Below are 53738 nucleotides of genomic sequence, written 5' to 3' on the forward strand. Positions count from 1 at the left end.
TCTGCGACGAGCCGGTCTCTGCGCTCGATGTCTCGGTGCAAAGCCAGGTGCTCAATCTGCTGCTCGAACTGCAGCGTGACATGGGGCTGAGCTACTTGTTCATCGCTCACGGGCTTAATGTGGTGAAGCACATGAGCGACCGCGTGGCGGTGATGTATCTCGGCAAGATCGTCGAGCTTGCGCCAGCCAGCGAACTCTATCAAAACCCGCGCCATGCCTATACCAAGGCATTGCTCGACGCGATCCCCATCGCTGATCCGACGCAGCGCCGTGCACGCCAGCTCCTGCGCGGTGATGTGCCTTCGCCGATCAATCCGCCCGCCGGCTGCGCCTTTGGCCACCGCATGAAGCATCCCAAGTGGGAGCAGAGTGTGGGCATGGATCTCACGCTCAAGGAAATCTCACCGGGGCACTTCGTGCAGCCTTGTCCGTGCTGCACGTGATGAAATGATGCAGGCATCGCTGCCTGCATGGCGAGATGACTGCGGGCAGGAGGTGCCCGCATCACTTTTCCATCAATGCGAGGTCGCCTTCTCCGAGCCAAGGCCGGTGTGGGCGCGGACTTTGAGCTCGGCGAATTTGACCTCCGCTTCGGGATCGCGTGCGCTCAAAAGAGTGCCCAGCCAGGCGGCGAGGAAACCGATGGGAATGCTGACGATGCCGGGATTGCTGAGCGGGAAGGGGGCGGCCTTGCCGTAAATGCCACTGGGGCTGAGCAGGATGAGAACGATGGAAACCACCAGACCGGTCGCCAGACCAGCGACGGCGCCGGTGGTGTTGAAGCGTTTCCAAAACACACTGAGCACGATGACAGGCAGATTCGCCGAAGCGGCGACCGAGAACGCAAGACCCACCAGGAAGGCGGCATTCACGGTTGGCCCCAGATAGATGGCGAACCCGATGCTGGCGGCTCCCACACAGAAAGCCGTGATGCGGGCGACGCGGATTTCCTGGCCCGGGCGGTTCTCTTTGCCGTGATGAATGACGTTGGAATAGAAGTCATGTGCAAAGGAGGCGCTGGCGCTCATGGTCAGACCGGCGACGACTGCGAGGATGGTGGCGAAGGCGACGGCGCTGATGAAGGCGAAGAAGAACTCGCCGCCCAGCACCTTGGCGAGGATCGGTGCGACCATGTTGACATCCAGCTTCCCATCGGTGGTGAGCTTGGCCTTTTCGATAATGGTCGCGGCGCCGAACCCAAAGAGGGTGGTCATGATGTAGAACAGACCGATGATGGCCATGGCCCACACCACGCTGGAGCGCGCCGTCTTGGCATCTGGCACGGTGTAAAAACGCACCAGGATGTGCGGCAGACCTGCGGTGCCGAGCACGAGGCCGAGGCAGAGCGAAATGAGGTCGATCGGTCCCCAGGGTCCGGCAACGGCGACACCAAATTTGAGGCCTGGTTCCATGAGGTTTTTCGGCGCGGCGCTGCCGCCGTAGTCGGCGTGAGCGACGGCGTTGAAGAATTCGGTGAAGCTGAAGTGATGGAACTTAAGCACGAGGTAGCTGAGCATGATCGCACCGACCATGAGCAGGAGCGCCTTGATGATTTGCACCCAGGTGGTGGCCAGCATGCCGCCGAAGACGACATAGACGAGCATCAGCAGGCCCACGCCGATCACAGCCGGCTCGAAGGGGATGCCGATCAACTGCTTGATGATGGCACCTGCGCCGACCATCTGAGCGATCATGTAAAAGGTGGAGACCACCAGCGTGCTGAGGGATGCGAGCGCACGCACCGGGCGCGGCTTGAGCCGGTAGGCCAGCAGGTCGGCCATGGTGTATTTGCCGGCGTTGCGCAGCGGTTCGGCGACGATGAGCAGGACCGTGATGTAGGCGACCAAGAAGCCCACGGAATACATGAACCCGTCATAACCAGCGACGTAGATCATGCCAGAAATGCCCAGGAAACTCGCGGCGCTCATGTAGTCACCGGCAACGGCCAGGCCGTTCTGCCAGCCGGTGATGCTGCGGCCGGCGGCGAAATAGGCGCTGGCTCCGGTGTTTTTCTTGGCCGCCCAGAAGGTGATGAGAAGCGTGAGGCCGACGAAGGCCAGGAACATGATCAGGGGAGTGTTCATCGAGAGGGAAAGAAGCAAAGAGGGAAGGAAGATGCAGCAGGAGAGCAGAGATCAATCGTGACCGTGGATCACAGCAGCAGCCGATTTGTCCCACTTGGCGGCGACGCGCACATAGAGAAAGGCCAGGACCCAGGCCATGATGAACTGCGACAGGGCGAACACGTAGGCCACATTCACTTCACCCCAGACCTTCTGTTTCATCATCTCGGGGAAATAACCCACCAGCACCGGCAGCGCGATGTAATAGAGCATGCAGAAAATAAAAGCCGGAAGGATGAAGGCTTTCTTTTGCGCCAGCAGTGCACGGAATTCGGGTTTCGCCTCGAGGGCTTCCCAGTTCACAGGTGATTTTTCGCTCATAGTGGGGCGGAGAGTATGGAGACAGACGCTGGATGGCAAGAGTGGAAAGCAGCGGAGATGAAAATGCCCCGGGTTTTCGGTTTCTGCCGACAGACCGTTGCTTGACTCTTTATCAAGCATCTTGAAATGGGCTGATGATTCCTCGGCAAAAATGCGCGCATTGCGGGAAACTCGCGGATTTTAAAGACGAGTTCTGCACCTCCTGCTGGAGTCATCGTACCAAGGGGAAGGTGCTGACCCCGGAGCAGATTACCACGTGCGAGGCGCAGTATGCCGCATTGAGTGACAATAAACGCTGGCAGGCTGAACTGGGGACATGGCAGAACCGGCTGCTGCTTCCGGCCATCCTGATGGTCCTCTGGAGCCTTTACGGGGTTTTTAGCCTGCTGCCCTTCTATTTAAAATTCGGTGTGGGCCAGCTTGAGCTCGCCATCAACGTGTTTTGCTCGGCGAGTTTTGCCATTGGCGGTTATTTAGTTGGCGGAGCCAGGGCGCTCAGGACCGCCTGCTGGTTGCTGATTGTCGCCAGCCTCGCCGCCACTTATCACAGTGGAGACTATTTGCTGGATGTGCTGCACGATGAGGCAGAAATCGACAAGGGGTTTCTTTACAGCTGCATTCGTCTGCTGTTCTGCGGTGCGATTCAGATCTCGTCCATCCAGATTCTGCGCCTCAAACGCCCTGCTGACTAATCTTTGCACGGTAAAGGTCAGTGCGGATTGCCACCACAAAAACGGCTTCCAGCCATGGTTTGCGCGGCTTGTTCCTTGAGTGGTGAATGTCCCTGCGCCACTGGTGCGTCCTAATGGAAGCATGGATCGTCATCGGACTGCTCGTCGGAGCCGTCATCGCCTTTGCCACGGAAAAAATCTCCGTGGATCTCGTCACTTTGTCGATGCTGTGCGTGCTGGTTATGTGCGGCATTTTGAAGGCTGACCGCGCCTTTGCCGGATTTGGAGATCGGGTGATCATCCTGCTGGCGGCGATTTTTGTGATCGGTGCCGCGCTGCGTGAGACCGGCGTGCTGGACATGATGGGCGGTGTGCTGGCGCAGACTTTTGGCACCCAGCCGAAGCGGCTCATGGGTTTCATGATGGCCGTGGTGGGCGGTGTGTCCGCCTTCATGAACAACACCACCGTCACCGCCGTGTTTGTGGGTCCGGTGATGGGCCTCTCGCGCAAGCTGCGCATCCCGCCCTCACGCCTCCTGATGCCACTGGCTTTTGCCTCGCTGATGGGTGGTACGTGCACACTGATCGGCACCTCCACGAACGTCGCCGTGAGCGGCGCGATCACCAAGCTGGGTTTGGAGCCGTTGCGCATGTTTGAATTCACTGGCATCGGCCTCGTGCTGATGCTGACCGGCATCGTCTACATGGTCTTCATTGGCACCCGCCTGGTGCCTGAACGCGACAAGGCTGCGGCTGCTTCCGGTGATGCCATGCGTGACTACCTAGCCGAGGTCATGGTGCTGCCCGGATCTCCTCTCATCGGTCAGGCCGCCTTTGATTCGGATTTCTCCGCGTTGGACTTTCAGGTCATGAAGATCCGCCGGGCTGACCAGCCTCTGGATGCCGGACCCAATCTCCGCTTTGAAGAAGGCGATGTCGTTCTCGTGGCCGGCAAGGTGGAAAATCTGATCCGGGTAAAGAAGATCGAAGGACTCGACATTCTCGAAGACGTCACGCTGCGAAGCTCAGGTGTGGACATGCGCGATGCGCAGATCGCGGAAGTCGTTCTCACTCCGCGCTCCGGCTTTGTCGGCCGGTCCTTGCGCGACAACAACTTCCGCCAGCGCACCGGCCTTTCGGTGCTGGCCTTGATGCGTGGAGATCGCACGTTGATGCATCACATGGCGGATGAGAAACTGCGGGCTGGCGATGTGCTGCTGCTGCAGGGGCCGAGCGATCGCTTCCGTGCCTTCGAAGAAGGCAATGACATGATCGTCATCACACAGCACCAGTTCAGTGCAGAGGCGCGCCGGAGAGGCGTCATGCTGCTGGCTGCTTTTGTTCTCGCCGTGATCGTGAGCAGCATCGGCTGGGTGCCTGACACCATCGCTTTCGTCATCGTCGCCATCATGGCCGTCCTTTCCCGCTGCATCAAACTGGAGAACGCCTATGCCAACATCGACTGGCGTCTGCTCATCCTGATCGGCGGCATGATGGCTTTTGGCGAGGCGATGCAGGTCTCGGGCGCCTCCAGCATGATCGCCAATTTCATCACCGGCTGGCTGCAGCCCTGGGGAGTCTTTGCGGTTTTCGCCGGATTCTGCCTGCTGACGATCCTGCTCACCCAGCCGATGTCCAACGCCGCTGCGGCACTCGTCGTGCTGCCGGTGGCATTGCAGGCCGCTGCCAGCATGGGTGCCAGTCAGCGCGCCTTCGCCATCGGTGTCATGCTCAGCGCTTCAGCGTCCATGCTTACGCCGTTTGAGCCCAGTTGCATTCTCGTCTATGGCCCCGGGAAATATCGCTTCGCTGACTTCATCAAAGTGGGCGGTGGTCTGACCTTTGTGATGCTGATCGTCATCCTGGCCATGGTGCCGGTGTTCTGGCCGCTGAAGTAGGGGGCCGTCATCCTCAAGCTCTCAATGCGGCAAACGAATCCTGGCATGATCGATTCCTGTGCCTGTGAGATCGTGGTCGATATAATCAAGATATATGACGAATGGCTGAGCTGAATCCATATCTGCCTGCTCAGGACAGAATGGCTTTGTTGTGTTAACAAGCACACCTTCAAATTCCAGATAATCTGCTCTGCCTATTTCGATGTAGGGAGGTTTGTCGCGGGGGACAAAGTGCAGAGGCAGATAATTCGAATCCTCATTGCGCCAGGGGATGCGAGACACAAAAACATCGTAATGCCTGATCCAGTGATTCGCTGGAATATGCGAATCCAGAGGCACCGGAACAAGAACGACGTCCAGATCCCTTGTGGGCCGTTTCGCAAGCAGAGCTCGGTTCAAATAACCTGCCCAGTACGAAACGGCGAGGAGCGCTGCCAATGCTCCGACAAAAAGGAATGACTTTAGGGTGATTCGCATGGGAGCTCTGAATCGCTCAAACTTTCTGGCTGCGAGAGGAGTCCATAAGGGCTGGAGAAGCCTCAAAAGCTGAGTTGTTCCCAGCTCTTATGATTGGGGTTAGCTAGTTTGTTAAATTACTCATATCCGTAAGTACTGCGAACAAGCCCAACAAGTGGGTTCCCCTTTGGAAACACAAGGGTTCCACGGGCAGACGGGCTGTGAACGGATCCGGCAGGAATTGTGAGCGAACTCCAACAACCCAGACTGTTCACCTTTACTCTCATGACCTGCGGTTTTGTTGGTCCAGTTGTACACGAGTTGTTCGCAGCAATTCTTGGAGCGCTGGATTGTCGAGTGCGGCCTGGGCTGCCACCACTTCGGCGTCTTTTTTGCTGCGACCGGTGCCCCGCCCGAGCTGGGTGCCCCGCCAGGAGACGGTGGCGATGAAGTTTTTCGCGTGATCCGGCCCCTCAGAACCGACGATCTCATAGACAGGCGGCTCCACGCCCACTGCTTGAATGAGTTCCTGAAGCTGTCCCTTGGGATTGGCATCCAGCTGGCCGCGATTCAGTGCTTCGAGATCTTCGGCAAAGAGCCGCGCGGCAAATTGATGAGCCGCGTCGGTTCCAGAATCGAGGTGGATGGCCCCTGCGACGGCTTCGAGGGCATCGGCGAGGGTGGATTCGCGGTCGCGGCCGCCGTTGGCCTCTTCACCACGCCCCAGGTGCAGGTAGGAACCGAGTCCGATGCGGCGGGAGATGCGCGCCAGCGCCTTGGTGGAGACAAGCTGGGCGCGTGCCTGGGTAAGTACGCCCTCGTCGGCCTGGGGAAGGCGCTGATAGAGCAGATGGGACAGGGCGAGCTGGAGCACGGCATCGCCGAGAAATTCGAGGCGCTGGTTGTCTGAGTGAACGCGCTGGTTTTCATAACCGACGCTTCCGTGCGTGAGCGCGAGCTGGAGCAGCGCGGGATCGCGAAAGGTGTGGCCTATGACTTGTTCCAGCGGTTGCATGTGTGCTCTTTTGTAGCCGGAAGTCCGGCAGCACTCCATGAAAAAAGTGGGGTGACCGACGGGACTCGAACCCGCAACAACCAGAATCACAATCTGGGGCTCTACCGTTGAACTACGGCCACCATCTCTACCGAGAGTCGAGCATAGTACTCGGGAAGAGCGTTTGCGCCAGTGAAAAATCAGGGGTGGGGAAAGTCAGGGTGGAAAGCGCGCCCATGGGGTCATTCTTTCCGCCGGAACCAGACCCATGGCAGGGCGAAAGCGGCGGTGATCAGCACGGTGAGCACGCCGATCATGGCGGTCATGCCCAGGGTGATGAGTCCGCGATTGCTGCCTACTGCCAAGGCACCGAAGCCCAGACCGGTGCTGAGACCGCAGTAGGCGAGCGAACGGCCCAGGGAGGCCACGCGTTCACGAGTGATGCCGGGTTCGCGCAGGGAATGCATGACATGGATCGTGAAATCGAGACCCAGACCCAGGCAGAGGGGGATGGCTCCGACGCTCATCAAGTTCCACGTCAGCCCCCAGGCTGACATGCCACCGAGGAGAATCCAGCCGCTGGCTGCGAGGGTGATGAAGGCGAAAGCCCGCTCACGCCAGCCATGAAACACCAGCAGAAACAGGAGGCAGGCGATGACAACGGTGGGCACGCAGACGTATAGGATTTCACGCTTCAGCAAGGGTTCCAAGGATGTGCGGAGGAAGGCCCAGCCGGCGGGATGAGCACCCGGGATTTTTTCCAGTTCATGCAAGACGGGGGCGTTCTCCAAGGATCTCCCCGGGGCGAGGCGTATGGAACCCATCGCCATCAAACCGTGTTTGTCGTGCTGGGAGACAATGCCACCGAGATTTTCGAGCACGATGGGCTTGGGCCAGAGCGGCAGCGCTGTTTTGGTTGCGTCCCATTCACGCAACTGCTTGAAAACATTCTGCGTCAGGGCATAGGCGACGTCGGTGAATCCAGCGGCATCGATGGCTTGTTTGAATGCGTCTTCGCGTGCGGCGAGGGATTGCAGCGTGGCAAGATTCGTCTTCTGCGCGTCCCCATCGGGAACCAATGCCAGCGGCAGCAGCTGGGCTTCGACTTCGTCGCTTTTCAGCGTTTTCTGGGAGGCGAGGATGCTCTGGCGCAGGGAGGTGGCATCGGCGGCCGCGAAGACCACTGGCACGTTGCGCCCCGGCTCGTTGCTGGTGTTCAGCATGCGCTGCTCGATGTCTTCCAGAACATCGAAGGCCTCGCTCTTGTCAGGACGCAGCACGGCAGAGCCGAAATCCATCCTCGGCAGACCCTTCCATCCCACCACCGCCGTGGCGGCGACGAGAGCGATCAAGACGAGCCACACCATGATGCCCTGCATTCTCATGGCCAGACGAATGCTGCCGTGATGCTCTTCCAGTTTGCCGGTGGTCATGCCCAAGGGCAGAAAGCCAAAGATCATGACCGCTGCGCCGATTATTACTCCGAGCGCCGACAACACACCGAGCTGCGCCACGCCGGGAAGCTGGCTGAGGCCCAGCATGGCAAAGATGCCGGCGATGCTGACGGCCGACCACGTGACACTGGGCAGCGCACGCCGGCAAATGCTGCCAAATCGTTCGCCCGGGTGCTCGCGTGACACATGGAGGCCGTAGACGCCAAAGTCCTCAATCAATCCCGTGAGGATGGCCGCGAAGCCCATCGACATCACATTGAGAGAGCCGTAGATCACGCCCGCTGTGCCGAGCGTGAGCAGGTTGGCGCAGAGAATGGCGAGCAGCAGCCAGAGCAGCGGCTTCACACTGCGGTGCAGCAGCCAGAAAAGGAAGCCGACGATGAAGGTCACGGCACCGATGGACTGCCGCATGTCCCCTTCCATGCCGGTGGCGATTTCCGCCTGAAACGCCGGGTCGCCGGTGAAGCCGATCTTCACGCCGGCGAGTTCCTTTTGCTGGGGCAGCCATTCCTCACGCACGGCCTTCTTGATCTGCGTGAGCCAAGCATTGGCCGCACGATAGTCAGCGAGCGCCTGCCCCGGTGGAGTGACAAACAGCAGGCGCAGCGTGCCATCGGCGCTGCTGAATTCATCGCTCATCAGGCTGCTCATGTCCCCTCCCCCGCTCATGAGCGCCAGCGCACCGCGCGCGAGGCCGAGCGGATCGTAGCCGCTGAGCGTGGCGTTTTGCAGATCCAGAGAAGAAGCTGCCGCCTCCTTGGATTTGGCGAGCAGGGCCGTGATCGAAGCGGGATCGAGCGAAGAGATGAGCTTCGTCACCTCTAGCGGCGGTGCATTGAGCCAGAGATAGGCGACGACTTCGGCGATGATCGCGGGATCGGATTGCAGCAGGGATTTGCTGCGCACGCTGGCACAGAGCTCCGGCTTGGCGGCCAGGTGTTCGGCCAGGGCATCGGCAGTGACCTCGACGAGTGCCGGATCTTCGGCCTGCACCGCGATGAGGAGCAGATTGCGCTTCTGCTCGCGCAGCAGGCGTGTGCCCTGCAGTCCTGGCAGCTCCTGCGGCAGCAGGCTGAGGGGATCCACATCGAAATCCAGCCGCGAAACGCCGAACGCTCCCGCCACGATGACGAGCAGGACAAAGAGCAGGCGGAGATAGGCTGGTTTCATGCGCGGCTGAAAGAAGCGGAGTCAGGCGGGAAGTCCACTGTCGAATGTCTTGACGTGTCCGCTGCCTCCCTCCAGCATCGCGGCCATGTTTCTCCTTGCCGCAACCTCGGCCAGCTACTGGCCCTTCTTCGTTCTCGCTGTCAGCGTCGTTTTCATCATCATTGCGATCAGCAAGCTGCGCATGCACGCCTTCGTGGCGCTGATCCTGGCGGCGATGCTGGCGGGGCTGCTCGCCAACAAGGACGCGTGGGACATTGTGCAGAAGGACGGCAAGGTGAAGGCGATGTCCTCCATGGTCGGCGTGGTGGAGATGGTGTCCAAAGGTCTGGGCGACACGGCGCGTGACATTGCGATCTCGATTGCGCTGGCGGCGATCATTGGCATGTGCCTGATGGAAAGCGGCGGTGCTGACAAGGTGGTGCGTCGCTTCCTGGCCTTCTTTGGTGAGAAGCATGCAGGCTGGGCGCTGCTGTGGAGCACCTTCATCCTGAGTGCGCCGATCTTTTTCGACACGATGTTCATGCTGATGGTACCGCTGGCGATGGCGCTGCGCATGCGCACAGGCAAGGACTACACGCTCTACCTGATGGCGATCTGCTGCGGCGGCACCGTGACGCACTCCATGACGGTGCCGCATCCGGGCCCGGTGGCCGTGGTGGATGATCTGCATCTGAACGTGGGTGAATCCATCATCGGCGGCATGATGATCGGTGCCATCACCTGCGTGTTTGGTTTCATGTTCAGCAAGTGGCTGAACCGTCGTACCGATGTGCCGCTTCGTGCCATCGGCGGTGTTTCCCTGGATGATCTGAAGGGCGTGAGCGCGAAGTCTGAAAGCGAGCTGCCGAGCTTCTTCTGGAGCATGACGCCGGTGCTGCTGCCGATCATTCTGATCAGTCTGACGACGGTGTTTGAACTTGCGCACAAAGGCGCGGCCACCGGCGCAGGCTGGGGTGTGGCGCTGGTGAATCTCTTCGGTGGAGATCAGGGATTCACCGCCGTGCGTGCCTGGGTGGATTTCATCGGTCACAAGAACATCGCGTTGTTCATCGGCGCGGCGATCTCACTCGCCGTGCTGGCAAAGCAGCGCGGCCTGGGTCTGAAAAAGATCGAAGATCTTGTCGGCCCGCCGCTGGAAACCGCAGGGATGATCATTCTCATCACCAGCGCCGGCGGTGCCTTCGGTCTGGCTCTGCGCAGCGCGGGTGTGGGTGATGCGGTGCAGGCGCTTGCCCAAGGCTACAGCCTCAATCTCGTGCTGCTGGGCTGGCTCGTGGCCGCCGTCGTTCGTGTGGCCCAAGGCTCCGCAACGGTGGCGATGCTCACCACTTCTTCGATCATGGCTCCTATGCTCGTCGGCACGCAGCTCGGCTGCCATCCCGTCTATCTCTTCACCGCCATCGGCTTCGGCGCGATGTTCTGCTCCTGGATGAACGACAGCGGCTTCTGGGTGGTGAACCGCCTGAGCGGCATGACCGAGAAGGAAACCCTGCGCACCTGGTCGCTGCAGCTCACGGCGGATTCGATCATCGGACTCTTGGTGACACTGAGCTTGAGCAAACTGCTGCCGATGGTGTAAGGGTGGCGTGGCAGAGGCACCTGCTCCGCCCTATTTTGGCAGGGCGGACCGGAGGTCATCAAACATCTTCCCGGTCTTCTGCTGCCCTCGTTGTTTGATTTCATTCTGATGTGCCACGGCCACGTTGATTTTGTCCAGCGTTGCGTTGAAGGCCGCCCGATCGCTCTCGTCGGAGAAGAGGAATTGATTGTTGCTCACCTGCCAGTGGCCGCGCCGTTTGCTCAGCAGGTTGATGATGGTCTCCATTTCGTTGATGATGCTCTCCTCAAGGCCCCATGTTTCATCAAAGGTGCTCAGGGCCTTCGGTGTGCCTTTCTCGGCGCTCAGGGCTTGGTCCTCCCTGGCGGCGGGGCTGATGTTGCTGGCGCGAATTTTGGCGGGAAGACTCGCCAAGGACTCTCGCATTTTGATGCCTTGTTTGCTCACCAGCACCCGCGCGCGTGCCAGCATGTCGTAGGACTCGCTGAAGTCTGTGTCTGCCAGTACTCGTTTGCAGTCCAGCAAACGCACAAAGCCGATCCTGCCGAGTTCATCCGAATAGCCTTTTTGTAGAGCGACGAGCTCCTCAAAATACTGCCGCGTGATGAGCACCAGTTTTCCCACATCGTCAGTGGCTTCCGCCGGTGGTGTCTTCGGTTTTGCTGGCGAAGTCTCGTTCGCAGGCACCACGCCTTCCTGCATTCTTTCAAAGTCTGCCTGCAGTTTGTTCAGTTCCTCCCGTGTGTTTTCGCTAGTCCGAGATGACGGGGGCGGCGACGCCGAATGGACGTTGCGCGGTTGCAGCATGGGCCCCGCAATCAGCAGCAGCGAGGCAAGCACCGCCCCGATGCCGTAGCTGCGCGTCAGCATGGTGAGAAACGGCTTTTGGCACGCAGCGGCGATGCCTGCGATCACGAGGGCGGCCACCAGCGCAACGATGCCTGCGGCCACTGCATAACCGATGGCTCCGGCAATAGTGCTCGCATAGCCTGCGTTCCCCAGTGCGACGTCCAAACTCGTGGGGGGCTCACTGATCTTCTTCAACAGGCACAGGACAAAGGCTGCCGCCGTGCCGAGAACAGGCGCCCGGATGCGCCACTTGTCGGGATCCGATGAATGCTCGAAGTGAGAAGAGGATCTCTCAGGTGGCTGCGCAAACACCGGCGGTTGGTAAGGCTGGTAGTTCTGGCTGGACGCAGGGGCTGGGACCTGGATCACGGTGAGGCAGGCCGGACAACCTACCTCGACTCCAGCCAGCGTTTCGTCAGCATCAATGGGCTGCCCGCAATGAGCACAGTGGAAGATAGGCATGATGAAAGAATGTGTAGGGTGCAGTCAGACGACAAACTGCCGTGATAAACGAGATTCTTAAAGATTCGTCAATCCCATTCATCGGTCTGTCATTAGAGAGAGCCGTTTTGAATTCGATGATGGAGACATGGCGGCGCGAGCCGCAGTTCATTGCCTGGCACGAGATCTCAAAGCTTAGGAAAGCTGCTGCCGGTGGCGAAGGAAAGATGGTTCAAAATTTCCCGACAGTGAGGAACAGCAGCGAAACCATCACTGCCGAACTCAACACCAGATAGGCGGGCAGACCGAGCCCTTGGGCGCGGTACAAGCGACGCTGGACAAGATGTCCCATGACCAAGGCCAGCGTACCCAGCAGGACAATGAGCACCCAAGCCAACAATGAAGCAGGGCCGAAGGCTTGCATGAAATCGTTATGCTTGCCAGCCAGATAGGGAAAGGCGGTGTTAGCGACATCGGCCAGCGGCACGACAAATATCCAGAAGTACAACGAAGACGCAGCCGGGAAGGCGAACGGCCGCCACCGCTGCTAGAGACAGCCACAGAAGATAGGGCGCGATGGAGACAAAGAAATCAGAGAAGGCACCCATGGCTGGAGGGTCAAAGCTAACATAACCCCATTTGTCAGCCACGGGCAGCCATGCAAACTGAAGGACGGTTCCGCCCTGAAGCAGAACTGCCGCAGCATGGGCGCCCTCATGAACGATGGTAACGAGCAGAACGCCGGGTACCACCAGCAGCAAGTGCGGCCAGTGGCGTCTGATGAATGTCCAGATCTCCTGCAACATGGGTGTTTGCCTCAATGATGAATGGGTTCGTCGGCCAGATGCTGACGATGAAGCATTTCTACCTGCGGCGCATGGATCCGCACAATCAAATTTCAGCCCCTGCCCTTTCACTCAGCATGTCTTGACAGCGGCAGAGTCAGCCAGCATGACTCGCCCGTGGACCTTCCCTCCCATTCCCAGCTCAGCGCGCTCATCCGCCACCGTCGTTCCATCAAGCCGGTGGACATGGATGCGTCACGCGGTGTGGAGCGGGCGTTGCTCACGCAGGTGCTGGAAGATGCGACGTGGGCGCCGACGCATGGCTTGACGGAGCCGTGGAAATTCATCGTGCATCAAGGCGCGGGTCGCGCGCTACTGGCGGAGACGATGCAGCGGGTTTATCGCAAGACGACACCCGCTAATGAGTTCCGCGAGGACAAGATGAAGAAGATGAGCGAGAACCCGTTGCTCGCATCCGTGGTGATCGCCTGTGTGATGGAGCGGCGCGGTGGAGCCAAGATTCCCGAAGTGGAAGAAATCGAGGCAGTGGCCTGTGCGCTGCAAAATCTGCAGCTCTCTGCCACAGCGGCTGGCCTGGGATGCTACTGGTCATCCCCTCCCCTGCTGGGCACGCGTGAGTTTTCAGAGTATTTGCAGATCGGCGCGGAAGATCGCTGCGTGGGTCTCATTTATCTGAGCTGGCCGCGTGCCGGACTGAACTGGCCGAAGAGCGTACGGCAGCCTGTTGAATCCAAAACCCAATGGCGCGATGACTGAGTGGTTCACCAGCGCCTGGCATTCCATGGTCCACTTTTTTACCACCATGCCGTGGCAGATGTGGGGCGTGTGGTCGCTGACGATCTGCCTGCTTCTCGTGGGCATCATCGGTTCGGTGGTGCCGTTTCTGCCGGGACCGTTGTTGATTTTTGCGGCAGGCATTTTGCACACCGTGCTGCGTCCTGAATCCGGCATGAGCACCTGGGGCTTCGTGATTTTATCACTCGGACTGGTGCTGTCTTATGTCGTTGATTTCGTCAGCGGTGCGATGGGTGCCCGCTGGTTTGGCGCGAGCCGCTGGGGCATCGCCGGTGTGTTCATCGGCGGCATTGTGGGCATGTTCTTCATCCCCTTTGGCCTGGTGCTGGGTCCGCTGATCGGCGGCGTTTCCTTTGAGCTGATCTTTGCCAAGAAGAGACTGCAGCCTGCGGCGAAATCGGCCTGGGGATCGCTGCTGGGTACGGGCGTAGGACTGGTGCTGCGCCTGATCGTGGCGCTGGCCATGGTGGCTACGTTTTTTCTCGACGCGCTGGTTTGGTGAACCAGAGCCGGCTAAAGCCGGGACTACAATACACGGAGCTCAAGCCTTGCCCTGCAGCAGCATGCGCGTGCCAAAGACGACGAGGATGATGCCGAAGATGCGCGTGAGTGTTTCGTTGCTCATCGACTTCAACCAGCCTGCGCCAAAGTAGGCGAAGATGGACGCGGAGACCGCGGTGATGGCGGCGACTTTCCATTCCACATAGCCATGCCTGGCATTCTGCGTGGTGGCCATCAGCGCGGTGGGAATGATGATGGCGAGCGAAGTCGCGACGGCCGTTTTATGCGGCAGCTTGAGGAAGAACACAAACGCCGGAACCATCACGACACCACCGCCGACGCCACACAAGGCAGCGACTGCGCCGCTGACGACACCAATGGCAAGACAGGCGAGAATCGTGGACGTGGGCATGATGAATCAGCGGGATTGTCTGGCGAGCAGGCCGACGAGGAGACGCTCAAGCACGAGCTTGGGATCGAGCGATGAAGTGACGAGCTTGGAGTTGGCAGCGAGGCAGGCTTTGAATCCGGCGTGGAGTTCTTCGAGCGAGAAGTTGCCGGTCTCGGGGATGGCGAGAAACATCGGATAGGCGTTGAAGCCGGTGCCGTCTTTCTTGCGCGGCAGATGCGAGGTGGCCGTGGAGGGCAGGCCTTCGAGAGATGAACAGAATCCGGCGTAGTTCATCTTGTTGAGCTTGTGGCGTGAGCCGAGGTCTTTGATGAGCAGCAGGCTGCGCACGCGTGGCACGATGGCGGCGAGGAGCAGGCCGATGGCGTTCTGCCCCTGATACATGAGCGTGCTGAGCAGCTCGAGCGCACGCGGCAGATCGCGTTTGCCGATGGCGTTGCCGAGATCCCACAGCACACCGGCGCGGCTCATGGACACCATGCTTTGCACGGTCTTCAGTCCGGCGCGGCGGCGCTCGCCGAGAAAGAGATCAATCTTTTCGAGCTCGTTCTCCATCTGCCGTGTGTCATCGCCGGCCATCTGCACCAGGAGTTCCAGCGCACCGCTTTCAAAGGTGATGCCGAGTTCCTTGGCCTTGCGTGAAGCCATCGCGAGCACTGGCCCCTCCCACCCGGCGCGCGAGGTGTCCGGCTTGTCGAAGACTTCGAAGGCGGCGATCTTTGAGATGCGCTTGTAAGTGTTGCGTCTTTTGTCGATGCCAGTCGCGCTGATGACAAAACTCACGTCACTGCCGAGGCCGCGTTCGATCACATCAAGGATGCGTTCGAATCCGTTCACCGCATCCTGGCCACGACCTGCGCCGGAGTCTCCGAGGAAGTTGGCGTTCTTGAGCCAGACCACTTTGCTGCCGCCGAAGAAGGGCAGCGTCTGCAGAGCCATGCACACGTTGGAGCAGATGTTGCCCGCGTGTTCGGAGTTGTCGGCGGTGCCGTCGATGATGTCGTTGCTGAAGTCTCCGGCGTCCGGTGGTGTGAGGCTGCGCACGAGGATGAGCGCGGCTTCCTTCACGCGCGCTTCATCGCTGCCGATGAAGACATTCACCTGGCTGGCAGCGGTTTTTTTCGGCGGGGGCATGCTTCACCGATGGAGCAGGATGCGCATGGCATCAAGCTTTGCGGTGCGTCTGCGAACTTGACATTCTTTCAGCGATTTGATGAAATTAGGTCAAATCCATCTACCACCATGAAAACATCAATGATTGGGTCCAAGGTTTCCACGGCAGTCGCGCTTTTGACGACTGCTTTTTTTATGTCTGCCGCCGGCTTTTCTGCGCAAGCGGAAGATCTGAACGCCGTGTTTCAGCAGGGCCGCGCCGCTTACTACAAGGGTGACTTGGACACGGCGTACAAGCTGCTCTCCCGTGTGGCCGCAGCGAACCCGAAGCACGCCGAGACGGCGAACATGCTGGCTTACATCCGGGCCAACTACCAGCCGAAGGACAACTCACTCAAAAACCAATACGCCGCCGTCATTCTGCCGAAGGTGTCCATGGATGACGTGACGCTGAGCGAAGCCATCGAGGGTCTGCGCGCGCTGTCCAAAAATGCGAGCGGCGGTAAAGTGGTGCCCAATGTGATCGTGAAGGGCGAGGAGCTGACGAAGAAAAAGCTCAGCCTCTCACTGGCCAACGTCCCCTTGGACGAGGCGCTGAATTACGTGACGCAGCTGGTGGAAGCCAAGGCGACCTATGACAAGCATGCGGTCATTCTGACCAGTCAGGCGGACACGATCACGTCCACGGCGACGGCGACCAAGTGATTTGTTATTAATCTGATAATGAATGATTTAGGTGTATAAACGTGCCGAGAATGACCGAGGAAGATCACGATAGGTGGTATCAGCGCCAGATTGCCGATTTCCCGCCCCTCCGGGCAAGGCAGCTTGGGAGGTGTGGAGCCGGTGGCTGCCCATCTGGCGTGAGCGTGGCCGCATCGAAGACTATCCGCGTGGAGTTGTATCTGCCGAACGGTGAATGAGGATCGCAGCTAGGGTGGCAGGTTTGCTCAGTGACTTGGAATGTTCGTGACATCATCTGAGCACAAAAATGGGAGAGCTTTGGCTCTCCCATTCAAATTATTGGCTGCCTGGCTTTCTCAGTCGTTGAAGAAGTGACGTCCGGTCTGGCCGGCTTCGGTCTTGTTGTCCACTTCCCAGTACACATCTTCAAAGATGGACTCGGGTTCTGGATAAGGGCTGGCCTTGGCGAACTCGGCGGAGTCGTCCGCTTCCTTCTGCGCTTCCTTGTCGATCTTCTTCAGCTCCTCTTCGGTGGCGACACCTTCAGAGAGAAGGTTGCGTTTCCACACCTGAATCGGGTCATGATCGTTTTGGAATTGCTCGACCTCTTCCTTGGTGCGGTACTTGAACTTGTTGGCGTCAGCGACGGAATGTCCTTCCCAGCGGTAAGTGGCGATTTCGATGATGCTCGGCTTGGACTGGGTATGTGCCCGCTCAATGGCTTTGCTGACTCCGGCGCGGACTTCGTAGATGTCTGCACCATTGAACTGCTCCCAGGCCATGCCGTAACCTTCAGCGCGCTTGGCGAGGAAGTCGGTGTAGGCGGAGGAGCGCTTCTGGCTGGTGCCCATTGAGTAGCCGTTGTTTTCGATCACATAGATCACGGGCAGATCCCACAGCTCGGCGAGATTCAGAGATTCATGGAAGGCACCCTGGTTCACGGCACCGTCGCCGAGGAAGCAGAGTGCGGCACCTTTGAGGCCGCGGTATTTCAGACCGTAGGCGAGGCCGAGGCCCAGCGGGGTCTGACCGGCCACGATGCCGTGACCGCCCCAGTAGTTTTTGTCAGGCGCGAAGTAATGCATGGAGCCGCCCTTGCCGCGGGAGCAGCCGGTGGCCTTGCCGAAGAGTTCGGCCATGCACTCGTTCATGTTCATGCCCACCGCCAAGGCGTGAGCGTGATCGCGATAAGCGGTGATGACGTGATCGTTTTCGCCCATCACGGAAACCGTGCCGACGGCCACAGATTCCTGACCGATGTAGAGGTGGAGGAAACCGCCCATGCGACCGGCTTGGTAGTGCTGAAGGGACACCTGCTCGAAGCGGCGAATGCGGACCATCTTGCGGTAAAGCTCCACCTTGTCGGCGGCGGTGAGCTTCTGATTGATCGGGTCGGCAGCGTGTTTTGTGGGGGCGTTTGCGGAGGCCATTGGTGGGGGCGATACTAGCGGGAAGCATGCCGGAAGCAAGCATCGTGTTTGAACTGCGGCAGGGGAGAATCGGCCTCCTATGCGTGGGATAGAAGACGTGAAAGTCGGTGGCTGAAAAGGCATTCTCTGATGCGTTTTTGCGAAACAGATTTTCCGGTAGGTGAGCGTGGAGAGGCTCGGCGGCGGCTTGAGGACCGCCCTATCTCGTGCTGGGACGTGCATGCCCAGCGCTGGTAGGGCTGGTTGTCCTCAACCAGCCGGCGTCGGAGCCCAAGGTCTTCGAGCACGAAACAGCCTGCTAAACGGAAATGAGTTTCGCGAACCGCTATAGAGGAGTGCTGAGCGACCAAAGGGTATTGATGGGCACTCTTCTCTGTCGCCGCTTTTGGTGTCATAAGGAGGATGGAAAAAAGGCCTGCGGGAAATGGCCGGGGCCTTTGTCAGCTCACGAGGATGCCTCTGCGAGTCAGGGCCGGGTCGGCTTGAGGAATGAGATTCAAACCCCCTTCCCCATTCAGCACGTGGCAGACAGGTGTCATTCGCTTGTCGATGTTGCTTCCGCTTCCGCTCCCATCGCTGGGAACTGTGGTATCCGAGTCTGCAGGCAGCACCGCAAGTCCGAGCTGTCTCAGCCCCCCTCTGCAATCTCAGGGATCGTTTTTTGCGGCCTGATTCGGAGCAGGGCACCTGTCATCTGGCACATGTGTGATCGGAATTCAGCGTCCGCAAAGAGCTTCACCTCCTCCTGCTATGGGGGTTTTTCAAATATGCTCCGTTCCTATCCACCCTCATCATCTCCCATTCTCCCCTGGCCCCACCCTGCCAGCTGGCCGTTCCCCCCCTACCCCCATGGGCCTCTCCTCTTCACCCGCGAAGACCGCTCGTTCCGTTCACTATCCCTTCCCCATCCAGCACCTTCGACCCTCCATCCAGCCGTCTTTCCCCCGCCGCTGAAACGCTGTCTGCGATTCCCTTTTGTTCCACATGGAACAATTTCCGGGCTGTGTTAGTCTCATTGCCCCCATGTCCACCAGCCTCTACACCTTCCCCAAGCACTACGACGTCATTGTCTGCGGAGCCGGCCATGCCGGGGTAGAGGCCGCCATGGCGGCTGCCCGACTTGGTTGCCAGACGGCCATCCTCACCCAGAACCTCGACACCATCTCCCAAATGTCCTGCAACCCCGCCATCGGGGGCTTGGCCAAGGGGCATGTGGTGCGGGAGATCGATGCTCTTGGAGGGGTGATGGGCCGGAATACGGACGCCACGGGTATCCAGTTTCGCATGTTGAACGCCCGCAAAGGGCCCAGTGTGCAGGCTCCCCGGGCCCAATGCGACAAGAAGGCTTACCAGTTTCGGATGAAATGGCTGATCGAAAACCAGCCCAACCTCGACCTCCATCAGGGCAATGCCGCTGAGATCTTGGTCGAAAACGATGCCATCACCGGCATCCGCACCAGTCTCGGGATGATCTATCGGGCCAAGGCGGTGGTCATTTCTTCCGGCACTTTCATGCGCGGACTCCTCCATGTGGGGCAGCAGAACCAGGCTGGCGGGCGTATGGGGGACAGCATTTCGACCCTTTCTGACAGCCTTCGTGAGCTCGGTTTCGACGTCCAGCGCTTCAAAACCGGGACCCCTTGCCGTCTCAACAGCCGCAGCATCGACTTCTCCAAGTGTGAACTTCAGCCCGGAGACGAGCCCGCCCCCCGCTTCAGCTACCTCTCCGGCACCCTCCCGGAGGATGAAGATGAGGGGGGCGGGGGTTCGAATCCCCTTAGCTCCACACTCCTCCCCGGCACCGGTCCCAACCAGTTTACCCTCAACTCCTGGGCTCCGGAAAAGTTCCACGTGGAACAAATTCCCTGCTGGATCACCTACACGACACCCCAAACCCACGACATCATCCGGGCCAACATCCACAAGTCGGCCATGTATTCCGGCCGGATCGAAGGGGTCGGGCCGCGCTACTGCCCCTCTGTGGAGGACAAGGTGGTGCGCTTTGCGGAGAAGGAACGGCACCAGATTTTCCTCGAACCCGAGGGTCGCCACACCCGCGAATTCTACGTCAACGGCGTCTCCACCTCCCTGCCCTTCGAGGTCCAATATGACTTCATCCGGTCCATCCCGGGCCTTGAAAAGGCCGAGATCGTCCGTCCCGGATACGCGGTAGAGTATGACTACTGCCCCCCTACCCAGCTGCATCCCACCCTGGAAACCAAGCGTGTTTCCGGCCTCTACTTTGCCGGGCAGATCAATGGCACCTCTGGCTACGAGGAGGCCGCAGGTCAGGGCCTCATCGCCGGGGCCAATGCCGCGCTCAAGGCCCAGGGCCGCCCCCCTTTCCTGCTCCAGCGCAGCCAGGCCTACCTCGCCGTGATGATCGACGACCTCGTCACCAAAGGCACCACGGAGCCCTACCGGCTTTTCACCTCCCGCGCTGAGTATCGCCTGCTCCTCCGCCAGGACAACTGCGACCTCCGCCTCACCCCTCTCGCTGCCGCCATCGGTCTTGCCTCCCCCTTCCGCATCCGGCATACGGAGGCCAAATCCACCGCCCTCGCCACCGCCCGCACTCTGCTGCAGGAGGTCCGCTTGGATGGCGTGACTCTCGAAAAATGGCTGCGCAGACCCGAAAGCATCCCCTCCCAGCTGCCTGCCGAGATCTACTCCCAGTTCACCCCTGAGGTCTGGAGCTTGGTCGAAAACGACGTCAAATACGCTGGCTACATCACCCGGCAGGAAGACATGGTCGCCAAAACCTCCCGCATGGAGGAAAAGATGATCCCTGCTGACTTCGATTACCACGCCATCCCCGGCCTCAAAACTGAAGCCAAACACCGCCTCACGGCCCTCCGTCCCGCCACTCTCGGCCAAGCCGCGAGAGCCCAGGGCGTGAATCCGGCGGATATTGCCCTGCTGGCTGTCATGTTAAAGCGCGGTAGCAAGGAACTCGAAGGCACCGATTTGGGGGCTTAGTCTTCGCTCTTCAACCGTGACATGAGGTCAGGAGATCTTGGTTTTGCACGCCTCTTCACGGCGTGATCAAAACCTTCAGCACACCCTCCGCACGACTGCCAAAGACTTCGTAACCCTGCTTGATATCGGCCAGTGAGAAGCGGTGTGTGACGAGCATGGTGGGGTCAAACCGACCGGACTGCACCACATTGATCAGCCGACGCATGCGCTCCTTCCCACCCGGACAGAGCGTGGTGACGATGCGGTGATCGCCAAGCCCGGCGGCATAGGCTTCGTAGGGTATCTGAAGTTTGCCGGAATACACACCAAGACTGGAGAGCGTGCCACCGGGCCGCAGACAACGCAGGCAGGCCTCAAACGTCTCCTGAGTGCCGAGCGCCTCGATGGCCACGTCCACGCCGCCGCCGGTCAGCTTCAGTACCTCTTCCACCACATTGCATTCGCGAAAGTTCAGGGTCACATCCGCTCCCATTTTGCGCGACATTTTGAGCCGGTTCTCGTCGCCATCCACAGCGATGATCATGGTCGCTCCCATCAGTTTGGCACCCACGGTGGCGCACAGGCCAATGGGCCCCTGCGCAAACACCACCACGGCATCGCCGATCTGGATGTTGCCGCTTTCCGCCCCGCCAAAGCCGGTTGAGGCGATGTCTGCCAGCAGCACCACCTGCTCGTCCGTCACCTCGTCGGGGATCTTCGCCAAATTGGCTTGGGCGTATGGCACCAGCAGGTACTCCGCCTGCGCGCCGTTGATCGTATTACCAAAACGCCAGCCCCCCATCGCCTGGCAGCCGTGACCATGGCCGCACTGCGAAGGTTTGCCGGAAAGGCATGCGCGGCATTGCCCGCAGGGCGTGATGGCACCTACCAGCACTCGGTCGCCGATATTGTAGCCCGTGACGCCCGCGCCGAGCTCCTCGATCACCCCGACCGGCTCATGGCCGATGATCAGCCCGGGCTTCACCGGGTACTCGCCGCGCACAATGTGCAGGTCGGTACCGCAGATGGTTGTCGCTGTAATGCGCAGCAGCGCTTCGCCCGGTCCCACCGTGGGTTTGGGCACGGATTCAACACGGATGTCATTGATGCCGTGAAACACATTGGCCAGCATGGTTTTCATGATGGGGCCAGCATCGCGGTAAAACCCCTTCTCTGCTCCGCGGCCTTTGGCCAATGCTGTGCCGGATTGGTTATGCGACCGTCGCTAGTCGCGCCAAGCTTTCGTGACGTGCAAGGTTATCTCAGTGAGGGAGGGGGCAAAGATTTCCCAGCTCCAGAAAGTGATCTTCACCTCCTTTGGAATCCCCATAGAAATTGCACCGGTGAAGGATTTCGGATTTAATGAAAGGCCATGCACCCGCCTCCATTGCTTGCCCTCATTTTTGGGATCGTACTTGGCTTTTCTGGCCTGTCTCACGCCGACGTACCAGCAACGGAATTCTTCGCCATCGAAACTTCCAAGCTCACAAAGCTCGCTCCGACTGATGCGGACCTCGACTCTCTCTCCCGCAATCAGCTTGATGAAGTCAGCCTGGTGCATGGGTGGTACAATGGCGGGCTAGCCATGAGGTTCGACACGGCGACCTTTCGTATGGATGCCCGCTTCAGTGCCAGTGCTCACAACTCCGACGGGAGATCCGGCGTCCATCGGCTACAACATCTGCGCCAGCAACAATCAAAAGACTTGGAGCCTCCTGTCCGTGCAGGGTTCCGCTACCAAGCTGGGAAAGCAGTTCGTCACCGAGAACTGGCGGACACAGCCTGTGACGGTCGTCCTGCGCTTTTTGGATCTCAAGAAGTGAGCAGACGCACGCTGCAATTTTTGGGCAAAGCAAATCCAGATAGATTCCCTTCCCCGCCATGACTCAATTGCACTCTTCCTTCCAGACAGTGATGCAGCGGCGGATCGTCCCCGCCTTCATGATCGCCCTCAATGCCGGCGTCTTTCTCAGCCTGCTCATACCACGTCCGGCACCGCTCAAGGTGATTTGCATCGCGGTCCTCATCCAGATGATTGTCTGTCTGGTGTACTATTTCATCTACCAGAAGCTGGTATCTCTTGCTGCCGACTCGGTGGTCTATGTAAACGGTGTCCTGCGCGTCCGGCGCCACGGGCGGGAGGTTTCCATCCCCGTCGCCTCCATCGCTGGCATTCGGGGCAGGCTCGGCCTGAACCCCGAGACAATCACCCTCGACCTCTCCGCGCCGACAGCCATCGGCTCCTCCGTGACCTTCATTCCGCCCGCGCGATTTCCGAGCACCAAGGAACATCCCATGATGGCGACCTTGCGGCACTTGATCCTTCCATAGGCCGGCACCATGGATACGCTCATTTTGAAGAACTGACGCTCCATCTTCGTAAGCTGCAATAAACCCATACTTAAATCGTTCTCTCAAGCGCCATGAAAAACGTCAATTTCGTCTTATCCACTGTTGCCATTGTTCTGACCCTTCTATCATCAAGCGTCCAAGCACAGAACGCGAAGTCCACCCCCAAGCCAACGGCTTCTGAAATCAAAGTGCTCCCGTTTTGTGGCACAGCAATTAATAAGAAAATTGATCCCAAGACCCCTGGCGTATTCGATGAACTGAAAGTCACAAAAAGCAGTCGCATCCATATTCATGGAGCAAAAAAGTATGATACCGGGAGGCTTAATGGAGAAGTGGTTTGGCACCTGGGCAAGATCGCCTTGATTCCGCCGAGTGACAGGACGGGTCAATTTGTGGTGAAGGCAAAACCACAAGAAAGAGGCCGCTACTTTATGTCGATTGAATTGGAAGATAAGCTCCAGACAAAGGAACTCACGCTCAAACGCGGACAAGTGTACAACTGGCTGGTCAAATCAGAGAATGGCAACACCACTTTTAAAATCACCGAAGGCCAAGTGGAGGTGGCTTCTATGACGGAGCCTGCAGCACAGGTCAAAGGCGTGGGATTTGCTGCCACTGCCCGGTTTACCGCGAACGAGGTAGATTTGGACGTGTCGTTTGATTGACATCGCTGTTTTCGACGGTCGCTAATGCATAGGGCCGTAAATTAACTCGGAGCCTTGATGGCCGGTCCTACTTCACCTGCACCACCAGCTCCCTCACCTCCAGGGTCTCCCCGGGCCGGAGCTTGAAGCAGAAGTAGCCTTTCATGCCAGTGGAGGCTTTGCCGTTTTGCACTTGGGCGGGGGCTTCTTCGATGCGTGCGACGTATTGCCCCTGCTTGCGGCCGAGGAGGACGGTGTGCCATTGGTTGTCCTGCGGCGGGTTCAGGCAGGTGAGGCGCTGGTTGCCACCATCGGCGGACTGGAGGTCGAAGGATTCGAGCCGGCCGCGGTAGTCGGCGGAGACGATGAAGTCGCCGTCAAGCAGCGTGCCGCGATAGACAAGGATGGCGCGGGGCCAGTTGCTGTTGGTGGTGTTGCTGGCGCTGAGCACGCCGTCCTGGATCTGCACGGTCATCTTGTCCAGCGGGTGCTCGGTCCAGCGGTTGTCGGCTTTGGACCAGCACCAGACACGCCAGTCGGCGGCCTGCATGGGGATCTTGCGGGCCGTCATGGGTGATGTTGCTGCCGCAGGGGTGATGTTGCTGCCGCAGGGGTGGAGGGAGCTGTTGGCACTGCTGCTGCTGCGACTGGAGCGCCGCCGGTGGTGGGCAGCACGCGGAGCTTGAGATTGCGATACGCCACCTCTGCGCCGTGATCTTGCAAAGCGATGGAGGTGGCGCGCTTCACACCCACGCCGGGGTAGTACTTGTACTTGCTGCTGGCGATGATGCGCTGCAGCTCGGGGCTGCCCAGCTCACACTCGGCCACCTTGCGGCCATTGAGCCAGTGCTCCACGTGATTGCCATCCACCACGATGCGACCTTGATTGAACTCGCCCACGGGGCACAGCGTTTTGCCTGTAGGCGTGATCAGCGAGTAGATGGAGGCGGCGAGCCGGTTGGCCGCGTTGTTCGCATGCGGGGCATCATCCAGCACCTGGTATTCAAAGCCCACCGGGCTGTCGCCGGTGTCGCCGGGATAAAAGTTGGCCGTGCGTTTTTCACCTTCGGTGAAGAGGTATTCCACGCCGCTGTTGCCCACGGGGCCCACGCGCCATTCGAACTCAAACTCGAAGTTCGTGAACATCGCGTTCGTCACGAGATCACCGCCCGTGCCATTCGGGCGGCCATTGCCCGCAGGCAGAACGAGGCAGCCGTCCTTGATCTTCCAAGAGCCGGCTGTGACGGATTGCTTCCCATACGTGTGCCAGTCCGCCGTGCTGCGGCCATCAAACAGCAGCTTCCAACCTGCCGCCTGCTCCTGTGGCGTGAGCGTGTTGGGCGCCGCGGCCAATGCTGTCACGGATGGAATGGAAAGGGCGGCGGCCATCGCAGCCAGCCGGGGAAAGAGGGAGGGAGGTCGGTGCATGGCCAGCGGTGTGGGCCGAATCAAAGCGGAATGCGAGGTGGAAGGCAAGCCCGGAGCCTGGGGAGCATCTCATTACAAAACCGAGGCAAGAATATCGCAGTACGATGTAATGGTTGCATCATCGCGACACAAAGGTTCATTGCCGTTTATGAAGCGCCCCAACCCCGCCTCCATCGTCCTTGGTATTAGCATGCTGCTGTCTGCCTCCTGCGTCTCCGTGCCTGATGCAAACGGCACCTACAACGGCAAGCCGGTGCTCACTCGCGCCAGTCATCCTGCGGGTGGCTCGATGCGTGAGGTGAAAGGCACCTACCTTGGCCGCCGCTACTTCACGCCGCCCGGTTCCAAGAGCGGTCTGCAGTGGATCGATGTCTATGGGCAGTGATGCCACAACGTTTCAAGCAGCTTTGGAGTGATGGAGCCCATCCATCGCTCCAACTAATAGGTCGTCGCGTACAGACGTTGTGGAAGAACGCAGCTGCTTTCTGGATGCAGCCATATCTCCCTCATGAAAACCACCCTGCCCCGTTTCGTTTCCGTTCTCTGCATGCTGATGGCCCTCGTTCTGGCAGACCGTGGGTATGCGGACAACGCCCAGGAAATCATCGGGAGGTGGGAGTGCGTTGAATCGCGCATTGGCACCACGACCTTCACCACCGCCCAAGGCGAGGAGAACCTCGTGGCCGAGTTCCGCGCTGACGGAACGTTTACCGAAGGCAGCAGGTCTGGCACCTACCGGTGTTTTGATGACACCGTTCTTCGGCTGACCTTCATCGAAAATGGGAAAAAAGGTGTGAGCAAAGAGTATCAGATCCGCATCACTGGAGACTCGATGGTGAAGAAAGGTTCGGATAGGTCGAAGCTTGCTGAGGAGAAGTACCGACGCTTGAAATGACGCGAGGAATTATCCCCGCATGTGTGATGTGATTCGAATGAGCAGGTGATGGAAGCGGCAACTTATCACCCCTCGCTCCAGCGGATATCCCGCCGCACACCCATATTGTGAAAGTGATCATCGGCGTTCTGGATGAAACCCTCTTTGTCGATGCGCAAGCCTTCGGTTTTGAGAAGGCGGCGTTGTTTGCGTGCCGATTCGGGAGGCATGTTTGGGCTGATGCGCGCATTGGCTGCCACCACTCGGTGCCAGGGCAGCGCGGCGGATTCTTCCGGCGTGAGATGGCTGAGCACCGTAGCCACATGACGGGCGATCACATTCATGTGAATGGCGATGCTGCCATAGGTGGTGAACTGGCCGGCAGGGATCAGGGCGACCAAACGAATCACCTCCGCACGGATGCGGGCGAAGGCGACGGATTTTCCACGGGTGGCCATGAATGAGGAGGATGCGCAGCGTGCGCGTTTTGTCGAGGTGGTGCATGCGGAGCCACACCTGCTGCTTCCATAAATGGCTGGGAAATGTCATGGCGACGGAGTGGGGCTGGCGCATGATCGCGTTCGTCATGCGAAGTCCTCTTGCCCACCACAAACGTCTGGAACGAGTCGAACTGGAGCCCGGTCTGAACGCATTCCGCTGTCCTGAAACCGGCGGGCACTGGATCCCTGTTGAGAACTACTGGCGCTGGCGCAGCAAGCTGCCTGCGACGGAGGTGGCCGAGGATAGCACGGCGGCTGAGGCGGTGCCGGTGAGCGAATTTGATGGTGCGGTCAAACTGTGTCCTGAGTCGGGCACGGTGATGACGCGCTATCGCGTGGGCCATGGGCAGTCGTTTCGCGTGGAGCGCTCCCATACGGGCGGCATCTGGCTGGACGGTGGCGAGTGGGAGGCGCTGTGTGGCGGCCACTTGCAGAATTCGATCCATTTAATCTTCACCGCACCCTGGCAGAAGGCCGTGCGCCAGCAGGAGCTGGATGCCGTGCATCTGGCACAGCTGCGGGAGCGGCTGGGCGTGGAACTGCTGGAGAAGCTACGGGTGCTGCGCAAGGAACTGGCAGAGCATCCGCAGCGCTCCGCAGCCCTGGCATTCCTGAATGCGCAGGCTTGAGCGGCGGGTGAAAGGGTGATGATCGAGAGCCGAGGTGCATGCAGGAACTGAGCTGCCACCGGGGATTGAATAAGCCGTTTTGCAGGTCGTTTAATAAGATGGAACAACCCTCCCTCATTGTATGAAAACACTCTTCAGTCTTCTTGCTGCGGTCAGTGTGTTGAGCATCGCCATGCCTGCCAATGCGGCCCCGCCTCCGTTTGTCAATCAGCGCCGGATCGTGAGCTACCTGACCAATGGCATGCCGGTGTACGCCGTCTACCAGATCGTGGGATATGACGCCATGGGCTACCCCATTTACCAATGGGTGACGCAGCCAGTCAGCCCGGTGTATGTGCGGCCTTACTACGGTCACAGCTACGGTTACCGCAGTTACAACTATCGTCCCAACTATTATGTGCATCCCCATTTTGGCGGGCATGTCGGCGGCCCGGTATTTCATGGCGGTGGTCACATGAGCCACGGGGGCGGCCATGGAAGCCATGGCGGTGGTCATCACCACTAAGCCGGGTACAAAGCGCTCGTTGGTCAAGACCCGCCGCTGATTCAGCGGCTGGGCGCAGAGGCTAGCAGGCCGAGCGTGCGCAGCGAGGCGAAGAGCTGCCTCCCAAAGGCCTGCAGCAGATCGGCGTCCACCTGCTCGCGTGCAGCAGGCGCACCCTGTTTCGCCGGAGAAACAGGAAGGGACTGCTCCAGCGTCGGGACATGAATGAAGAGCACAAGGCGCAGCGCCTCAGGATGCTGCTGCTGGGCGTAGAGGAGTGAATAAAGCATTTCCTCGCACAGGTAACGTCCGGCGCTCTGAGACACGTGGGTGGGAAACCCCGCCTGGGTCAATGCGGCGGCAAGGTCCTTCACCTGCGCCTGCTGTTTCAGCACAGGGGCTGAATTGCTGACGATGTCCGGTGTGGCAGGTTTGGCCTTCTGGTTGTCCGGATAACTTCCACGCTGATTGTGTGCGAGGATTTCGATCTGAAACTCCGGGGTGCCTTCACCAAAAGCGATCCACACCTGCGGCAGCGGTTGGGTGTTGTTGATGGCGGTCAGCGGGGCGCCCCAGACGACGGGTATCTGCAAGGCGCGGACTTCGCGAGGGAAGGCCTTGGCGATTTCTCGAGCCAGAATCCAGGAGGCATTGCGGTCACGACCTCCAAAAGGCTCAAAGCCGCTGACCACGATGGCAGGCTGCTGCGTATCGGCCGCAGTCTGCGCACGCAGAACAAAGCCTGTCAGACTGAAGGCTGCGAACCAGACAAGCGTGCGAGCGGCGGTCATTGCACCTGCATGCCGCTGATTTGAAACATGCCGCTGTCACTCGTCTTATCCTGCAAATACCAGGTGCCTGAGAGCAGGGCAGAGCCCGGCGGGAGCGAGCCCTGATAGAGCACCGGCGGCTCCTTGGAGTGGCGGTAGGTTTTGCGGAATTTCAGATGGATATAGCCGCTCTCACTCACGCAGGTGCCGCTGACGTTGGACCAGACATAGCCATCCTTCAGAACGCCAGAGCCGGTGTAGGCTTCCTTGATCACTCCGGTGATATTGCTGGAGCCGCGCGCCTGCTTTATAGAGATCTCAAAGGAGACCGTCTGCCCGGCCAGCTTGTGATAGGCACCGCCGTAGGTGTAGGATCCCTGGTAGATGCCCTGCACATTGGGTGTGGCGGCACCGGACAGCCCGCCATTGCCCGCAGGCACTTCGCAGGATGCCAGCAGCACCAGCGCCGCAGCTTGCAGCATCCAGGCTTGCAAGCGTTGAAAGACAAACAAAGTGGCTGGGGTGGATGACTTCATACGGCACGCATTCTGCCCGCAAAGCAGCGGCGCTGTCAATCCGCATGAATCCTATCTTTGATCAGGCGCGATGAGGTGACTTCAGGCCGCGTCCCTTACTTCACTGGAGCAGCTTTGGGCGCTTCTTTGGCCTCGGCCTTTTGGAGGATAGCAGCCTCGTTGATGGCGGCCGTTTTTTTGTCGGCGGCGGCCCTGACTTCGATGGCCTTTTGCCGGGTTTCAGCATCCATGTCCGCCTGGGCGGGCGCGGCTTTTTTGTGGCAGGCCATCTGGCCGGAGCCAAGGAGAAGACTAAGCATCAACAGAGGGGTGTTCATGGGCGAGCTTCCACGCGTATGGCATGGATCACAAGCCCGGTTCCCCTCTAGATCTCATGCGAGTGCGCGGCGTTGTTTCAGAGCCACGCAGGATGACGCGCATAAAAGCCGTCGTAGGAACGGCTGGTTGCACGCCAGCGGGGCCCCTCCCCGGTCAGCGCGCCCGAGGTGTCAAAACGGAGGCCGCAGATCTGCAAGAAAACGTGGTGCTTGGGTTTGACGAAAAGCGTGACATAATTCCCAGGTCCGGCCCAGGCGTACCGGGCAAAGGCCACGGAATTGAGCGGCTTGTCCAGCAGCTTGGCACGGTAGAGCACGTGAGAGACGGAGCCCGAGCAGTCGAAGCCGTTATCAAACAGAACTTTGTGACCCCCGCCCCACTTGTAGGGCTTCCCCACCAGTTCATTCCCGGCGGCCACCAGCTGATGAACCACCGCAGGGTGGGTTTCATGCGCGAAGGCATAAACGCCATTGAAATACAATGGCACGATTGCAGGAGGGGCCATGTAGTAGCCCATACCTCCTCCAATCGTGCCCAAGGCACCCCACATACCCAGTTTCATCCAGTGCCTGCGCCCGAACAGCTGCCGCACACATTCGGCTTCGGGCGTGTCACTCAGAGATTCTGGTATGGGGGTGTCATCCTCTTGTTTGTCCACGCAAACACAGTAATTCAAATGTCTGAGTTGCGCGCCTAAGTAGATATTCAGATCCGTCGCAGGTCTATCTTAGCTTCTTAAGATGAATAGCGGGATCTTATACCGGGTAGCGATTTAATGAGAGCCAGGACCCAAGATAGCTGGGCGGTCGCGTCTTCATGCCATAAAAAACCGCTGCCCCGTGAAGGGCAGCGGTTGGGAAGGATGCGCATGGGCGCTGGGCCCGGGCGGTGGCTTTTAGACCTTGGCCTTCTTCTCTTCTTTCTTCTTCGCAGCGGGCTTCGGCCGTTCTGGCGGAGACAGCGGCTCCTCGGCAGGGGCTGGAGGTATTGGGATGAGCGGGAAGGGATTGGCCTGCGGCTCCATGGCGTACTCGCGGTCTTTGAGGATGCCAGGCTGTGGCACAGGGTACTTGCCGTTTGCATCAGCGATGAGCGGTGCAGGACCATCAAGGGTGAGCTTGTCGACGCCTGGGGCGAACTCGAACGCGCTGTTGATGTAGTCATCGTAGCGAACGACCTGGCCGGTGTGCGCCGCGGCACGGCCCATGGCGGTGGTGACGCTGGACTTGATGCCGCGCTCCACTTCATTGTAAGGCTTGTCGGCAACGATGGCGTCGATGAGGTCCTGCCACTCGAGGTCATACGGATTCGGCTCCGGCTGCTTGCCGCGCCAGATGATGTTGGAGCGCTGCATCTTCTGGCTGTTGAAGGTCATCGCCTTGGAGGGGAAGTGACCGGCGGTGGAGACGATGGCGCTGCCCTTGGTGCCATGCACCTGGGTGGCAAACTGGTTGTGCGTGCCGATGGCGGTGCGGCCTTCGAGGAAGAGCTTCGCGCCGTCTTTGAAGGTGTACTCGCAGCTGTAGTGGTCGAAGTTCTGATCAATGTAGTCACCGCGGTCGCTGCGGCCGCCGCTGGCCTGCACTTCGACCGGCCAGTCGTTCTTCATCCAGCAGGCTTCGTCGATGTTGTGGATGTTGAAGTCGCTGAAGCCGCCGCCGCTCGCCCACAGGAAGCTGTGGAAGCGCTGGATCTGCCACTGCAGTTCGCTCGGGTCCACTTTCGGATCACGTGGGAGGGTGAAGGCAGAACCCACGGGGCCCTGCATGCGGTAGGCGCGCATGAGGAGGAGATCGCCGATCTCGCCGTCCTGAATGCGGTTGAAGAGTTCGCCACGGACGCGACAGTGGCGGCACATGAGGCCCACGCCGACTTTGAGATTCTTCTTCTTGGCTTCTTCATTCAGCGCCAGCAAACGGCGGGCGGTGGGGCCGTCGGTGCAGATCGGCTTTTCCATGAAGATGTTCACGCCCTTTTCGATGGCGTATTTGAAGTGCACCCAGCGGAAGGCCACCGGCGTGGTGAAGATGGCCACGTCACCTTTGCGCAGGGAGTCGATGGCGTTTTTGTAGGCGTCGAAGCCGATGAACTTCGCGTCTTCAGACACGGACATGCGGTCAGGGTGCTTGGTGCTCAGTGCTTCAAAGCTGCCCTTGAGACGCTTTTCAGAAACGTCTGCCATCGCCACGAGGCGGGTCACGCGCTTCTGGATCCCCATGGCATTGCTGGCAGCACCGGTGCCACGGCCACCGCAACCGATCAAAGCCGTGCGGATTTCATCACTGCCAGCGGCATGAACATTGGGAAGGGTGATGCCGGAGAGCACGGACAGACCGGCGGCAGTCTTCGTGGTGGTTTTGAGAAATTCGCGCCGGGATGAAGCGGCAGGGTCGGTGATAATGGTATTCATGAGGAGCACTTTTGTACGTTGCCTCATGGGCCGAGTTTGCCAAAGAATCTTCGCTGATATTCTGCGGAGGCAAAAATCAGCTGATCATTCCGCCGCGGGCGGAGATTTCTGAAAACGCGCGCGTCAGGGCGTTGTTCAGTTCATGCAGCGTCGCTTGCTCGAGCTGGGGGTCGAGCGTGGCCGTCAAAGTCGGTGGCAGGATGATCGCCTGATGCACGGTTGAAACCGTCTTCACGGGCGCCTGAGGGGGTGGCACAGCCGGAGCTGGCGCAGGTGCTGGTACTGCTGCGGGAGCCGATGTGACCATTGAGGGAGTCGGTTCCGCAGAGGGCAGCGTCACGGGACGTGGAGCCTCAAACAAAGTGGCCACCGAATGGGTGCACTTCGATTCCTCCGCATGCGTGGCGGCACAGAGCTGCCTCAAGCTGGCGAGCTGCGCATCGAGCCGATGGTTAAACCACTCCCGGGTGCGTTGAATGTCCTGCACCAGCGCGGCCAGCTCATTGGCGAAAAGGTCCCCTGAGCGAACAGGCAGGCCGGGCGGCAGAGTGGTGTTGGATGATTGGAAGCTCATGCAAAGTCAAACATATTAAAATTTCCATAAATAATCAAGCCTTCTTCACTCTCAATCCTATAGAATTTCAAAATATTGCCCTTTTTGTTCTCTAAATTTTTAAGTTTGGCAGCACTGTAAATGGATCTTTAGGGAAGCGCACATGGAATTCGCCTCTTCCTTTCAAAAGGCTCAAAAGCAGCGTTGTATGACTCAGGGTTTCTTACCCTTCCCTGCCCGCTTCTGCACCAGCAGCCAGTCGGGATCAGGGGTGCGGGAGGACTCCATCAGCGCGGCGGCTTGGACCACGAGTTCGGGCTTCTCCTTGGCAAGGTCATGCGCCTCTGCCGCATCCGCCTTGAGGTCGTAGAGTTCGATGGGACTCTCCGGGCCGTTGCGCACGGCTTTCCAGTCGCCAAAGCGCACCGCCTGTAGAGAGGCCCCTTCGTGCAGTTCCCAGTAAAAGTGATCGCGCTGCGGTGCCGGGCCGCCTTTGAGGAATGGGACCAGGGAGAGACCGTCGGTCTTGCAGGCGGCGGGAATCTTCGCGCCGGCGAGTTCGGCGGCGGTGGGCAGGAAATCCCAGAACGCCCAGGGTTCATCCGTCACGCGTCCGGCGGGAACCTTGCCGGGCCAGCGTGCCAGTGCGGCTTGTCGCAGCGCACCTTCATACAGGCCGCGCTTGTAGCCACGCAGGCCGTTGGAGGCTTGTTCAAAGAGCCTGCCCATTTCGGACTTGGGATCAAAGGAAGAACCGTTGTCGCCTGCGGTCATGACAAGGGTGTTGTCATCAATGCCGCACTCTTTGAGCGTGTCGAGCAGGCGGCCCACATCGCTGTCCAGACGAGTGACCATGGCGGCGTAGTTCTTCTGCATCTCAGTCCATGGCTTGTCCTTATAGAGACCCTGGCTGTCGATCTCGAAGTTGCCATGTGGCAGCGTGATCGAGTAGTACAGGAAGAAGGGGCCGGATTTGTGCTCGCGCACCCAGCGCACGACTTCATCAGAGATCAGCTGCTGCGCGTAGGTCTTGCCCACGCCTTTGCCGGTGTTGCCGGGCAAATCGAAGCGCTGGTCGTTGTTGTAGAGGTAGGTGGGGAAATAGCTGTGCGCGTGGCGCTGGCAGTTGTAGCCGTAGAAGTGGTCAAAGCCGAGCTTCAGCGGACTCCCGGTGGTGTCAAACATGCCCATGCCCCACTTCCCCATGCAGGCGGTGGCATAGCCCGCATCATGCAAAATCTGCGCCACGGTGATCGTGCCTGCTGGCAGCGGCTTCTGACCTTCCGCGCCGATCTCGCGATTCGCACGGATCGGGCAGTGCCCGGTGTGCAGCCCGGTCATCAGCGAAGAGCGCGAAGGTGCGCACACACTCGTGCCGCTGTAGGCCTGCAGGTAGCGCGTGCCCTCCTTCGCCATGCGGTCGAGGTTCGGCGTCTGAATCAGCTTCTGCCCGTAGCAGCCCAGATCTCCCTGTGCGAGGTCATCGCTGAGAATGAAAATGAGGTTGGGCTGGCCTGCGGTGGCGGTGGAGAGTATGCAGGCGGCAAGGAGCAGGACGAAGGGTCGGATCATGGGACGATGGGAACGCTGCACTGGCGGCGTTCTTGACGTGAATCTGGATGGAGCGCACGCGTCCTCGCGTGCTGCATTCAGCGTCCCGCTGAATGCTGTCCATAAAGGGGGTGTCACGTTGCACCCGTCTGCCAGCTTGAGTGTCCTCAAGGGACGGTTTTCCGCGAGGACGCGGAAAACAGCACGCGAGACGCGTGCGCTCCATTACCGCACCTGGCACACCGTTTTTGCCACGGCCTGCGCGTAGGTGTTGGCAATAGTGTTCATGTTCACCGCCAGGCTGTAGAGGCCGCCGATGGCGAAGGCTTTGTTGATGATGAACTGACCGACGGGCACCCGCTTCGGCATCTGATACACCGTCACCACCCCATCCAGATGCATCTGCCCCATGCCGGGCATCGCGGTGCGCACGAAGCCGCTGCCTTTGGTGTAACGGGTGATGTTGACCACGAGTTCATAGCGGCCTGGCTTTCCCGAGCCGGGCTGTGCCAGCGTCTGTACCGCCTGGGTGATCCGGTCTCCGAGCATCTGGCGCTCCTCTTCAGACATGCGGGCGTCCGTGGTGCTCACCTGAGTGGTGACGCCGTCTCCCTGGCTGATGACCGCCGTGAGAGGACTCACGAAGACGGGACGCGGCGTGTGGGTGGCGCAGCTGGCAAGCAGCAGTGCAACGGCGAGAACAGAGAGATGGCGGAGGGCGTTGTGGATTTTCATCGTAAGAAGGAAGCGAGACAGCGGACATGTACGAAATTATTGCTCCAAGACGAGTACAAAAAATAACGGCCCGGAATCACTTCCGGGCCGCGTGGGGGTTTTGGGTTTTTGAAGCGCCGCGTGGGTTGGGTCACGCAGCGGTCAAAATTACATCATGCCGCCGTGGTCGTGGGCATGGCCGGCGTCAGCGGCTTCTTCCTTCGGAATGTCGGAGATCAGACATTCGGTGGTGAGGAGGAGGCCGGAGATGGAGGCGGCGTTCTGGAGAGCGCTGCGGGTCACCTTGGCTGGGTCAACGACACCTGCCTTGATGAGGTCTTCATACTTGCCGGTGGCGACGTTGTAGCCGTGGTTGCCTTTGCCTTTCTTGACTTCAGCAACGACGAGCGCGCCTTCGATGCCTGCGTTGGCAGCAAGCTGACGGAGAGGAGCTTCGATCGCACGTGCGACGATTTCAGCACCAGTCTTCTCGTCGCCGGTAAGGCCGAGATCACCGATGGAAGCCTGAGCACGGATGAGGGCGACGCCGCCCCCAGGAACGATGCCTTCTTCGACGGCCGCACGGGTGGCGTGCAGGGCGTCTTCGACGCGGGCTTTCTTTTCCTTCATCTCAGTTTCGGTGGCAGCACCGACGTTGATGACGGCGACGCCGCCGGCGAGCTTGGCAAGACGCTCCTGGAGCTTCTCACGATCGTAGTCGCTGGTGGTTTCGGAGATCTGGTTCTTGATCTGGGAAACGCGGCCTGCAATGGCTTCGCTGCCGCCTTCGCCTTCGACGATGACGGTGTTTTCCTTGCCGATGGTGATGCGCTTGGCACGGCCAAGGTCAGCGAGCTCGATGTTCTCAAGCTTGATGCCAAGGTCTTCGGTGATGCAGCGGCCGCCGGTGAGGATGGCGATGTCTTCGAGCATGGCTTTGCGGCGGTCGCCGAAGCCAGGAGCCTTGACAGCCACGATGTTGAGGGTGCCGCGCAGCTTGTTCACCACGAGGGTGGCAAGGGCTTCACCTTCGACGTCTTCAGCGATGATGAGGAGGGGCTTGCCGGAGCGGGCGACCTTCTCAAGCAGAGGCAGCATGTCCTTCAGATTGCTGACCTTCTTCTCATTGATGAGGATGTAGGCGTTCTCAAGGTTGCACTCCATCGTCTCCGGATTGGTGACGAAGTAAGGGGAGAGGTAGCCCTTGTCGAACTGCATGCCTTCGACGACTTCGAGGGTCGTTTCGATGGACTTGGCTTCTTCGACGGTGATGGTGCCTTCCTTGCCCACTTTGTCCATGGCTTCGGCGATGATGTTGCCGATGCTGGAGTCCCAGTTGGCGGACACGGTTGCGACCTGGGCCACTTCCTTGCTGTCCTTGACGGGGGTGGAGATTTCCTTGAGCTTGGCGACGATGGCCTCAGTGGCCTTCATGATGCCGCGCTGAAGCGAGATCGGGTTGGCGCCGGCGGTCACGTTGCGGAGACCTTCTGCGTAGATGGCTTCAGCCAGGACCGTGGCGGTCGTGGTGCCGTCACCAGCGATGTCGGAGGTCTTGGAGGAGACTTCCTTGATGAGCTGAGCGCCCATGTTTTCATAAGCATCTGGAAGCTCGATTTCCTTGGCGACGGTGACGCCGTCCTTGGTGATCGTTGGGCTGCCGAATTTCTTTTCAAGGATGACGTTGCGGCCTGCAGGGCCGAGAGTGGCCTTGACGGCGCGAGCCAGCTTGGTGACGCCGCGGAGGAGTGCCTGACGGGCGGCTTCGTCGAAGTAGAGTTGTTTAGCCATAACAGTTTAAGTAGTGTGGATTGAGTGTGGGGTTTCTGAGAGGGGATTAGCCGATGATGCCGAGGATGTCGGTTTCGTTGATGATGAGGACGTCATCGCCGTTGAGCTTCACTTCCGTGCCGCCGTACTTGGAGATGAGGACCTTGTCGCCCTTCTTCACGGTGAAGAGGGTGGCGACGTCTTTGCCTTCGTCGTCCTTGCCGGTGCCAAGGGCGAGCACTTCAGCTTCCTGTGGCTTTTCTTTGGCAGTGTCAGGGAGGAAGATGCCGCCAGCGGTCTTTTCTTCGCTGATGGAACGCTTGACGAGGACGCGGCGTCCGAGGGGTGTGATGGAGGTGGCCATAGTTGGTCTGGTTTGTGCTTTGAGGGTTTCTGGTTCTGGTTTGGTTCGGGTTGTCTGCCCGGCCTGCTGTCACACGGGTTGGTGTGCCGGCTGGCCGGGCGGAAATTCATTCGGGGTCGGTGGGCGGTGCCGCAGCGGCTGGCGCCGGAATGGTGTTGGGGACGATGGCGACGCCGTTCGGAGCGCGCTCCAGGCCGCCATAGCTGAGATCCGGGGCTGCCTCGCCGATTTCACTGACGAGAAAGTCCACGATGCGCTGCGGCTCTTCGGAGAGCACGGACTGCAGCATGCGTGAGGTGCGTGCCTGATCGTAGCCTTTCATGTCCAGGTCAAGCTTCGCGGCACCTTCGAGGCCTTTGATTTGTGCGGCGAGCTCCACGGTGGAGTTCACGCGCTTCAGCAGCACGGGGTCAGCCGCGAGTTTTTTCATCGCCACGGCCAGCTTGTCCTTCACTTCCGGCGTGTTCAGCAGCTCGGTGGCGGTCTTGCCGGGGTACTGTGCGATGATGCTGTCCGCTTCGCTCTTCAAAGCGTTGTCTGCGGGGGAGGCGCTCTTCTCAGGCGCAGGCGTCAGCGCGCTGGAGATTTCGGCTTCGATGCGTGAATCTGCTACTACAGCCTTCGGTGTCACAGGAGTTTCAGGCGTCTTGGCAGCCTCGGGCGATTTGCCGCAAGCAGTGAAAAACATGGCAAGGCCCAGCAGCGCACAGAGTCGCGAAGCGTCTTGGAGTGCGTACGGGAAGCGAAGCGCCACGCCGCTTTTTGGCTTGCGCAGGCGTGGGAGATTCTCGGGCACGGTGAGACGCTCGAAAGCGGTGTCGCAGGCCACCGCACTCCAAGACGCTTCGCGTTTTGCGGCTGCGCATTGGCTGTCGGGGAATGATGCCATCACCGGAGGCTGTGAAGTTGAAGCATTCATGCGGCGCGTGGGGCGATGGCTGCGTTGGAGATTTCACACAGGGCTGTTTTCACAGCCTGGTCGAGAGTTTGGAAGGACTCATAAGGAGAGCCCAGCATGCCGGTCATACCTTGCATGTTGGAGGTGTTTTCCAAGCGGCCCATGACGAACCACTGGTCACCGCCCTGGTTTTCGATCAGCGACTTCAGATACTCGATCTCCAGCTTCTTGTTCGTGATCTGGTCGTTCGTGTCGGCGCTTTGATTGGTGAACTGCACCAGCGGCTGGCGGCACAGCAGGATGCCGTAGGCGCGGTTCTGGGCCAGCGAGCAGGTCACCGAATACTTCGCCTGGGAATCCACCAGCGTGTGGGAGGGATCCGTGCAGCTGATCATCAGCTCCGTTTCGGAGAGCCGGGCGGTGGCGCCCATGGGATCGCGTGTGATGCGGAAGCCCTCGGCCTCGGTCAGCCCGGTGAAGCACTCCACGATCTTGTTGAGAAAGGTGCGGCGCATCTTCAGCAAGAGCTCATCATGCCTCGCGAGGAGGCCCTTGGCCTCTCCGTCGAGTGCAGACAGTTCCTTGAGCGCTACCAAACTCATCGTGACACTGGGGTTGAGATGGAAAACGCCGACGTTGCCATAGCCACGGCGCGACCGGAATGGCGACTATTCGTCGCCATTCCAAAAGCTGCCTGTGCTGTCGTCGTTCCTGACATTCTCGTGATCAATTACTTGTCCTTGTCCACGACCTCGAAATCCGCATCGACGACCTTGCCCTTGTCCTGGGACTTCGTTTCCGAAGCACCAGCCTCAGGGGCAGCGCCACCCATGCCGCCCATGCCACCGGGGGCTCCGGTTGCGCCTGCGGCGGCAGCGGCTTGATAGGCGGCGGCGAAGAGTTTTTCGAGTTCTTCGGTCTGGGCCTTCATCTTGTCGGTGTCACCGGATTCGACGGCGGACTTCAGGGAAGCCAGCTTGTCCTTGATCGGGGTGAGCTGGTCGGCGGGGACTTTGCTTTCCCATTCCTTGAGCTGTTTCTCGATCTCGAAGCTGAGGCCTTCCGCCTTGTTCTTCACTTCGACGGCTTCCTTGCGCTTCATGTCTTCGTCGGCGTGCTCTTCAGCATCGCGCTTGGCTTTTTCGATCTCTTCCTGGCTGAGGCCGGAGCTGCCCTGGATGGAGATCTTCTGCTCTTTGCCGCTGACCTTTTCCTTGGCGCTGACGTGCAGGATGCCGTTGGCGTCGATGTCAAAGGTCACTTCGACCTGTGGCACGCCGCGTGGGGCTGGTGGGATGCCGTCGAGCTTGAAGGTGCCGAGCGTCTTGTTGTCGCGGGACATCGGGCGCTCGCCCTGAAGGACCACGATTTCCACGCCGGGCTGGTTGTCGCTGTAGGTGGAGAAGATCTGGCTGTGCTTCTTCGGAATGGTGGTGTTGCGCGGGATCATCGGGGTGGCCACGCCGCCTGCCGTCTCGATGGAGAGGGTGAGCGGGGTCACGTCGAGGAGGAGCACGTCTTTGACGTCACCTTTGAGCACGCCGCCCTGGATGGCTGCGCCGATGGCGACGACTTCGTCCGGGTTCACACCCTGATGCGGGTCTTTGCCGGCGAGTTTCTTCGCGGTCTCAACGACCTTCGGCATGCGGGTCATGCCACCCACGAGCACGAGTTCGTCGATCTTGCTGGCGTCGAGCTTGGCGGCGGCAAGGCAGTCACGCACAGGCTTGATGGTGCGCTCGAACAGGTTGTCCGTGAGCTGCTCCATCTTAGCGCGGGTGAGGGTCTTCATGATGTGCTTCGGCCCGGAGGCGTCGGCGGTGATGAAGGGGAGATTGAGGTCGTAGCTCTGGCTGGAGCTGAGGGCGATCTTGGCCTTCTCGGCTTCTTCCTTGATGCGCTGAAGCGCGTCAGGCTGGCCGCTGAGGTCGATGCCGCTGTCGGTTTTGAATTCGTTGACGATCCAGGTGATGAGGGTGTTGTCCCAGTCGTCACCACCGAGGTGGGTGTCGCCGTCCGTGGCGAGCACTTCGAAGACGCCGTCGCCGATTTCCAGCACGGAGATGTCGAAGGTACCACCGCCAAGGTCATACACGGCGACTTTTTCGTCCGACTTGCTGTCGAGGCCGTAGGCCAGGGCGGCTGCGGTCGGCTCATTGATGATGCGGCGCACGTTGAGGCCGGCGATTTCGCCTGCGGCCTTGGTGGCGTTGCGCTGGCTGTCGTTGAAGTAAGCGGGGACGGTGATGACGGCTTCCGTGATCGTTTCGCCGAGCTTGGCTTCAGCGTCGGCCTTCAGCTTCGCAAGGATCATCGCGCTGACTTCCTGGGGGCTGTAAACTTTCGTTTCGCCGCCGACTTCCACCTGTACGTGGGCGTCACCATTGGCAGCGGCCACGATCTTGTAAGGCATGCGCTTGTCAGCTTCGGTGAGTTCCGCGAACTTGCGGCCCATCAGGCGCTTCACGGAGAAGACGGTGTTGCGGGGATTCGTCACGGCCTGGCGCTTGGCAGCCTGACCGACGACGCGTTCGCCGCTCTTGGTAAAGGCGACGATGGAAGGCGTCGTGCGTGCGCCTTCGCTGTTTTCGAGCACCGTTGCTTTGCCGCCTTCGAGGACGGCCATGCAGGAGTTGGTGGTGCCGAGGTCAATGCCGAGGATTTTGCTCATGATTTTGGGGTTGGGGGGAAAGTGATACTGAGGGTTTTGGTGCTTCTTACTTGGCTAGATGCGTGCCAAGTGGTGTTTTGGAAACACAATGAACTGATTGTGAATGATGTAAGAGGGAAATGGCACAATCATCCATGAGTCAATAATTGTGCCAAAGTGCCAAAATGTGGCACACTTGCGCTGGCACTTGGCACAATTGGGCGAGATCCCGTCGCTCAGGCTCTGTTTTCTGCGTGTCCCTGAAATCGGACCCCAGGCTTGATGCTTTCAGCGTGAGTCATTCTCGGAATGACGGCTTTGCAGCTTGTGAAAAGTTTCACAATCTGATTGCCGCCCCTGCGCAGGGGGCGTAATTCTCAAGGTCCCAAAATCCCTCTGACTCCCATGGTCGCTCCCGCTGATTCCACCGTTACTGCTTACGACTCGAAGGTCGAAGGCAATATCATCTTCACCAAGATGGACGCCGCCATCAACTGGATGCGCAAGAACTCCATGTGGCCGATGCCGATGGGCCTCGCCTGCTGCGCCATCGAAATGATGGCCGCCGCCTGCAGCCGTTATGACTTGAGCCGCTTCGGTGCGGAAGTGATGCGTTTCTCCCCCCGCCAGGCTGACGTGATGATCGTGGCCGGCACGGTGACTTACAAGATGGCCCTCGCCGTGAAGCGCGTGTGGGACCAGATGCCGGAGCCGAAGTGGTGCATCGCCATGGGCGCGTGCGCCTCCAGCGGCGGCATGTACCGTAGCTACGCGGTGCTTCAGGGCATCGACCAGCTCATCCCGGTGGACGTTTACATCTCCGGCTGCCCTCCGCGCCCCGAAGCATTGCTTGAAGGCATGATGCGTCTGCAGCGCAAGATCGAAACCGAGCACTCCTTCACCGAGCAGAAGAAGGAACTCCTCTCCGAACTCACCGCTTAATTTTTCACGACCATGAATGCCGCCCAAATGGTTGAAGCCTTGAAGCAGAAATTCGGTGATGCCGTGCTGGAAACGAAGGAGTTTCGTGGCGAACACACGCTCGTCGTCAAGCTCACCAACGCCAAGCCGTTGCTCGCGTACTGCCGCGATGAACTGAATTTCGACTACCTCGTCGATATCTCCAGCCTCGATTACATGGGCAAGGAGCCGCGCTTTGAGATGGTGTATGAGCTCTACGGCTACGGTCATCTGCAGCACCTGCGTGTGCGTGCCGCCGTGGCCGAGGACGTGGAAGTCCCCACCGTCAGCGACATCTGGCCCACCGCCAACTGGCATGAGCGCGAGGTGTATGACATGATGGGCATCAAGTTCAGCGGCCATCCCGACATGCGCCGCATCCTCATGTGGGAAGGCTACCCGTTCTTCCCGCTGCGCAAAGACTTCCCGCTCGAAGGCAAGCCCAGCGACATGCCCGACGTCGGCTTCACCAAGACCGCACCGATGGCGGACGGTCCCTTCGTCACTTGTGCAGGCACCGGCGATACGGTGACGCGTGAGCCGCGCTCCCGCAGGCCCACGGAGTAACGCGGCAGTGCTGTGCACGCAGATGCTGTGCGGGCTGCGTTGTACCGAAAGAGCCCCACGGCGTCACTCGTTCCATTTCCTTCCCATGACACGCACTCATCTCACCACCGTACTCGGTCTGGCACTGGCCACGACCGCCTTTTCTGCTGAATCCACCGACTGGGGCGCCTTCCGGGGTCCTTCCGGCAATGGCGTCGTCCCCGCCCTGGCCAATGCCAAATGGAGCCTCAAGGAAGTCTGGAAATCACCCACCAATCTCGGCTTCAGCTCCTTTGCTGAATCAGATGGCAAGGTGTACACCCTCGTCACGGGCGAGAGCGACGGCAACAGCGGTGAAATGCTGGCCTGCCTCGATGAAAAGACCGGCAAGCAGCTGTGGAGCAAGCCTCTCAGCGTCGTCCCCAAGTATGACGGCGGTGGTGACTCCGGCACGCCTGACAACAAAGGCGGCGACGGTTCCCGCTCCACTCCGGTGGTCAATGCCGGCAAAGTGTACGCCATCGACTCCATGCTGGGTGTCTTCTGCTTCGACGCTGCCACGGGCAAGGAAATCTGGAAGCACGACGTGATGAAGGACAACGCCGGCGTGCAGATCAAATGGGAAAACGCCGCTTCTCCCGTGATCGATGGTGATGTGCTCCTCCTCGCCGGCGGTGGTGCAGGCCAGGCCCTCATCGGCCTGAACAAGAACACCGGCAAAGTCGTGTGGAAGGGTGAAGACGACAAGATGACCCACGCCACTCCGGTGCTCGCAGACATCCTTGGCGTGCATCAGGCCATCTTCTTCACGCAGACCGGCCTCGTCGCCGTTGACCCCCAAAAAGGCAGCGTGATCTGGCGCGCCCCCTTCCCTTACAAAGTGAGCACCGCCGCCTCCCCGGTGGTGTTTGAAGACATCGTGTACTGCTCCGCCGGTTATGGCGTGGGTGCCGGTGCGTTCAAGATCAGCAAGAGCGGCGGCAAGCTGGAAGCGACCCAGATCTGGCGTCGTGAAAACCAGTGCTTCAACCACTGGAGCACCCCGGTCGTCAAAGACGGCTACCTCTACGGCATGTTCAGCTTCAAGGAATACGGCGCCGGCCCTCTGGCTTGCGTGGACATCCGCACGGGCGAAGACAAATGGGCGGAAAAAGGCTTCGGCCCCGGTCAGGTCATCCTTGCAGGAGACAAGATCATCGCCACCAGCGACAAGGGCGAAATCGTTGTCGTCGAAGCCAGCCCGGACAAATACAAGGAAGTGGCGCGCAAAGATGTGCTTGATGGCAAGGTCTGGAGCTACCCGATCCTCGCCAATGGCAAAATCTTCGCCCGCAGCACGACCGAAGGTGTGTGCCTGGATGTGAACTGATCTGGCCCCTGCAACCAGTCTTAAAATTCGAAGCCCGGAGCTCAAAACTCCGGGCTTCTTTTTGTCCGGAGTCCGTGCACCCTTGACGCATCGGCGGCTCTAACCGACTCTCAGGGCTCTCTTGACGGCATGAAGTGGCAGCAACGTGTGATCCAGGCCTGGCAAAAGGCGCGTGAACTCCCCTATTTGGGACGGGGGTCGTTTGCCGTGGCCATCACCCTGCTGATCATCTCCATGCTGATGGGCTGGCACCGCACGCACCCGGATGATGCGGTGGATGCCGCGCTGCAGCAGGCGCAGGTGGCGCAGATGGATGTGCCGCAGGGCATTTTGATCCTCTCCAGAGTGCTGCCTTATCTTAATCTTTGGGTCAGGCTGGGCATCCCGGTGCTGTTGATCGTGATCTGGCGCCGCTGGGGCGATCTGCGCCGCCTGATGCTGCCGGTCAGCATCGCCTCCGTCTCCATGGCCGTGTGGTCCATCGCGAGTGATCTGGTCGATTACATCGCGCATTCGCACATGACAGAAATGGGCGAACCGCCGGAGCCGGTGGCCTTTGCCTTCAAGCTGGTGTTCATCGCGCTGGTGTTTCTGTCGGTTCCCTTTGCCCTGCACTACTACCGGCGCATCGGCATTCTGGAGCGCTACACGTTGCGCACCTTCCTGCATCCGCTGGTGTTCTGCTTTGTGTCCTTCTTCACCCTGTGGATCATCATGGATCTGCTGGACAATCTGAAGGAATTTCAGGAATCCAAAATCGGCGTGGTACGGGTGATCACCTTTTATCTGGGGATGATCCCCTTTGTGTACACGCAGATCCTGCCGGTGGCGTTGCTGCTGGCGGTGCTGTACTCCCTCACCCGCATGTCGAAGGCCAACGAGCTCATCTCCATGCTGGGCACCGGCCAGAGCCTGACCCGGGTGCTGCGCCCGATTTTTGTCACCAGTGTTTACGCCTGCCTTCTGAACATGGCGGCCAGCTACTACTGGGCGCCGCGTGCCGAGGGCAATCGTGAGGCCGTTTTTAGCGGCATGAAAGTGCATGCGGCGGATTCCATCATGGCGTTTGGCATCATGTTTCATAATGAGCAGAGCCACCGCACCTGGTATGTGGCCACCTTCCCCTTTTCCCTGCGCAGCGGGCACGAGCGCATGCACGGGGTGCAAATCCGTGAGGAAGACAATCTGGGGCGGCCCGCGCACACGATCATCGCGCCATCGGTGGGCTGGTCGCCACGCACCGGCTGGCGCTTTTATGACGGCAAGGAGCTGATCTATCAAAACGGCCACCTCGCATCCATCCGGCCCTTTCCTGTGGGAGCAGACGGTCAAAGCGTCCTGGAAGTGAAGGAAATCGAGGAGACACCCTGGAGCCTCGTGAGCTATGCGCTGCGGCCTGATTTCATGAGCGTGCCGGAGCTTGTCTCCTACCTGAGCGCTCATTCGAAGGCGGCGGACGACAAGCTCGCGCCCTTTCGCACGCACTTCTGGCAGCGCTTCGCCATGCCCTGGCAGGCCATGGCCTTGGTGCTCGTGGCCGCGCCGCTGGGGGTGGCCTACTCACGCCGGGGCTCGGTGGGTGGCATTGCAGGCAGCGTGTTCATTTTCTTCATCTACATGTTCATGAACAATCTCTGCCTCAATCTGGGCAAAGGCGGGCACCTGCCGCCCTGGCTCACCGTGTGGATTCCGCACCTGTTGTTTGGCACCCTTGGCCTTGTCCTGTTCCATTACCGCTCGCAGAACCGCGACCTGCCAAGCTTCAAACTGCGTCTCTCCAAGCTCAAGCCCCAGATCGCCCGCCCGCGCAATCGCAGCGGTGGTACGGCGTTGCCCAACGCCCCTGCCGCTTGATATTTTGAACCAGAAACTTAAAAATCGCTGATGCAGCAAAATTGGTCCATTCGCAGCCGCGCACACACCTGCGCCGTCACCGGCCGTCAGTTTGAGGACGGCGAGAGCTTCCACACGACCATCTACTTTGATCCCGAGGAAAACGGCTACGTGAGACGAGACGTCTGCGCCGAGGCCTGGGCGCAGGAGGTGGAGCAGCGCAAGCCCGTGGCCGCCTGGAAGACGATCTATTCCAGAGTCCTCGCCGAGGCGAAGCCCGAGATCACCCCCAAGGAAGGTGCACAGGCCCTGCTGCAGCGCTTCATCGAGGAAGGAGATCCGCGCACTGAAAACGCGCGCTACATCCTCGCCCTCATGCTCGAGCGGAAACGCCAGCTCCACCAGACCGCCGAGAAGGAAGTGGATGGCGCCAAGATGCTCTTCTACGAAAACAAAAAGACCGGTGAAATTTTCATCGTGCGCGATCCCGAACTGAAGCTCAGCGAAATGGCCGACATGCAGGACGAAGTCGCCACCCTCCTGGCCTTCGGTGGCCCTGCCGCCGACGCAGCGAAGGCCGTGGGCGTGACGCTCACCGTGGATGGTGTGGTTCCCAAGCCGGATGCTGAGGCGCCCACAGAGCCGGATGGAACTGCTGCTGCCGCAGAAACTGCTGACACCGAGCCGAAGGCCGAGACAGCGCCCGAAGCCGAGCCCGACGTCGTGGTGGAATCGGAGATTGAGATTGAAGTGGAGATGGAGTCCGAGTCGGAGGCAGAGTCCGAATCTGAGGCAGATTCAGAGTCCGCTGCTGAGCCCGAAGGCGAAGCTGAGGAGGGATGAGCGGGGATTAGAGCCCCAGCTCCTCGCGCACCTGGGAGTCGTTGATCAGCTTGTCATAGGCGGCCTTGACGGTGCCCGCCGCCTTGTTGGCCTTGCTGACCAGATCTGTGTAGCGTGCTCCAGAGCGCACCGGATTGAGCAGTGCGCCACGAATCACTTCGCCGTAGGCCACCAGGCCGTCCACATACGGCCACTCGCGCGCATCCAGGAGGGGCCGCACCTGCCGCAGCTTGTAGAGGCTGTTGCCCAGCTCGTCCCCCTTGAGGCTGGAGACATTGGCATCCACGTCGTGATCAATGGCAGACACGACGGACTGCGCATTGTTCTGAGCCGCCTCGATGGAGCCACCGATGGAAAGCGTGCGAGGTCCGCGGCCCTGCAGGTAGAGCAGCAGGTACTTGGCGGAGTAGCAGTTCGGCGCGGCGGCCAGGAGGGCCTGCAGGCGCTGTGCCGCATGCGGAGTGCGCAGCAGCGGCACGATCTGCCGCGGGTCACGCATCATCACCGTGCGCATGTTGTCAAAGTCGGTGAGCGCATTCCGCAGAGCCTGCGGCTTTTCGGAGTCGGCCAGCAGCAGGGCGTCGTCAAAAGTCCTGATGCCAAAGACGGTGATGCCCACCAGCGGGCCGGGACCCTGCAGCACCAAGATGTCCGACACCGCGACCTCGTTTTTCACCGGCACTCCCACGATCTTGCAGGAGCCCTTGGTGGCTCCGCGGATCTTGGCCTGCACACCACCGATGGGCTGCACGCTGCCATCCGCGTTCATGTCACCGGTCACCGCAAAGGCGGGGTCCATTTTCTTGCCGGTGATCGCGGCCTCCAGCAGCAGGGCGCAGGCCACTGCGGCGGAGGGGCCGTCCTTGCCGATGTACTTGTCTTCAAAGCCGATCTCCAGCGAGTGGCCCACCGGCCAGCCGCCGTGACGCAGCTGGGAAAACTTGCTCACCTCATTGAGCGCCTTGCTCATGCTATCCCCCACGTCCTGATTGAATTTGAGCATGGAAGGCGACTCCCCCAGCGAGGGCAGCGCGGTGAGGTTCATGCGCGTGACCAACCCGGCCTCGCCGCCGGAGGAGAGCTGGGAGATCAGCAGGCCGTTCACCTGGTTCAGGCGGGATTTGAAGGTGGAAACCTCTTTCTCAGCCATGGGTTGAGAAGGCGTTGGAGCTGGAACTAGAGTCGGAGCAGGAGCAGGAACTACGACTGCAGGCAAAGGGCTGACAGCCGGAACAGGCACTTCGACTTTGGCGGCAATGGGCGCTTCTTCAGCGGGGGTCGTACCCGTTTTCCACACCTGCCAAGACTCGGGTATAAGGCCCTCTTTCCAAGCAAGCATCCATAAAAAAACTAGAGCCAAAAGAACAAATCCCGATTTCATTCAGAACAGGCATTAAGCACTTCAGAGAAGATCGTCAATCTCAAACAAATGACCGCTTTTTCGATGCCGCCGCCAGCATGGTTTCCGCGGATTTTTTGCTTATCCCGTGTTTGTCCAAGGTCCTCCATTCTACATCGCTCCATGTCCTTCCAGCAAGACCGCGAAGAACTTCTCCACGCGATGGCTTCAAACGCAGCGTGGGCTCTTTTTCAACCACACGGCACAGGCAGCCGCGCTGAAGCGGAGCCGGGCCTACAGCCCCAGCTCCTCGCGCACCTGGGAGTCGTTGATCAGCTTGTCATAGGCGGCCTTGACGGTGCCCGCCGCTTTCTTGGCCTTGCTGACCAGATCTGTGTAGCGTGCTCCAGAGTGCACCGGATTGAGCAGTGCGCCACGGATCACTTCGCCGTAGGCCACCAGGCCGTCCACATACGGCCACACGCGCGCATCCAGGAGCGGCCGCACCTGCCGCAGCTTGTAGAGGCTGTTGCCCAGTTCGTCCCCCTTGAGGCTGGAGACATTGGCATCCACGTCGTGATCAATGGCAGACACGACGGACTGCGCGCTGTTCTGCGCCGCCTCGATGGAGCCACCGATGGAAAGTGTGCGGGGTCCGCGGCCTTGGAGGTAGAGCAGCAGGTACTTGGCGGAGTAGCAGTTCGGCGCGGCGGTCAAGAGGGCCTGCAGGCGCTGTGCCGCATGCGGGGTGCGCAGCAGCGGCACCATCTGGCGCGGATCTTTCATCATCACCGTACGCATGCTGTCAAAGTCCGTGAGGGCACTTTGCAGCGCCGGCGGCCGTTCGGTGCCGGCCAGCAGCAGGGCATCGTCGAAGCTCGTGATGCCAAAGACGGTGATGCCCACCAGCGGCGCCGGACCTTCCAGCACCAGAAGATCCATCACGGACTTTTCGTTCTTCACCGGCACACCCATGAGCTTGCAGGAGCCTTTGGTCGCGCCGCGAATCTTGGCCTGCACTCCACCGATGGGCTGCACGCTGCCGTCTGCGTTCATGTCGCCGGTCACCGCAAAGGCAGGGTCCCATTTCTTGCCGGTGATCGCGGCTTCTAGCAGCAGGGCGCAGGCCACTGCGGCGGAGGGGCCGTCCTTGCCGATGTACTTGTCTTCAAAGCCGATCTCCAGCGAGTGGCCCACCGGCCAGCCGCCGTGGCGCAGCTGGGAGAATTTGCTGACCTCATTGAGCGCCTTGCCCATGCTTTCTCCCACGTCTTGATTGAACTTGAGCGTGGAAGGCGACTCCCCCAGCGAGGGCAGCGCGGTGAGGTTCATGCGCGTGACCTGCCCGGCCTCGCCGCCGGAGGAGAGCTGGGAGATCAGCAGGCCGTTCACCTGATTGATGCGTGATTTGAAGGACACGCCGGCGGCGGAAGGGGTGCCGGTGATCACTGCGTTATTGCCAGCCGGTGCCACACCTTGGGGGGCTGCGGGAGCATTATTGTTGGCGTTCGCGACAGCGCTGCTCATGTCGATGAGCTTCCAGACCTGCTGCAGCTGCTGGGGCGTGGCGCCTGCGTCTGGTAAAGCCGCGACCTTGAGGTGGCTGCCATCCCATTCGTGAGCCTGGCTGGAGCCGGCCGGGAATGACGCGGCGATCTTTTCAAAACTCACCTTGCCGTTGGCGGTCTTGTCCGGCAGCTCCGGATTGCCCTTCTCCCATGCCAGCCTCAGCACCACGGGCGCCACCACAAAGTTCGCGGCGGTTCTTGAAAGCACATCCAGACATTCACATTGGGTGAAGCGGCATTGGCTGGTGGTCAGCAAGACATCCGTTCCGGTAAATTTGGTGCTGTCAAACAGACACTCTACGTAGCGCGTGGAGCGCTGGCTCCCATCGGTAGGATAAGATTCCAGCACACAGGACACAAAGGTACAGCGTTTGGCGGCCATTCCGCATAAAAAAGGCGAGGCCAGCGTGCTGCCAGCCACCACGCACTCTGTCATGTTCAGCTTCGGCGGACCGATCTCTCCGTAAAGATCCTCGGTGGTGAATGCCACACCGTTGCTGCGGCGGAAGTCTCCCTTGTCATTGGACACGTAGCAGTCCTCCAGTGCGCAGCCCGTCAGATTGAAGCTGCCGCGTGAGGTCATTTTGAACGCCACTCTGCGCAAGATGCAGTTGTTCAGATTCACGACCCCGCCGTTGGTGGTGTTCAGCGTCACGTCCTCCAGCACGGTTCCCGCCGGGAAGGTCACCTCCATCTGGGTTGCGCGGGGAGTCGCTAAATAAGGATCGATCTTCACCAGGATGCCGTTTCCGACATAATGGCCAGCGGGCAGCGAGCGCTCCTCCTGCAGGCAGAGGCCCGACTTGGATGCCCGTGCATACCAACCGGGCTCCGCCGCATAAATACCGCCTAGGACGAACGACAAAGCCGGCAGCAGAAAAAAAAGAGCCCGTGTTTTCTTCATAAGGGCCCAGCTAAGGAAATATCTTGGAAACCGTCAACCTGCATTAGGCGGATCACGCAGAAAAATCTGTTCCTGCGATCAGTCGCCCCTTGTCATCCACGGTCCTCAATTCTAAATCGCCCCATGTCCCTCCAGCAAGACCGCGAAGAACTCCTGCAAATTCTCAAAGCCAAGTCCATCAAGACCGGCAAATTCACCCTCGCCTCCGGCAAGGAGAGCGATCTCTACGTGGACTGCCGCGTGACCACGCTGGACTCCCGTGGCGCGGTGCTCGTGGGCCGTGTGCTGCATGCGCTGCTGCGTGAGGAGGAAGCGAAGCGCGGCCTCAGCATCGGCTCCCTCGGCGGCCTGACCATGGGCGCGGACCCCATCACCCTGGCAGTGGCCATGAGCTCCAGCCTCGCGGGCGATAATCCGCCCGTGCAGGCCTTCGTGGTGCGCAAGGAACCCAAAGGCCATGGCCGTGGCAAACGCATTGAGGGGAACTTCATCACCACACAGCCCGTCGTCGTCGTCGATGACGTCATCACCACTGGCGGCTCCACGCTGAAGGCCATCGAAGCCATCGAGGAAGAAGGCGGCAAAGTCGCCTTCGCCTTGATCCTCGTGGATCGCTCCGAAGGCGGCCGCGAAGCCATCGAGGCCAAGGGCTACCCGGTGGCGGCTGCGTTCACGCGTGCGGATCTGGTGTGATGATAAGTGCGAGAGGCTGCTATGAGCGCTGCCATCAAGATTGAAATTTCAAATGAAGCGACGCCCGACGTCGTTCATCGCTTCCGAAACTTCGGCGAGGATGTTTTTCGTGCGTTGCGAGAAACATGCTCAGTGGACATCGAGGAAATTGACGCTTCGACGACGAGTTTCACGGTCCGTTACATTCAGCGGAGCGCTCTAGGTGATGTCACGCAGGCCATCAAACGCGAATTGAAGAGACATCACTTTGATCAGACAGCGACTCTGATCCGAATATGAAACATGAGGCATCATGGCTCTCCATTCGGAGCCTGCTGTTTGCAGCACTGCTTCTCTCCACCACTGCCTGCGTACACAAAAAGGCCGTGGTCTTTGATCACGACACCCAGACTGGGCTAGATACCATGACCTACCGTGGCAAGCCCATTTCTCCCGAGGAGCTGTTTGAACTCGGGGAAAGGGCGGACTTCGACCAGATCGATTTGATCCTGAAGAACGACGGCAAAAAGGAGAAGCTGGATTTCAAAAAGTGGCACACGGGCATGAGGATGCTCCCGGAGGTGATGCAGTCGATGCCAGGAGACGTGATGGAATGACGGCTTTTCAGTCTTGCGTGCCCAGCGCCTTTTCGCCTAGCTTCGCTGCGCGCTCTTCTGCGCACCAACACCCCAACCTTCACTGAATCCATGGCAGCCTACATCATCGGACGCGTACAGGTGACGGACTGGCCCCGCTACGCGGAGTACATGAAGCAGACTCCCGGCATCATCGCGCAATACGGCGGCCGCTTCATTGCGCGCGGGGGTGAGTCCCTGACGCTCGAAGGACCGGAAGTGACCGAGCGCGTGGTCATTCTGGAATTCCCCACCTTCGATGCCGCCAGGCAGTTCTTCCATTCGGAGGAGTATCAACACGCCAGAACTTTGCGCGAAGGCGCTGCGGTGGCGCAGTTTTATGCGATTGATGGCGTGCCTGTGGCTTAGCTTTTTCCCAACTCTCGCCATCCCTCGATCCTCCGATGAAACGCCGCCTATGCATCCTTGCCGGTCTCGTGCTTCTCGCGGCAGTCACTTCCTATGCCAGTGGGCGATGGGCGTTCTTTCCCTTGATGCTGCCGCCTGTGATCCTTCCAGTCTTCCTGTCTCTCATTGCAACCCTGTTCGTGCTGGTGCCTCGTCGAGGGGATGCTTCCATCTGGAACCGCTGGTTCGTGCGGTTGCCCGTTGTGGTGCTTTGCTGGGCTTTCCTGTGCTGGCCATTGTACCTGGGTGATGGCTACTTTGAGATGGGCCGCCGGGCTCACATTCGATCCTTGTTCACTCCCGAGTTGATTGCGGAGCTTCGCGGCACCGTTTCGAAACTGTCGGCAAGGAAGGATCAATTCAGCAGCGTTGAACTGTCAGATGCGGATCTCCCTCCGGCGGTCGGTGGCACATTTTGGGGAATGCCCGGCCATGCGTCCTGCGGGTTCAACAAGGAGGGCAGGCTTTCCTCCGTGACTTTGACCTGGGGCTCAGCGCTCATTTCTCACCACGGGCTGGTCATCTCAGAGGAAGAGATCCCGTTTCGTGGGACCGGCTTTCATTTTACCGATGAACGAGGGCAGGACATCGTTTACTACCCGGAGCGCTACTACCCGCTCTATCCCGGTTCCTACATCTTTATTGATGAGAATTGAAGTTCCATCCAAAATCCGCCATGCACTACACCGAGTTCAAAGCCGCCATCCAGCAGCACCTGAAACGGAAGCGCCAGGGGGCGACGTGGGTGGAGTTGAGGGAGACGCTCGCCCTGCCTTATGAGCGGCCATGCCCGGAGTGGACGCGCAGGCTGGAGGAGGAGATCGGGCTGGTGCGGCGCAAGCGCACGGGACGTGCACTGGTGTGGGAAGTGCCACTGACACCGAAGCCGAAGCCCCGCGTTTGATTGGCACCCCCGCAGCGGCTTGATCCTCATCCTGCAGGAAACACGTCCGACCCCGCCCCGCGTGCTGGCAGAACCTACCATGATTCAACGCTTTCTGCGATGAAATGCATTTTTTCTCAGCAATCGTCGTTGACATTTGAAAAACGGGCCCAAGTCTGTTTCCATTCCTGAAGAAGGGCCGGCGTGAAGAACGCGGCCTGCAGCAGAGATGACAGCGAAGCAGCAGTGAAGAACTCTGGCATCGCAACCGGCGCAAGACGCTGAAGCCGCCGACGGCTTCCGGCCCACCACGCACCAAGACCACCACCGCACGCGGTCTCCGCGCTTCTCCGGCATTTCCATGCCCCGGCGCGCCCGCATGCTACCACGAAACACCACTAAATACCAAACGTTGGAAAACAGACATGCTCAGAAATCATCATCATCATGAACTCCATCACCACCACCACCCCTCTTCCTCCACAGACGTCTTCTACCGCCGCCGCAGCCTCCGGGGAGCTGCTCACGCAGGATCAGCTTGCGCGCAGGCTGGGCATCTCCCGCCGCACCCTGCACACCTGGATCCGCCACAAAACGGTGCCCATGATCAAGGTGCGCGGCTTCTGCCGCTTTGAGTTTCACAAGGTCCTCGCCGCGCTGCAGCAGCATGAGCAGGCCGTCGTCCCCTCCCCTGAGAGCACACGCATCATCAAACGCTGAACCCCAATCCCTCCCCTCTTCAGATCATGAACTCTGATTCCAATTCCAATTCCAATCCCACACCCGGCTCCCTCACAGATGGCACCGCTGAGCTGCAAGCCCGCCCAGCCTTCCGGCCCTCCGCCGACTGGACGAGCTATCTGCGTCCCGTGAACGCTCCTGTCCCCGACTGGTACAAGCCCCAGCCGCCCGCAGACAAACCGAAGCCCCCACCCGCGCCAAGCAGCGGAGAGACTTCCACCTCTTCCACGGGAGGCTCTACCCACACAGGACCCACCAGCGGAGAAACCTCCCCAATCTCCCCAATTTCCTCGGGGGGTATGTGCACGCAGCGGCTGCCAGTGGGGAAACTTCCGCAACTTCAACATCTTCTGCGGGGGGGGGTACGCGGGAGCACCCCATCCCGGAGGATTCCATCCTGGCGGACTACCGCGACTTCGTGCGAAAGGTCTCGGAGCTGCCGGACGGCCTCATCCTGGCGCCCATCCTCTCCCTGTGTGGCCGACTGCTGACGCCCGATGTCACGCTGGACTTTGGCGGCAGCAAGCCGCTGACCATGTACAACTTCATCGCCACGCCCGCCGGGCTGCGCAAGAGCACCACGTTCAAGCCGGCGGAAAAGATCGCCCAGAAGATCCTCATGAGCAGTGATCTGCTGTATGGCAATGCGAGCGACTCCGCGCTGTTTGACAGCTTTGAGCAGCAGCCGCACCGGATGCAGTTTGAGGATGAGGGCAACACCCTGCTGCGCACCTGGGAGACCAGCGCCCACGGCAAGGAGGTGTCTGCCAGGTATTTGAAACTCTACGATGGTGCACCCTGGACCCAGAACTACCTGCGGGAGCGCAAGCTGCACGAAGGCGGCAGCTCAGAGCGCCACATCCCGCAGGCCACGCTGAGCCTCTGCATTGGAGCCACCTATGGGGTGGCACGGCTGGACAATCTGGAGGCGGGCAGCGGGCTGCGCCGCCGCTTCGGCTTC

At 59.9% G+C, this 53738-nt stretch carries 59 protein-coding genes and 1 tRNA gene (2 of these 60 cut by a window edge); 28 read left to right on the forward strand and 32 right to left on the reverse strand.

Annotated elements, in window-relative coordinates:
* Positions 1 to 443, forward strand: the 3' portion of a protein-coding gene (locus AC24GY_RS18165; protein ID WP_487686024.1) for an ABC transporter ATP-binding protein. 526 nt of this gene lie to the left of the window's left edge; the window shows 443 of its 969 coding nt (coding positions 527–969); its start codon lies off the left edge, out of view; it ends in the stop codon at positions 441 to 443.
* A gap of 72 nt (positions 444 to 515) precedes the next feature.
* Here the strand turns inward: AC24GY_RS18165 and AC24GY_RS18170 are convergent, their stop codons facing one another.
* Together AC24GY_RS18170 and AC24GY_RS18175 are read right to left on the reverse strand one after the other, a co-directional pair.
* Entirely contained in the window at positions 516 to 2084 is a 1569-nt protein-coding gene (locus tag AC24GY_RS18170; RefSeq protein WP_487686027.1) for a solute symporter family protein, read from the reverse strand.
* A 51-nt stretch (positions 2085 to 2135) separates the two neighbouring features.
* A complete protein-coding gene (locus tag AC24GY_RS18175; RefSeq protein WP_487686029.1) occupies positions 2136 to 2444 on the reverse strand; it encodes a DUF485 domain-containing protein in 309 nt (102 codons plus the stop codon).
* A gap of 134 nt (positions 2445 to 2578) precedes the next feature.
* Here AC24GY_RS18175 and AC24GY_RS18180 point away from each other — a divergent pair, with 134 nt between their 5' ends.
* Positions 2579 to 3136 carry a hypothetical protein gene (locus tag AC24GY_RS18180; RefSeq protein WP_487686032.1) on the forward strand — a complete coding sequence of 186 codons (558 nt, stop codon included), beginning with the start codon at positions 2579 to 2581 and terminating at the stop codon, positions 3134 to 3136.
* Between the two features lie 86 nt (positions 3137 to 3222).
* A complete protein-coding gene (locus AC24GY_RS18185; protein WP_487686035.1) occupies positions 3223 to 5013 on the forward strand; it encodes an SLC13 family permease in 1791 nt (596 codons plus the stop codon).
* Positions 5014 to 5034: 21 nt separating this feature from the next.
* Here AC24GY_RS18185 and AC24GY_RS18190 read toward each other — a convergent pair whose 3' ends face one another.
* From AC24GY_RS18190 to AC24GY_RS18205, 4 genes are all read right to left on the reverse strand, one after another.
* A complete protein-coding gene (locus tag AC24GY_RS18190; protein WP_487686038.1) occupies positions 5035 to 5490 on the reverse strand; it encodes a hypothetical protein in 456 nt (151 codons plus the stop codon).
* A 262-nt stretch (positions 5491 to 5752) separates the two neighbouring features.
* Positions 5753 to 6484: a ribonuclease III gene (gene rnc, locus AC24GY_RS18195; protein WP_487686040.1), complete on the reverse strand. Its 732-nt coding sequence runs from the start codon at positions 6482 to 6484 to the stop codon at positions 5753 to 5755.
* 47 nt (positions 6485 to 6531) lie between these two features.
* Positions 6532 to 6606, reverse strand: a tRNA-His gene (locus AC24GY_RS18200).
* Between the two features lie 99 nt (positions 6607 to 6705).
* Entirely contained in the window at positions 6706 to 9087 is a 2382-nt protein-coding gene (locus AC24GY_RS18205; RefSeq protein WP_487686043.1) for an MMPL family transporter, read from the reverse strand.
* Positions 9088 to 9172: 85 nt separating this feature from the next.
* Here AC24GY_RS18205 and AC24GY_RS18210 point away from each other — a divergent pair, with 85 nt between their 5' ends.
* The gene (locus AC24GY_RS18210) at positions 9173 to 10666 is read left to right on the forward strand and encodes a GntP family permease (protein ID WP_487686046.1); all 1494 of its coding nucleotides are present in this window, start codon (positions 9173 to 9175) and stop codon (positions 10664 to 10666) included.
* A gap of 30 nt (positions 10667 to 10696) precedes the next feature.
* Here AC24GY_RS18210 and AC24GY_RS18215 read toward each other — a convergent pair whose 3' ends face one another.
* From AC24GY_RS18215 to AC24GY_RS18225, 3 genes are all read right to left on the reverse strand, one after another.
* Positions 10697 to 11956 (reverse strand): TFIIB-type zinc ribbon-containing protein, encoded by a 1260-nt coding sequence (locus tag AC24GY_RS18215; protein WP_487686048.1) that lies wholly within the window; start codon positions 11954 to 11956, stop codon positions 10697 to 10699.
* A 211-nt stretch (positions 11957 to 12167) separates the two neighbouring features.
* Positions 12168 to 12422, reverse strand: a complete 255-nt coding sequence (locus AC24GY_RS18220) for a hypothetical protein (RefSeq protein ID WP_487686050.1) — start codon at positions 12420 to 12422, stop codon at positions 12168 to 12170.
* Positions 12400 to 12741, reverse strand: coding sequence for a hypothetical protein (locus AC24GY_RS18225; RefSeq protein ID WP_487686054.1), 342 nt, complete (start codon positions 12739 to 12741; stop codon positions 12400 to 12402). Before AC24GY_RS18225 ends, AC24GY_RS18220 begins: the two co-directional genes overlap by 23 nt.
* 156 nt (positions 12742 to 12897) lie before the next feature.
* Between AC24GY_RS18225 and AC24GY_RS18230 the strand changes: the two genes are divergently transcribed.
* Both AC24GY_RS18230 and AC24GY_RS18235 read left to right on the forward strand, forming a co-directional pair.
* The gene (locus AC24GY_RS18230; protein WP_487686057.1) at positions 12898 to 13497 is read left to right on the forward strand and encodes a nitroreductase family protein; all 600 of its coding nucleotides are present in this window, start codon (positions 12898 to 12900) and stop codon (positions 13495 to 13497) included.
* A gap of 25 nt (positions 13498 to 13522) precedes the next feature.
* Positions 13523 to 14038: a DUF456 domain-containing protein gene (locus AC24GY_RS18235; RefSeq protein WP_487686060.1), complete on the forward strand. Its 516-nt coding sequence runs from the start codon at positions 13523 to 13525 to the stop codon at positions 14036 to 14038.
* Between the two features lie 39 nt (positions 14039 to 14077).
* On the opposite strand, the gene AC24GY_RS18240 is transcribed toward AC24GY_RS18235, so the two are convergent.
* Both AC24GY_RS18240 and holA read right to left on the reverse strand, forming a co-directional pair.
* Positions 14078 to 14449 (reverse strand): sulfite exporter TauE/SafE family protein, encoded by a 372-nt coding sequence (locus AC24GY_RS18240; RefSeq protein WP_487686063.1) that lies wholly within the window; start codon positions 14447 to 14449, stop codon positions 14078 to 14080.
* Positions 14450 to 14455: 6 nt separating this feature from the next.
* Positions 14456 to 15580, reverse strand: a complete 1125-nt coding sequence (gene holA, locus AC24GY_RS18245) for a DNA polymerase III subunit delta (RefSeq protein ID WP_487686066.1) — start codon at positions 15578 to 15580, stop codon at positions 14456 to 14458.
* 174 nt (positions 15581 to 15754) lie between these two features.
* Between holA and AC24GY_RS18250 the strand changes: the two genes are divergently transcribed.
* On the forward strand, positions 15755 to 16264 hold the full coding sequence (locus AC24GY_RS18250) for a hypothetical protein (protein WP_487686069.1): 510 nt from the start codon (positions 15755 to 15757) through the stop codon (positions 16262 to 16264).
* Between the two features lie 335 nt (positions 16265 to 16599).
* Here AC24GY_RS18250 and pdhA read toward each other — a convergent pair whose 3' ends face one another.
* On the reverse strand, positions 16600 to 17673 hold the full coding sequence (gene pdhA, locus AC24GY_RS18255; RefSeq protein ID WP_422315814.1) for a pyruvate dehydrogenase (acetyl-transferring) E1 component subunit alpha: 1074 nt from the start codon (positions 17671 to 17673) through the stop codon (positions 16600 to 16602).
* 1023 nt (positions 17674 to 18696) lie between these two features.
* Between pdhA and AC24GY_RS18260 the strand changes: the two genes are divergently transcribed.
* The gene (locus AC24GY_RS18260; RefSeq protein WP_487686072.1) at positions 18697 to 20652 is read left to right on the forward strand and encodes a tRNA uridine-5-carboxymethylaminomethyl modification enzyme MnmG/GidA; all 1956 of its coding nucleotides are present in this window, start codon (positions 18697 to 18699) and stop codon (positions 20650 to 20652) included.
* A gap of 55 nt (positions 20653 to 20707) precedes the next feature.
* Here AC24GY_RS18260 and AC24GY_RS18265 read toward each other — a convergent pair whose 3' ends face one another.
* Positions 20708 to 21772 (reverse strand): zinc-binding dehydrogenase, encoded by a 1065-nt coding sequence (locus AC24GY_RS18265; RefSeq protein WP_487686075.1) that lies wholly within the window; start codon positions 21770 to 21772, stop codon positions 20708 to 20710.
* Positions 21773 to 21856: 84 nt separating this feature from the next.
* Positions 21857 to 22192 carry a hypothetical protein gene (locus AC24GY_RS18270; RefSeq protein ID WP_487686078.1) on the reverse strand — a complete coding sequence of 112 codons (336 nt, stop codon included), beginning with the start codon at positions 22190 to 22192 and terminating at the stop codon, positions 21857 to 21859.
* Positions 22193 to 22265: 73 nt separating this feature from the next.
* Between AC24GY_RS18270 and AC24GY_RS18275 the strand changes: the two genes are divergently transcribed.
* The 3 genes from AC24GY_RS18275 to AC24GY_RS18285 all read left to right on the forward strand — a co-directional run bounded on the left by AC24GY_RS18275 (position 22266) and on the right by AC24GY_RS18285 (position 23648).
* Positions 22266 to 22454 carry a hypothetical protein gene (locus AC24GY_RS18275; RefSeq protein ID WP_487686081.1) on the forward strand — a complete coding sequence of 63 codons (189 nt, stop codon included), beginning with the start codon at positions 22266 to 22268 and terminating at the stop codon, positions 22452 to 22454.
* 58 nt (positions 22455 to 22512) lie between these two features.
* Positions 22513 to 22962 (forward strand): hypothetical protein, encoded by a 450-nt coding sequence (locus tag AC24GY_RS18280; RefSeq protein ID WP_487686083.1) that lies wholly within the window; start codon positions 22513 to 22515, stop codon positions 22960 to 22962.
* A gap of 92 nt (positions 22963 to 23054) precedes the next feature.
* Positions 23055 to 23648 carry a hypothetical protein gene (locus tag AC24GY_RS18285; RefSeq protein ID WP_487686086.1) on the forward strand — a complete coding sequence of 198 codons (594 nt, stop codon included), beginning with the start codon at positions 23055 to 23057 and terminating at the stop codon, positions 23646 to 23648.
* 67 nt (positions 23649 to 23715) lie between these two features.
* On the opposite strand, the gene AC24GY_RS18290 is transcribed toward AC24GY_RS18285, so the two are convergent.
* Together AC24GY_RS18290 and AC24GY_RS18295 are read right to left on the reverse strand one after the other, a co-directional pair.
* Positions 23716 to 24198, reverse strand: coding sequence for a LamG domain-containing protein (locus tag AC24GY_RS18290; RefSeq protein WP_487686089.1), 483 nt, complete (start codon positions 24196 to 24198; stop codon positions 23716 to 23718).
* On the reverse strand, positions 24195 to 25055 hold the full coding sequence (locus tag AC24GY_RS18295; protein ID WP_487686093.1) for a 3-keto-disaccharide hydrolase: 861 nt from the start codon (positions 25053 to 25055) through the stop codon (positions 24195 to 24197). Before AC24GY_RS18295 ends, AC24GY_RS18290 begins: the two co-directional genes overlap by 4 nt.
* Positions 25056 to 25203: 148 nt before the next feature.
* Between AC24GY_RS18295 and AC24GY_RS18300 the strand changes: the two genes are divergently transcribed.
* Positions 25204 to 25440 carry a hypothetical protein gene (locus AC24GY_RS18300; protein ID WP_461524436.1) on the forward strand — a complete coding sequence of 79 codons (237 nt, stop codon included), beginning with the start codon at positions 25204 to 25206 and terminating at the stop codon, positions 25438 to 25440.
* A gap of 123 nt (positions 25441 to 25563) precedes the next feature.
* Positions 25564 to 25950: a hypothetical protein gene (locus AC24GY_RS18305; RefSeq protein ID WP_487686097.1), complete on the forward strand. Its 387-nt coding sequence runs from the start codon at positions 25564 to 25566 to the stop codon at positions 25948 to 25950.
* A gap of 65 nt (positions 25951 to 26015) precedes the next feature.
* Here the strand turns inward: AC24GY_RS18305 and AC24GY_RS18310 are convergent, their stop codons facing one another.
* Positions 26016 to 26387, reverse strand: a complete 372-nt coding sequence (locus AC24GY_RS18310) for an MGMT family protein (RefSeq protein WP_487686100.1) — start codon at positions 26385 to 26387, stop codon at positions 26016 to 26018.
* 128 nt (positions 26388 to 26515) lie between these two features.
* Between AC24GY_RS18310 and AC24GY_RS18315 the strand changes: the two genes are divergently transcribed.
* Both AC24GY_RS18315 and AC24GY_RS18320 read left to right on the forward strand, forming a co-directional pair.
* Entirely contained in the window at positions 26516 to 27058 is a 543-nt protein-coding gene (locus AC24GY_RS18315; RefSeq protein ID WP_487686103.1) for a TFIIB-type zinc ribbon-containing protein, read from the forward strand.
* A gap of 121 nt (positions 27059 to 27179) precedes the next feature.
* Complete coding sequence (locus AC24GY_RS18320) at positions 27180 to 27563, forward strand: hypothetical protein (RefSeq protein WP_487686106.1); 384 nt, start codon at positions 27180 to 27182, stop codon at positions 27561 to 27563.
* Positions 27564 to 27604: 41 nt separating this feature from the next.
* On the opposite strand, the gene AC24GY_RS18325 is transcribed toward AC24GY_RS18320, so the two are convergent.
* From AC24GY_RS18325 to dnaK, 13 genes are all read right to left on the reverse strand, one after another.
* Positions 27605 to 28333, reverse strand: coding sequence for a pyroglutamyl-peptidase I family protein (locus tag AC24GY_RS18325; protein ID WP_487686109.1), 729 nt, complete (start codon positions 28331 to 28333; stop codon positions 27605 to 27607).
* Complete coding sequence (locus AC24GY_RS18330; protein ID WP_487686112.1) at positions 28330 to 28848, reverse strand: hypothetical protein; 519 nt, start codon at positions 28846 to 28848, stop codon at positions 28330 to 28332. The genes AC24GY_RS18325 and AC24GY_RS18330 overlap by 4 nt, the downstream gene beginning before the upstream one ends.
* Before the next feature lie 95 nt (positions 28849 to 28943).
* Entirely contained in the window at positions 28944 to 29165 is a 222-nt protein-coding gene (locus AC24GY_RS18335) for a hypothetical protein (protein ID WP_487686115.1), read from the reverse strand.
* Positions 29166 to 29242: 77 nt separating this feature from the next.
* Positions 29243 to 29671 carry a peptidoglycan endopeptidase gene (locus AC24GY_RS18340; RefSeq protein WP_422315844.1) on the reverse strand — a complete coding sequence of 143 codons (429 nt, stop codon included), beginning with the start codon at positions 29669 to 29671 and terminating at the stop codon, positions 29243 to 29245.
* Positions 29672 to 30061: 390 nt separating this feature from the next.
* The gene (locus AC24GY_RS18345; protein ID WP_487686119.1) at positions 30062 to 31576 is read right to left on the reverse strand and encodes a Gfo/Idh/MocA family protein; all 1515 of its coding nucleotides are present in this window, start codon (positions 31574 to 31576) and stop codon (positions 30062 to 30064) included.
* A gap of 76 nt (positions 31577 to 31652) precedes the next feature.
* On the reverse strand, positions 31653 to 32150 hold the full coding sequence (locus AC24GY_RS18350) for a hypothetical protein (RefSeq protein ID WP_487686121.1): 498 nt from the start codon (positions 32148 to 32150) through the stop codon (positions 31653 to 31655).
* 192 nt (positions 32151 to 32342) lie between these two features.
* Complete coding sequence (locus AC24GY_RS18355; RefSeq protein WP_487686124.1) at positions 32343 to 33701, reverse strand: arylsulfatase; 1359 nt, start codon at positions 33699 to 33701, stop codon at positions 32343 to 32345.
* A 204-nt stretch (positions 33702 to 33905) separates the two neighbouring features.
* On the reverse strand, positions 33906 to 34415 hold the full coding sequence (locus tag AC24GY_RS18360; RefSeq protein ID WP_487686127.1) for a hypothetical protein: 510 nt from the start codon (positions 34413 to 34415) through the stop codon (positions 33906 to 33908).
* A gap of 147 nt (positions 34416 to 34562) precedes the next feature.
* Entirely contained in the window at positions 34563 to 36185 is a 1623-nt protein-coding gene (gene groL / locus AC24GY_RS18365) for a chaperonin GroEL (protein WP_422315853.1), read from the reverse strand.
* Positions 36186 to 36231: 46 nt separating this feature from the next.
* Complete coding sequence (locus tag AC24GY_RS18370) at positions 36232 to 36528, reverse strand: co-chaperone GroES (protein ID WP_422315855.1); 297 nt, start codon at positions 36526 to 36528, stop codon at positions 36232 to 36234.
* Positions 36529 to 36634: 106 nt separating this feature from the next.
* Positions 36635 to 37417 (reverse strand): hypothetical protein, encoded by a 783-nt coding sequence (locus AC24GY_RS18375; protein WP_487686131.1) that lies wholly within the window; start codon positions 37415 to 37417, stop codon positions 36635 to 36637.
* A gap of 26 nt (positions 37418 to 37443) precedes the next feature.
* Entirely contained in the window at positions 37444 to 38028 is a 585-nt protein-coding gene (locus AC24GY_RS18380; protein ID WP_487686134.1) for a hypothetical protein, read from the reverse strand.
* Positions 38029 to 38156: 128 nt separating this feature from the next.
* Entirely contained in the window at positions 38157 to 40097 is a 1941-nt protein-coding gene (gene dnaK / locus AC24GY_RS18385; RefSeq protein WP_487686137.1) for a molecular chaperone DnaK, read from the reverse strand.
* Between the two features lie 384 nt (positions 40098 to 40481).
* Between dnaK and nuoB the strand changes: the two genes are divergently transcribed.
* The 5 genes from nuoB to AC24GY_RS18410 all read left to right on the forward strand — a co-directional run bounded on the left by nuoB (position 40482) and on the right by AC24GY_RS18410 (position 45627).
* Complete coding sequence (nuoB, locus tag AC24GY_RS18390; protein ID WP_487686140.1) at positions 40482 to 41018, forward strand: NADH-quinone oxidoreductase subunit NuoB; 537 nt, start codon at positions 40482 to 40484, stop codon at positions 41016 to 41018.
* Positions 41019 to 41030: 12 nt separating this feature from the next.
* Positions 41031 to 41603, forward strand: a complete 573-nt coding sequence (locus tag AC24GY_RS18395) for an NADH-quinone oxidoreductase subunit C (RefSeq protein WP_487686143.1) — start codon at positions 41031 to 41033, stop codon at positions 41601 to 41603.
* 85 nt (positions 41604 to 41688) lie between these two features.
* Positions 41689 to 42951, forward strand: a complete 1263-nt coding sequence (locus AC24GY_RS18400; RefSeq protein ID WP_487686146.1) for a PQQ-like beta-propeller repeat protein — start codon at positions 41689 to 41691, stop codon at positions 42949 to 42951.
* Between the two features lie 129 nt (positions 42952 to 43080).
* Positions 43081 to 44805 (forward strand): LptF/LptG family permease, encoded by a 1725-nt coding sequence (locus AC24GY_RS18405; protein ID WP_487686150.1) that lies wholly within the window; start codon positions 43081 to 43083, stop codon positions 44803 to 44805.
* A gap of 30 nt (positions 44806 to 44835) precedes the next feature.
* Positions 44836 to 45627, forward strand: coding sequence for a hypothetical protein (locus AC24GY_RS18410; RefSeq protein WP_487686153.1), 792 nt, complete (start codon positions 44836 to 44838; stop codon positions 45625 to 45627).
* Between the two features lie 7 nt (positions 45628 to 45634).
* Here AC24GY_RS18410 and AC24GY_RS18415 read toward each other — a convergent pair whose 3' ends face one another.
* Together AC24GY_RS18415 and AC24GY_RS18420 are read right to left on the reverse strand one after the other, a co-directional pair.
* Positions 45635 to 46777, reverse strand: coding sequence for a S16 family serine protease (locus AC24GY_RS18415; protein WP_487686156.1), 1143 nt, complete (start codon positions 46775 to 46777; stop codon positions 45635 to 45637).
* Positions 46778 to 47260: 483 nt separating this feature from the next.
* Complete coding sequence (locus AC24GY_RS18420) at positions 47261 to 49438, reverse strand: S16 family serine protease (protein ID WP_487686159.1); 2178 nt, start codon at positions 49436 to 49438, stop codon at positions 47261 to 47263.
* Between the two features lie 123 nt (positions 49439 to 49561).
* Here AC24GY_RS18420 and pyrE point away from each other — a divergent pair, with 123 nt between their 5' ends.
* From pyrE to AC24GY_RS18460, 8 genes are all read left to right on the forward strand, one after another.
* Complete coding sequence (gene pyrE / locus AC24GY_RS18425) at positions 49562 to 50131, forward strand: orotate phosphoribosyltransferase (protein WP_487686162.1); 570 nt, start codon at positions 49562 to 49564, stop codon at positions 50129 to 50131.
* 21 nt (positions 50132 to 50152) lie between these two features.
* Complete coding sequence (locus AC24GY_RS18430) at positions 50153 to 50410, forward strand: hypothetical protein (RefSeq protein ID WP_487686165.1); 258 nt, start codon at positions 50153 to 50155, stop codon at positions 50408 to 50410.
* On the forward strand, positions 50407 to 50727 hold the full coding sequence (locus AC24GY_RS18435) for a hypothetical protein (protein WP_487686168.1): 321 nt from the start codon (positions 50407 to 50409) through the stop codon (positions 50725 to 50727). The genes AC24GY_RS18430 and AC24GY_RS18435 overlap by 4 nt, the downstream gene beginning before the upstream one ends.
* Before the next feature lie 90 nt (positions 50728 to 50817).
* Entirely contained in the window at positions 50818 to 51114 is a 297-nt protein-coding gene (locus tag AC24GY_RS18440; RefSeq protein ID WP_487686171.1) for a DUF1330 domain-containing protein, read from the forward strand.
* Positions 51115 to 51149: 35 nt separating this feature from the next.
* The gene (locus tag AC24GY_RS18445; protein WP_487686174.1) at positions 51150 to 51809 is read left to right on the forward strand and encodes a hypothetical protein; all 660 of its coding nucleotides are present in this window, start codon (positions 51150 to 51152) and stop codon (positions 51807 to 51809) included.
* Positions 51806 to 52057 carry a hypothetical protein gene (locus tag AC24GY_RS18450; RefSeq protein ID WP_487686177.1) on the forward strand — a complete coding sequence of 84 codons (252 nt, stop codon included), beginning with the start codon at positions 51806 to 51808 and terminating at the stop codon, positions 52055 to 52057. Before AC24GY_RS18445 ends, AC24GY_RS18450 begins: the two co-directional genes overlap by 4 nt.
* Positions 52058 to 52483: 426 nt before the next feature.
* Positions 52484 to 52756 carry a helix-turn-helix domain-containing protein gene (locus tag AC24GY_RS18455; RefSeq protein ID WP_422315883.1) on the forward strand — a complete coding sequence of 91 codons (273 nt, stop codon included), beginning with the start codon at positions 52484 to 52486 and terminating at the stop codon, positions 52754 to 52756.
* Positions 52757 to 53195: 439 nt separating this feature from the next.
* Positions 53196 to 53738: the 5' portion of a DUF3987 domain-containing protein gene (locus AC24GY_RS18460; protein ID WP_487686181.1), read on the forward strand. 537 nt of this gene lie beyond the right edge of the window; 543 of the gene's 1080 nt are visible here — the first part of the coding sequence; its start codon is at positions 53196 to 53198; its stop codon lies beyond the right edge, outside the window.

The organism is Prosthecobacter sp. Pr1 (genome assembly GCF_057652315.1).

What these genes read in the sequence shown, in the direction of transcription:
- AC24GY_RS18170 (WP_487686027.1), bottom strand. Translation starts at nt 2,084, where the DNA reads ATGAACACTCCCCTGATCATGTTCCTGGCCTTCGTCGGCCTCACGCTT.
- AC24GY_RS18175 (WP_487686029.1), bottom strand. Translation starts at nt 2,444, where the DNA reads ATGAGCGAAAAATCACCTGTGAACTGGGAAGCCCTCGAGGCGAAACCC.
- AC24GY_RS18180 (WP_487686032.1), top strand. Translation starts at nt 2,579, where the DNA reads ATGATTCCTCGGCAAAAATGCGCGCATTGCGGGAAACTCGCGGATTTT.
- AC24GY_RS18185 (WP_487686035.1), top strand. Translation starts at nt 3,223, where the DNA reads ATGTCCCTGCGCCACTGGTGCGTCCTAATGGAAGCATGGATCGTCATC.
- AC24GY_RS18190 (WP_487686038.1), bottom strand. Translation starts at nt 5,490, where the DNA reads ATGCGAATCACCCTAAAGTCATTCCTTTTTGTCGGAGCATTGGCAGCG.
- rnc (WP_487686040.1), bottom strand. Translation starts at nt 6,484, where the DNA reads ATGCAACCGCTGGAACAAGTCATAGGCCACACCTTTCGCGATCCCGCG.
- AC24GY_RS18205 (WP_487686043.1), bottom strand. Translation starts at nt 9,087, where the DNA reads ATGAAACCAGCCTATCTCCGCCTGCTCTTTGTCCTGCTCGTCATCGTG.
- AC24GY_RS18210 (WP_487686046.1), top strand. Translation starts at nt 9,173, where the DNA reads ATGTTTCTCCTTGCCGCAACCTCGGCCAGCTACTGGCCCTTCTTCGTT.
- AC24GY_RS18215 (WP_487686048.1), bottom strand. Translation starts at nt 11,956, where the DNA reads ATGCCTATCTTCCACTGTGCTCATTGCGGGCAGCCCATTGATGCTGAC.
- AC24GY_RS18225 (WP_487686054.1), bottom strand. Translation starts at nt 12,741, where the DNA reads ATGTTGCAGGAGATCTGGACATTCATCAGACGCCACTGGCCGCACTTG.
- AC24GY_RS18235 (WP_487686060.1), top strand. Translation starts at nt 13,523, where the DNA reads ATGGTCCACTTTTTTACCACCATGCCGTGGCAGATGTGGGGCGTGTGG.
- AC24GY_RS18240 (WP_487686063.1), bottom strand. Translation starts at nt 14,449, where the DNA reads ATGCCCACGTCCACGATTCTCGCCTGTCTTGCCATTGGTGTCGTCAGC.
- holA (WP_487686066.1), bottom strand. Translation starts at nt 15,580, where the DNA reads ATGCCCCCGCCGAAAAAAACCGCTGCCAGCCAGGTGAATGTCTTCATC.
- AC24GY_RS18250 (WP_487686069.1), top strand. Translation starts at nt 15,755, where the DNA reads ATGTCTGCCGCCGGCTTTTCTGCGCAAGCGGAAGATCTGAACGCCGTG.
- pdhA (WP_422315814.1), bottom strand. Translation starts at nt 17,673, where the DNA reads ATGGCCTCCGCAAACGCCCCCACAAAACACGCTGCCGACCCGATCAAT.
- AC24GY_RS18260 (WP_487686072.1), top strand. Translation starts at nt 18,697, where the DNA reads ATGTCCACCAGCCTCTACACCTTCCCCAAGCACTACGACGTCATTGTC.
- AC24GY_RS18265 (WP_487686075.1), bottom strand. Translation starts at nt 21,772, where the DNA reads ATGAAAACCATGCTGGCCAATGTGTTTCACGGCATCAATGACATCCGT.
- AC24GY_RS18270 (WP_487686078.1), bottom strand. Translation starts at nt 22,192, where the DNA reads ATGCACCAGGCTGACTTCATCAAGCTGATTGCGGGAGAGAGAGTCGAG.
- AC24GY_RS18280 (WP_487686083.1), top strand. Translation starts at nt 22,513, where the DNA reads ATGACTCAATTGCACTCTTCCTTCCAGACAGTGATGCAGCGGCGGATC.
- AC24GY_RS18285 (WP_487686086.1), top strand. Translation starts at nt 23,055, where the DNA reads ATGAAAAACGTCAATTTCGTCTTATCCACTGTTGCCATTGTTCTGACC.
- AC24GY_RS18290 (WP_487686089.1), bottom strand. Translation starts at nt 24,198, where the DNA reads ATGACGGCCCGCAAGATCCCCATGCAGGCCGCCGACTGGCGTGTCTGG.
- AC24GY_RS18295 (WP_487686093.1), bottom strand. Translation starts at nt 25,055, where the DNA reads ATGCACCGACCTCCCTCCCTCTTTCCCCGGCTGGCTGCGATGGCCGCC.
- AC24GY_RS18300 (WP_461524436.1), top strand. Translation starts at nt 25,204, where the DNA reads ATGAAGCGCCCCAACCCCGCCTCCATCGTCCTTGGTATTAGCATGCTG.
- AC24GY_RS18305 (WP_487686097.1), top strand. Translation starts at nt 25,564, where the DNA reads ATGAAAACCACCCTGCCCCGTTTCGTTTCCGTTCTCTGCATGCTGATG.
- AC24GY_RS18310 (WP_487686100.1), bottom strand. Translation starts at nt 26,387, where the DNA reads ATGGCCACCCGTGGAAAATCCGTCGCCTTCGCCCGCATCCGTGCGGAG.
- AC24GY_RS18315 (WP_487686103.1), top strand. Translation starts at nt 26,516, where the DNA reads ATGCGAAGTCCTCTTGCCCACCACAAACGTCTGGAACGAGTCGAACTG.
- AC24GY_RS18320 (WP_487686106.1), top strand. Translation starts at nt 27,180, where the DNA reads ATGAAAACACTCTTCAGTCTTCTTGCTGCGGTCAGTGTGTTGAGCATC.
- AC24GY_RS18325 (WP_487686109.1), bottom strand. Translation starts at nt 28,333, where the DNA reads ATGACCGCCGCTCGCACGCTTGTCTGGTTCGCAGCCTTCAGTCTGACA.
- AC24GY_RS18330 (WP_487686112.1), bottom strand. Translation starts at nt 28,848, where the DNA reads ATGAAGTCATCCACCCCAGCCACTTTGTTTGTCTTTCAACGCTTGCAA.
- AC24GY_RS18335 (WP_487686115.1), bottom strand. Translation starts at nt 29,165, where the DNA reads ATGAACACCCCTCTGTTGATGCTTAGTCTTCTCCTTGGCTCCGGCCAG.
- AC24GY_RS18340 (WP_422315844.1), bottom strand. Translation starts at nt 29,671, where the DNA reads ATGGCCCCTCCTGCAATCGTGCCATTGTATTTCAATGGCGTTTATGCC.
- AC24GY_RS18345 (WP_487686119.1), bottom strand. Translation starts at nt 31,576, where the DNA reads ATGAATACCATTATCACCGACCCTGCCGCTTCATCCCGGCGCGAATTT.
- AC24GY_RS18350 (WP_487686121.1), bottom strand. Translation starts at nt 32,150, where the DNA reads ATGAGCTTCCAATCATCCAACACCACTCTGCCGCCCGGCCTGCCTGTT.
- AC24GY_RS18355 (WP_487686124.1), bottom strand. Translation starts at nt 33,701, where the DNA reads ATGATCCGACCCTTCGTCCTGCTCCTTGCCGCCTGCATACTCTCCACC.
- AC24GY_RS18360 (WP_487686127.1), bottom strand. Translation starts at nt 34,415, where the DNA reads ATGAAAATCCACAACGCCCTCCGCCATCTCTCTGTTCTCGCCGTTGCA.
- groL (WP_422315853.1), bottom strand. Translation starts at nt 36,185, where the DNA reads ATGGCTAAACAACTCTACTTCGACGAAGCCGCCCGTCAGGCACTCCTC.
- AC24GY_RS18370 (WP_422315855.1), bottom strand. Translation starts at nt 36,528, where the DNA reads ATGGCCACCTCCATCACACCCCTCGGACGCCGCGTCCTCGTCAAGCGT.
- AC24GY_RS18375 (WP_487686131.1), bottom strand. Translation starts at nt 37,417, where the DNA reads ATGGCATCATTCCCCGACAGCCAATGCGCAGCCGCAAAACGCGAAGCG.
- AC24GY_RS18380 (WP_487686134.1), bottom strand. Translation starts at nt 38,028, where the DNA reads ATGAGTTTGGTAGCGCTCAAGGAACTGTCTGCACTCGACGGAGAGGCC.
- dnaK (WP_487686137.1), bottom strand. Translation starts at nt 40,097, where the DNA reads ATGAGCAAAATCCTCGGCATTGACCTCGGCACCACCAACTCCTGCATG.
- nuoB (WP_487686140.1), top strand. Translation starts at nt 40,482, where the DNA reads ATGGTCGCTCCCGCTGATTCCACCGTTACTGCTTACGACTCGAAGGTC.
- AC24GY_RS18395 (WP_487686143.1), top strand. Translation starts at nt 41,031, where the DNA reads ATGAATGCCGCCCAAATGGTTGAAGCCTTGAAGCAGAAATTCGGTGAT.
- AC24GY_RS18400 (WP_487686146.1), top strand. Translation starts at nt 41,689, where the DNA reads ATGACACGCACTCATCTCACCACCGTACTCGGTCTGGCACTGGCCACG.
- AC24GY_RS18405 (WP_487686150.1), top strand. Translation starts at nt 43,081, where the DNA reads ATGAAGTGGCAGCAACGTGTGATCCAGGCCTGGCAAAAGGCGCGTGAA.
- AC24GY_RS18410 (WP_487686153.1), top strand. Translation starts at nt 44,836, where the DNA reads ATGCAGCAAAATTGGTCCATTCGCAGCCGCGCACACACCTGCGCCGTC.
- AC24GY_RS18415 (WP_487686156.1), bottom strand. Translation starts at nt 46,777, where the DNA reads ATGGCTGAGAAAGAGGTTTCCACCTTCAAATCCCGCCTGAACCAGGTG.
- AC24GY_RS18420 (WP_487686159.1), bottom strand. Translation starts at nt 49,438, where the DNA reads ATGAAGAAAACACGGGCTCTTTTTTTTCTGCTGCCGGCTTTGTCGTTC.
- pyrE (WP_487686162.1), top strand. Translation starts at nt 49,562, where the DNA reads ATGTCCCTCCAGCAAGACCGCGAAGAACTCCTGCAAATTCTCAAAGCC.
- AC24GY_RS18430 (WP_487686165.1), top strand. Translation starts at nt 50,153, where the DNA reads ATGAGCGCTGCCATCAAGATTGAAATTTCAAATGAAGCGACGCCCGAC.
- AC24GY_RS18435 (WP_487686168.1), top strand. Translation starts at nt 50,407, where the DNA reads ATGAAACATGAGGCATCATGGCTCTCCATTCGGAGCCTGCTGTTTGCA.
- AC24GY_RS18440 (WP_487686171.1), top strand. Translation starts at nt 50,818, where the DNA reads ATGGCAGCCTACATCATCGGACGCGTACAGGTGACGGACTGGCCCCGC.
- AC24GY_RS18445 (WP_487686174.1), top strand. Translation starts at nt 51,150, where the DNA reads ATGAAACGCCGCCTATGCATCCTTGCCGGTCTCGTGCTTCTCGCGGCA.
- AC24GY_RS18455 (WP_422315883.1), top strand. Translation starts at nt 52,484, where the DNA reads ATGAACTCCATCACCACCACCACCCCTCTTCCTCCACAGACGTCTTCT.